This is a genomic window from Streptomyces sp. NPDC079020 (genome assembly GCF_044542225.1).
GTDB lineage: Bacteria > Actinomycetota > Actinomycetes > Streptomycetales > Streptomycetaceae > Streptomyces.
The window spans coordinates 229,805-286,154 of sequence record NZ_JBITUB010000008.1 but is presented as its reverse complement, the minus strand read 5'-3'; the positions used below and the strand labels follow the sequence as shown (position 1 = coordinate 286,154).

Sequence of the window (56,350 nt, the reverse complement as noted above, 5' to 3'; positions counted from 1 at the left end):
CGACAGCGAGAACCTCGCCGCCGCGATGATCGAGAACATCCTGGCCCGCTGGGAGGACGCGGCGGCGGTGGCGGTCTACGCGGTGCCGGACCCGGTGACCGGTGACCAGGTGATGGCGGCCCTCGCCCTCCGCCCCGGAGCGGCGTTCGACCCGGCCGCCTTCGCCGCCTTCCTGGGCGCCCAGCCGGACCTGGGGACGAAGATGGCGCCCCGGTACATACGGATCGTCGGGCGGATGCCGGTCACGGCGACGAACAAGGTCCACCGCGTGGAGCTGCGCCGCGAGGGGCTGAGCTGTGCGGACCCGGTGTGGTGGGACGCCGCCCGCAGCGGCGCGTACACCCTGCTGGACACGGCGGCGGACATCCCGCCCGGGAGCGGCCCCGGCCATGGAAAACACCTTGGGTGCCCTCCGTGATACGGAGGGCACCCAAGGTGGTGTCTGTGCGCCGTCAGGGACTCGAACCCCGGACCCGCTGATTAAGAGTCAGCTGCTCTAACCAACTGAGCTAACGGCGCCTGCTGACTCGAAAATAATACCTGGTCTCCGGGGGTGCTGATGACACCCGCCCGCAGCCACCGGCCGGCACCGCCCGCAGCCACCGGCCGGCACCGCCCGCAGCCACCGGCCGGCACCGCCCGCAGCCACCGGCCGGCACCGCCCGGCCCGGGGCTACAGCGCCATCGACAGCAGCACCGGAGCGGCCCGCCGGTTCAGTGTCTGTGCCGCGGACCGCAGCCGGTGCATGTCCTCCACCGGCAGGGACAGCGCCAGGCAGCCCGCCGAGGAACCGGCCGTCAGCGGCACCGCCGCACAGACCGTGCCCACCGCGTACTCCTGGAGGTCCAGCACCGGGACCGTCGCCGGCTGGGCGTCCAGCTTGGAGAAGAGGATCTTCTCGTTGGTGATCGTCCGCGAGGTGAGCCGGGGCGTCCTGTGCCGGGAGATGTGGTCGCGGCGGCCGTTCTGGTCGAGCTGGGCCAGCAGGCACTTGCCGACCGCGCTGGCGTGCGCCGCGGAGCGGAAGTCCACCCATTCGTTCACGGCGGGCGTCAGGGGGCCATCGGCCACCTGTGTGACCTGGATCTCCCCGTCGACGTATCTGCTCAGGTAGACCGCCGCGCCGACCGAGTCGCGCAGCTGCGTCAGGCTCTGCTGGAGCCTGGTCTCCAGCGCCTGGCGGCGGGCCGCCCCGGAGCCGAGCAGCAGCAGTGCGGCACCGACGACATAGGCGCCGTCGGTGATCTGCTCGACGTACCCCTCGCGGCGCAGCGTCAGGAGCAGTGAGGCGAGGCGGCCGGGCGGCAGTCCCGTCTCGCGGGAGATCTGGGCGTCGGTCACACCGTCGCCGTGTCGGGAGACCGTCTCGAGCACGCGAAGGGCGTGCACCACCGCGTGGAACGGAGCGGTCGGCTCGGGTTTCAGCACCACGGTTTCCCCCTACCAGGTTGTGACCGCAAGCTTTTGTCCCACGATAGTGGCCAGGACGAGCCTGACGGGCGGCTGTCGAAGAGTTCCCGGACGCGCCCCGGCGCCGTCAGCCGGGGCGCATCCGTGAGGCATGTGCCAAGGTCATTGGCGTGGCCTCAAGGGCGAGGTCACAGCACCGCGTTGAGAAACTCGCGCGTACGTTCGTGCTCCGGATCGGTAAAGATTTTTTCCGGGGTGCCGGCCTCCACCACCCGGCCCGCGTCGAACATCAGTACCTTCTTCGAGACATCACGGGCGAAGTTCATCTCGTGGGTCACACAGAGCATCGTGATGTCGGTGTTCCTGGCGATGTCGCCGAGCAGGTCCAGTACCCCCGCCACCAGTTCCGGGTCGAGCGCCGAGGTCACCTCGTCGAGCAGCAGGATCTCCGGCTCCATCGCCAGCGCCCGCGCGATGGCCACCCGCTGCTGCTGGCCGCCGGAGAGCTGGGAGGGGTGCGCGTCGACCTTGCCGGAGAGCCCGACCAGGTCGAGCAGCTCACGGGCGCGGGCCTCCGCCTCGTCGCGGTCCTTGCCGAGCACGCTGATGGGGGCCTCGGTGATGTTCTGGAGCACCTTCATGTTCGGGAAGAGGTTGAACTGCTGGAAGACCATCCCGATCTTCTTCCGGGACTCGCGCAGCTGCTTCTCACCGGCCGGTTTCAGCGATCCGCCGGGGGTGCGGACGTGCGACAGCGGGGAGCCGTTCACCCAGATCACCCCGTCGCTGACCTTCTCCAGCGTCATCAGCAGCCGCAGGATCGTGGTCTTGCCGGAGCCGCTGGGGCCGATCAGGGTGACGTGCTCGCCGCGCCGCACGGTGAAGTCCAGGTGGTCCAGGACCACGTGGTCGCCGTACCGCTTCACGACACCGTCGAAGCGGACCAGCGGAGGGGCGGTGTCCGGGATCACCGGGGCCGCGCCGTCCGCCGCGGTGGCCGTGCTGTCGGGGGCCGTGGCCGCGGTCTTCTGCAGGGGGAGGGGTTCAGTGGCCAAGGCGCTTCTCCAGCTTTCTCATCAACAGCGACGTGGGGTAGCTCGCGACCAGGAAGATCAGGCCGGCGAGCGTGAACGCCTCGGTGTAGTACCCGAAGTTCTCGGCCCCGTACTGCCGGGCCTCGAAGACCATCTCGTGCACCGTGATCACGGCGAGGAACGGGGTCTCCTTGAACATCGAGATCGCGTAGTTCCCGAGGGCGGGCAGCACATTGCGCACCGCCTGCGGCAGGATCACGGCCTGCCAGGTCCGCCGGGGTGTCAGCGACAGCGCGCGGCAGGCCTCCCACTGGCCCTTCGGTACGCCGTCGATCCCGGCCCGGTACACCTCGGAGGTGTACGCGGCGTAGTGGATGCCCAGCACCACGATGCCGATGGTCAGCGGCTCCACCGAGGTGAACAGGGCCGCCGCGCCGACCAGCTGGACGAGCAGCGGGGTGGAGCGGACGAACTCCATGACGACCCGCACCGGGACCGTCACGAACCTGCTCGGCGCCCGTCCGGCCACCGCGACGGCCAGCCCCAGGACCGCCGCCACGAGGGTGCCGAGCACGGTCGCGAGCAGGGTGACCTCGAACCCTTCGAGGAGCAGGGGCAGGACCTCCCCGGCGGCGTTCCAGTCGAAGCCGTTCACCGGGTACCTCCGACGGTGGTGGTGGCCGCGCTGCGGCTCCTGAACAGGCTGCCCGCGCCGGTCGCCAGGCCGAGCCGCCGCTTGGCGGTCCGCTCCAGCAGGTTCATCAGCAGGGTCAGCGCGTAGGCCAGCACGAAGTAGACGGCCAGCAGCGTCAGATACGCGGTGAGGGTCTCACCCGTACGGTCGCGCAGCTGCTGGATGACGGTCATCAGGTCGGCCGCGGAGATCAGCCACAGCAGGGGGGTGCACTTCAGCAGCTGGATCAGCAGATTGGTGAAGGACGGGATCATCTGCACCCAGGCCTGCGGCAGGATCACCTTCCGCATGCGCCGGGCGGGGCTGAGGTTGAGCGCGAGCGCCGCCTCGTACTGCCCGCGCGGTACGGAGTTGACGGCGCCGCGCACGATCTCGGCGCCGTACGCCCCGTAGTTGAGGCCGAAGGCGACGACTCCGCAGAGCAGTGGCGTCAGTTCGTAGCCGGTCAGCGGCGGCATCGCGTAGTAGAGCCAGAACAGCTGGATGTAGAGCGAGGTGCCGCGGAAGAACTCCACGACGACCCGGGAGACCCCGCGTACCAGGAGGAGACGGCTGCCCGCCATCAGACCCAGCAGGAACGACAGGGCGAGCGCCAGCAGGGCGCCCAGGGCGGTGGCCTGGAGGGTCACCCACAGGCCGGCGCGGACCTGGGGGAACTCGTCGACGAGAGTGGAGAAGAAGTCACTCATGCGTATGGGACCGCCCCGTCAGCCCTTGCACAGATCTGCGGTTCTCAGCGTGGCCGGCGGGATCTCGGCCGCCCCGAACCCGTACTCCGTCAGCAGGCTCACATAGCGGGACCGGTCCGAGACGATCTTCTTCAGCTCGCGGTTGAAGGCGTCCCGCAGCTCCTCGTTGCCCTGGCGGAACACCGCGCCGCCCGGCGAGAACTGCTGCTTGCCGTTCAGCTCCGGGACGAAGGCCTCGGTGACCTCGGTGGTGGGGTTGGTCTTCGCCAGCCAGCGCAGCGAGATGCCGGTCAGCAGGAAGGCGTCGATCCGGCCGCCCTTGACCGCGTCCGCGCCGTCCTGCGGCTTCTGGAACGTCTTGATCCTGCCCTCGGGGATGCCCGCGCCCTTGGCGTACGAGCCCTCGACCGCGCCCGACATCACTCCGATGGTGATTCCGGCGGCCTTCGCGGAGGCCAGGTCGGTGATCTTCTCCGGGTTGCCCTTCTTGACCATCAGCGCGGTCGGCGAGATGAACTCCGGTTCGGAGAAGATGGCGTTGGCACACCGCTCGGGGGTGATCGCCATGCCCGCGCTGACCACGTCGTACTTCCCGGCCTGGAGTCCAGGTATCAGGCCGTCCCACTCGGAGAGGGTGGGCTTCAGCTCGTCGACGCCCAGCGCCTTGAAGACCTCCCGGTGCAGGGTGGGTGCCTCGCCCTTGAGCTCCTTGCCCTCCAGATAGCCGTAGGGGGCCTCGTTGGCGTACGCGACCCGTACGAAGCCCTGCTTGCGGAGCTTGTCGAGTGCGCCCTCGCCGCTCGCGGCACCGGCATCGGTCTTGCTGCACGCGGCCAGCAGACCGGGAACGACGAGCGCTCCGCCCACGGCCGCCGTTCTGTTGAGGAAACCGCGACGGGAAAGATTCGGGAAGTCGGCCATGGTTCGCAATCTCCTGGAGGGATCGAACGGTCCGGACAGGGTGAACGCCTGCCCGATCCCGTACGTCTATGCAGGAAGCGGGCCGCATGTAACCGAAAAGTGGCCGGAGGGTGACCTTCCCGTGCCCCGATGGGGGTGGAGTGCCACAGGAGGTGTGCGGTGCGTGTCCCTCTGGAGGCGGGGTTCATGACCGTCCGTCATGCCGGGAGGCGGGCGGATCCAGGGGCGGGTCCGCCGGCAACTCCGGTGGCGGGCCCGAGGACAGGTCCGTGGACGTGTCTGTGGGCCCGCCCGTCGGCAACTCCGTCGGCAACTCCGTCGGCAGGTCCGTGGAAGGGACGTAGCCGAGCCGCTTGTCCACGACGTTCGGCAACGGCTCCCCGGCCGCCCACAGTTCGTACATCCGCACGAACTGCTCGCCCAGCCGGTCCCGCCAGCCCGCCGTGTCCCCGCTCAGATGCGGCGACAGGAGCAGCCCCGGCACGTCCCACAGCTCGCTGTCCGGCCCCGGCTCCTCGTCCTGGAACACATTCAGCGCCGCTCCGGCGATCCACCGTCTGCGCAGCGCGTCCACCAGCTCGCTCCGCACGACCAACGGGCCGCGCCCCACGTTGATGAAGTGCGCCGAGGGCTGCATCAGCCCGAAGAAGCGCGCGTCGAACATCCCGCGCGTCGTCCCGGTCAGGGGCGCCGCGCAGATCACCCAGTCGGCACGGGCGGCCAGCCGGTCCAGATCCCCGACGCCGTGGATGGTGCGCCGCGCGGTACGGGCCACCAGCGCGACCTGGACGCCGAGACCGTGCAGCAGCCTGGTGATCTCCCGCCCGATCGGCCCGGCGCCGACGACCACCGCCCGCGACCCGGTGGTCAGCTGCCCCTCCCGCCGGTGCCGGAGCCGCCGGCGCTGGTGCTCCAGCGTGCCGGGGAGGTCCTTGGCGAAGGCGAGCACCAGGGCCGCCGCGTACTCGGCGACCGGCCGCTCGAAGACGCCCCGCGCGTTGGTGACCAGGGTGCCGGACGCGGTCAGTTCCGGGCAGAGCAGCCGGTCCACGCCCGCGCTCGCCGTATGCACCCAGCCGGGCCGCGGCCCCGCGCCGGGCCAGGCCGTACGGACCGCGTCGGAGGCGGCGTCCCAGACCAGCAGGACATCCGCGAGGGGGAGCCGTTCGGCCAGGTTCTCCTCGTTCGCGTACCGCACCACGACCCGGCCGGTCAGCCTGCCCAGGCGCGGCGACGGATCGGAGTCGAGAACGAGAAGGACGGGTCCTGGCATCGCTGAGTCACCCCTTCGCGACATCGGGGATGCACGGATCGGCCACGCTCGCCACCCAACCTACCGCCGTCCGCGGCGCCCGGCAGGTGCCGAGAAGGATGCGCCCGCTGGGGGAATACTGGGAAGTGGCCGGGGCAGCAGTGGGACACGCCGCTCGGGCGACCGCTCGCCCCGCCTCCGGCGCCGGACACGAAGGACCGGACGAAAAAGGAAGGGTGGACATGACGACCGTTGGACTTCTCTACCCGGGCCACTCCGCCGAGGACGACTTCCCGCGGATCGAGATCATGCTCGACAGCGACATCAGACTCCCGCTGTTCCCCACCGAGACCGGCGAGGACGCCCGGCGCGTCGAGGAACTGCGCGAGCTGGGCGCCCCCGACCGGCTCACCGCCGGGGTGGAGGAGCTGCGGCTGGCGGGCGCCGAAGCGCTCGTCTGGGCCTGCACCGGCGGAAGCTTCGTGTACGGCTGGGACGGCGCCCACGAACAGATCGCCACCCTCGCCCGTGCCGCGGGCATGCCGGCGTCCAGCACCTCCTTCGCCTTCGTCCACGCGGTACGGGAGCTGGGCGCCCGGCGGGTCGCGGTGGCCGCGACCTACCCGGAGGAGATCGCCGGGCTCTTCGCCGGTTTCCTGAAGGCCGGGGAGATCGAGGTGGTCGCCACCCGGGGCAGCGGCATCATCACGGCGCGGGAGGCCGGCGCCTGGGATGTGGAGCTGCTGAAGGAACTGGCGGTCGGCGGGGACCATCCGGACGCGGAGGCGGTGCTGCTCCCGGACACGGCCCTGCACACCGCCGCGTACATCCCCGAGCTGGAGGAACTGCTCGGCAAGCCGGTCCTCACGGCGAACCAGGTGACGGTCTGGGAAGGGCTGCGGCTGGCGGACCGCCGGGCCTGGTCACCGAAGCTCGGCACGCTCTTCGCCACCCGCGTACCGCCGCCCGGGAACTGGGACACCCGGGGGATCGAGGTCCGGGAGTAGCGGGCAGGCTCCCGGGAATAAGCGGAGCCATCCTCCTGTTTCCTTCTTCCGATACGCGACAGCACCACCGGGAGAGGCCGACACGTGGACGAGATCCGAGGCGACGAGATTCGCGGCACCGCAGGCGGAACGGCTTCCGTGCCCCTGTCCGTGCTCGACCTGGTGACCGTGGGGCAGGGCCGCACCGCGACCCAGGCGCTGCGCACCAGCGTGGACATCGCCCAGTTGACCGAACGCCGCGGCTTCCACCGCTTCTGGGTCGCCGAGCACCACTCCATGCCCGGGGTCGCCTCGTCCTCCCCGGCCGTAATCCTGGCGCACCTCGCCGCCCGCACCGAGCGCATCCGGCTCGGCTCCGGCGGGGTGATGCTGCCCAACCACGCCCCGCTGGTCATCGCCGAACAGTTCGGCACGCTGGAGGCCATGGCCCCCGGCCGCATCGACCTGGGCCTGGGCCGTGCCCCCGGCACGGACGGCGCGACCGCCGCCGCGCTGCGCCGCACCGACCGGCCGGGCGAGGGTGCCGATGACTTCCCGCAGCAGCTCGCCGAGCTGATCCGGTTCCTGGACGACGACTTCCCCGACGGCCACCCGTACGCCCGGATCCACGCCGTGCCCGGCCCGGTGCAGGCGACCGCGCCCGGCGGCGTGCAGTCCCCGGCCCGGCCGCCCGTCTGGCTGCTGGGCTCCTCCGGCTTCAGCGCCCGCCTGGCCGGTGTCCTCGGCCTGCCGTTCGCCTTCGCCCACCACTTCTCGGCCCAGAACACCGTTCCGGCCCTGGACCTCTACCGCGAGTCCTTCAAGCCCTCCGCGGCGCTCGACGCCCCGTACGCCCTGATCGGTGTCTCGGCCATGGCCGCCGACGAGGAGCGCGAGGCCCGCCGCCAGGTGCTCACCGGCGCCCTGTCGATGGTCCGCCTGCGCACCGGCCGCCCGGGGCTGGTCCCGAGCCCCGAGGAGGCGGAGGCGTACGCCTTCAGCCCCATGGAGCGGGAGTTCGTCGACGGCTGGCTCGCCAATGTCATCCACGGCACCGCGGACGAGGTCCGCGCGGGCCTCGACGCCCTGGCCGAGCGCACCGGCGCGGACGAGCTGATGATCACGGCCAACGCCCATGGCGGTGAGGCCCGGCTGCGCAGCTACGACCTGATCGCGGACGCGTACGGACTGCCTTCCTGACCCGGCCGCCCGCGTGGGCCCGGTGAGCCCCGGACGGCTTTCGCCCGGCCTGCCGGGCCTGCCGGGCCTGCCGGGCCTGCCGGGCTCACCGGGCTCACCGGGCTCGCGGAGCCCACGGGGCCCGGCGGCCACACAGGTCCCACTGGCCACATGAGTCCCGTCGACCGCACGGGTCCCAAGGGGCTCGCGGGTCTCACCCGCCACACGGATCCCACCGGGCATACGGGTCTCACGGCACCGGTCGGGTGCGGATCAGCCCGGCGATCCGCTCCGGCGACACCGCCCGTGAGTACAGCCACCCCTGCCCCGTGTCGCAGCCGATCCTCCGCAGCCGTTCCGCCTGCCCCGCCGTCTCCACGCACTCCGCGGTGACCGTCAGCCCCAGCCGGTGCGCCAGTTGCACCATCGCCTCGACGATCGTCTCGTCGGCGGGGCTGGGGTGGGCGCCGTCGTCGTAACGGAAGCCCCGGACGAAGGAGCCGTCCAGCTTCAGTACGGAGACGGGCAGCCGGCTCAGATAGGCCAGGTTCGAGTAGCCGGTGCCGAAGTCGTCGATGGCGATCCGCACGCCCATGTCGCTGAGCTCCTGGAGCGCCCGCAGCGGGCGGCCGGCCGAACCCATCACCGCGGACTCGGTCAGCTCCAGCTGCAGCAGGCCCGGCTCCAGCCCGGTGTCCTCCAGGATCTCCGCCACGTCGGCGACCAGATCGGAGTCCCAGACCTGCCGCACGGCCACATTGACGCTGATGAACAGCGGCGGCTGTTCCGGGTGGTCCAGCTGCCAGCGCCGCGCCTGCCGGCACGCGGTGCGCAGCACCCACCGGCCCAGCTGGACGATCGAGCCGTCCTCCTCGGCGATCGCGATGAACCGGTTCGGCGCCAGCACCCCGAACTGCGGGTGGTGCCAGCGCACCAGGGCCTCCACCCCGTGCACGATGCCGTCGGTCATGCCGACCAGCGGCTGGTACTCCAGCGTGAACTCACCGCGCTCCACGGCGGGCCGGAGCGTCGAGGTGAGCGCCTGACGGGTCATGCGGTGGGCGTTGCGCTCGGGGTCGAAGAGGGTCCAGCGCGCCTTGCCGTCCGCCTTCGCCCAGTACAGCGTGGTGTCGGCGGCCTGCATCAGACCGGTGGGCGAGGTTCCCGCCACGGCCCGTTCCACCACGCCGATCGACGCGGAGACCGAGAGCCGCTGCCCGGCCAGGTCGAAGGGCCGCTGGATCGCGGTGAGGAGCGTACGGGCCAGCTCGGTGAGCTGCTCCGTGCCCGCGGAGTCCTCGACCAGGATCGCGAACTCGTCACCGCCCAGACGGGCCACCAGATGGCTGCCGCCGCGGTGCTGGGACCCGCTCCCGGCGCAGTCGGTCAGCCGCCCGGCGACGGCCGCGAGCAGCCGGTCGCCGATGCGGTGCCCCAGGGTGTCGTTGACCGCCTTGAACCCGTCCAGGTCCAGATAGCAGAGTCCGATACGGCCGTGCCGGGGCAGCATCGAGTCGTCCTGGTACGGCGGGGTCTCCAGCGCCGCCGAGAGCCGCTCGAAGAACAGCGTCCGGTTCGGCAGCCGGGTCACCGGATCGTGTACCTGGAGGTGGCGCAGCCGCGTCTGGAGCTCGTGCCGGTCGCTGATGTCCGCCACCGAGAGCAGCACCCGGCCGGGCGCGGGGCCCGCGCCCGCGGTGTCCGCGGCGGGGACGGCGTCGGCGTCGGCTTCGGCTTCGGTGGTGCCGGTCATCGGTACGACGGTGATCTCGGCCCACAGGGAGTGCCCGTCGGGATGCTTGAGCCGGCGGGTGCAGCGGAACCGGGAGCGCCGGCCGCGCAGCACCTCGCGGTACGCGTGCCAGGCGCGGCCGTCCGACGCGAAGTCGACCAGGTCGGACGCGGACCGTGCGGCGAGGGCGGCGGGGTCGGTGCCCAGCAGCCCGCCGAGCGAGTCGTTGGCGCGGACGATCAGGCCCTGCGCGTCGACGACGGCCATGGGGAGGGTGGTGACCCGGAAGGCGGCCCGGTAGTCGCGCAGCTCGGAGGCTGTGGGTCCCGCCGCGTGACGTTCCGTGACCGGGGAGGGGGCGGAGCCGGAGATTCCGCCTGCCGGGGGCCTCGGCCCTTCGGAGGTACCGCTCACCGCTCGCTCCCGCTGTGAAGATTGTCGTGAACAGGTGGGGTCGGACAGGCCGCCGGGTGGAGCGCCTGGGTGGGGGCGGGAACCACGCGGGAAAACGTGGTGAAGCATAGAGGGTGGCGTGGTGGCCGTTCCAGCCCGTCCAGCGTGGCGAGCCCGGTGGATGTGCCGCCCTGCGCCGTCCGGCACCGCCCCGGTTTGCCCGCTGCTGATTGTTTCTGTGCGGATCTGTCGATTCGAGGGGAACCCGGTGGGTGGTCGTGACTGTCCGTGAAGGTCGGCGGAGGGGTCGGTGGCGGGATCGGCGGAAGGGGTGGCGTCTGACCCGTGTGGGGCAGTCCAGCAGGGCGTGACGCCGCTAACCGGCACAGGGTGGTTGAGGTGTTCCGCGTTTCGCCACCCGGAGGTAGATGTGCCGCGTCAGCACGGAGCCGGGGGAGTGGAAAGGCCGAGTCTGCGCGGTGTCGCGGCCGCTCTGACCTCCCTCGCGGCGCTTGCCGCCATGTCCCTCGTCGCGGGCCCCGCCGTGGCCGCCACGGGTGACGCGGGTCCGTGCGCCCTGCCCCGTACCGCCGCGCACCACTCGCTGGGACTGGACAACTGGAACGGCTCCTACCCCCGCCCCGACCGCACGCTCGACGCGGTCATGATCTTCCTCTCGTTCCCCGGCTCCGAGCCGGCCCTCGCCCCGGAGGTGCTGAGTGCCGACTACTTCCCCGCGACCACCCGCTTCTTCCAGCGCGCCAGCTACGGAAAGTTCACCCTGCGCCCGCACCCGCGGCAGCGCTGGACGCGGATGCCGCACCCGGCCGGCTGGTACGGCATAGAGCGCGACTGGGACTCGGGGCGGCGCACCGCCTATCTGCGCGACGCGATCGAAGCGGCCGACAGCGAGGTCGACTTCTCCACGTACGACATCGTCTATCTCGTCGCCGACCCGGACGCTCCCGGTGTCGACTCCGACGCCACCAAGGTCGTCAACTTCGACCGGCCGCTGCGCGCCGACGGGACGGACATCAGGCGCGTCGTCACCGTCTTCGAGCAGCATCCGCCGGACCGCAACGTTCTCGCACACGAGACCGGGCATGTCTTCGACCTGGCCGACCTCTATCACCGGCCCACGGACGGCAAGGGTGACTGGGACACGTACGTCGGTGACTGGGACGTCATGGGGAGCCAGTTCGGACTGGCACCGGACCTGTTCGGCTGGCACAAGTGGAAGCTCGGCTGGCTCGACGGCCGCCAGGTGGTCTGCGTCCAGGGGGAGGCCGATCTCACCCTGGAGCCGGTTTCCACCACCCCCGTCCCCGGCGGGTCCCTCGGGACCCGGCTCGCCGTCGTCAGGACGGGCGAGAGCAGCGCGCTGGCCATCGAGGCCCGCAGCGCCACCGGCAACGACCGGACGACCTGCTCGGAGGGGGTCCTGATCTACCGGATCCGCAACGGGACGCCGTCCGGCGGCGGTCCCGTCGAGGTGATCGACACCCACCCGGACACCCAGTCCTGCTGGGACCGGTCGGTCTACCCGCCGCTCGCCGACGCCCCGCTCGGGGTCGGCGAAACGTTCACCGTGCCCGGCGAGCGGACCAGGATCGAGGTCGCCGACCGCACCCCGTCGGGTTCCTGGACGGTCCGGATCGCCACCGGTGCCTGAAACGAAGAAGCCCCCCGCTCGCGCGAGGGGCTTCTTCTGTCTGTGCGCCGTCAGGGACTCGAACCCCGGACCCGCTGATTAAGAGTCAGCTGCTCTAACCAACTGAGCTAACGGCGCCTGCTGACGTCGTAGACATTAGCATCCGGATCGGCCGGAGGAAAAATCGGATTACCGGTGGCCGCGAGCGGTGCCGACCTCCCCACCCGTACGCATGCCCAGAGCATCACGTCGGGGCCGGGGAGCCATGGATTACGGGTGTCCGGGGCGACCACCCAGCGGGGGCCGGAACTGCTGGGAGCGCAGGTCAGGGGCGGGACCGTCACCGCGTCGCCGGTGCCGTGACAGAGCAGCGGGGGCATGGCCCGCTCCTGCGCGTGCTCCTGTCCCGGGCCCCCTTCCGGGTGCCGTTCCGAGCCCTCGGCGGCGGCGCCGCCCCACTCCTCCCAGGCCAGCAGCGAGGGCAGCCGCTGGGCGGTGCCGGGGGCCGCGAACAGCAGCATCCGGCCGCGGTGCGTGGCGACCGGGCCCGAGCCCGGACCCTCCGCCCAGAGCCGCTCCAGCATCCGGCGACCGAAGAGGGCCGGCACATTCACCACGTCGAACGCGGAGCCGCACGGCAGCACGCCGGGCGCACCGGGACGGGCCTCCCACTGCGACAGCGTGCTGCGCGGATAGGACGTGGCCCCGGCCAGCCACGCCGCACCGGCCGCGGTGATCTGAGCGGTCTGATGGGCGGCGTGGTCCCGCAGCAGGGCGAAGATGTCGACGCCGTGGTGCTCGGCGGCACCGGCCTGCCGGGTCGTTTCGTCTTGCAGCCATGCGCTCATGGAGACAGGTCTACCGGGAGTGACCGGATCGATTCCGAGAGTTGCGAAAACCGGGACAGCGCGGAAGCCGAAGGGGTATCTTGCCCGACGGCATATGCCAGGGGTCATACGCGGAGTGACCGCGGGATCCCTGGGGCCAGGGATGCGCGGGGGCCGGCGCCGGGGTGCGCGAGCGGCCGGGGCGTGGGATTCGTCGGTGCCGGGCCCGGGACCGGCGGGCGGTCAGGACCTCGGATTGCTGAGCAGGGACCGGCCGAACTCGATCATCTTCTTGGCGTAGTCCTCGGTCCACTGCGCGCGTTCCGCGACATCCGCCGTCGTGAGCCGGTCGAACCGGCGCGGGTCGGCCAGCTGCGCCGCCGCCATCGCCTGGAACTCGACCGCCCGGTCGGTCGCCGCCCGGAACGCGTGCGTCAGCTCCGTCGCGCGGGCCAGCAGGTCCTTCGGGTCCTCCATCGACTCCAGGTCGAAGAAGTGCTCGGGATCGGCGACCGCCTCCGACGGCTCGAAGAGCAGCGGTGCGGGACGCAGCCTCCGGCGCTCGTTCCGCTCGGGCTGTGCCATGTGGTGTTCCTCCTTCGGGCGGCCGGACGGCCACCCTCCATTGTCCAACCCCGCGCAAGAGTGCTTCCCGCCCCGCGCTCCGGGCCCTGAGGGTCGGACCTCCCTCAGGGCTGTCACCGGACGTCGGCGCCGCCGGCGGATCTCACGGCCGCCACCGGACCCGGTGCTCCGCCAGATGTGCCAGCACCGCGTGATTGGCCTCCCAGCCGTCCGGGAACTTCACCGTGACCCCCAGCTGCACCGGCTCCGTCGACGGGTGCTCGTCCAGCAGGTCCGCCACCCCCTCGCGGCACACCACGACACAGGCGTGCCGGTGGCGCGAGGCCAGGACACAGAGGCGGCCCGTCTCCAGATGGAAGGCGGTCGCGTCCGGGCGCCCGGACAGCGGATGCAGGACCACCGTCACATCGAACTCACGGCCCTGGAGCCGGTTCGCCGTGTCCACCGCCACGCCCGTGACACCCAGCTCCGCGAGCGCCGCCCGGACCGCCGCCGCCTGATCGCGGTGCGCCGTGCCGACCGCGACCCGGTCCGCCGTCACCGGCACGGGGTCCGCGGACCGCTCGCTCGTCGCGACGCCACCCCGGTCCAGCATCCGGCGCACCACCAGGGCCACCGCCCGTACCGCCTCCGGGTCGGTGCGCGGGGTGTGCCGGGCCGGAAGCTCCAGCAGCCCCCAGCCCGACCCCGCGGCCTCGTCCAGGACCCGGTCCGGACCCGATCCGTCCGACGCGACACCGAAGGAGAGCCGCCGGTCCCCGTGGCCCGTACCGCTGCGGAACGGGGTGTACGGGTAGAACGCGTCGGAGACCAGCGGCGCGGCCGACGCCGGAAGCCGCCACGACACCGGCAGCCGGTGCTGCGGCAGCTGCGGATTGTGGGCCAGCAGGGTGGAGACCGCGCTCGCCGACGGGTCGTAGCTCAGCCCCGCCCACTGGTCCGCGCCGACGATCGAGAACGGGTCCAACTGGCCGGGGTCGCCGACGAACAGCGCCCGCTCGAAGAGCCCGGCGACGGCCAGCAGCGCGTCCGAACGCATCTGGTACGCCTCGTCGACGATCGCGTGGCCCCACGGCTCCACGTTCTTCACATGGGCCCACTTGGCGGCCGTCGAGATGACGATGTCGAGCCCGGCCAGATCCGCCGCCTTCGCCGACTTCCGTACGTTGGCCAGGCCGTCCAGCACCTTGTCGTACGGATCGGAGTCGCTGCTGTGCAACCGGCCCACCGGCAGCTCCGGGTCCTTCTCCGCGAGGCGCACCACCAGGTCGTCGACCTGTGCGTTGGTCTGCGCGATCACCATCAACGGGTGGCCCGCTGCGGCCAGTTCGAGCGCGGCGCGGACCACCAGGGTCGACTTCCCGGCGCCCGGCGGCGAGTCCACGACGATCCCGCGCGAGGTGCCGCGCAGGGTGTCGCCGAGGATCGCGTCGGTCGCCCGTGCCGCCTCGGCACCCGGGTCGAACACGGCCTTCACAGCAGGTCCTCCGAGGTCACGGGGTCGGGGTTCTCCGGGTGTCCGGCCATCGCGCCCGGCGGGCCGCCGTGGGTCCACGGGGTCTCCTCCGGGTCCGGCAGCGCCGGGCCGCCGCGCTGATCGTGCTCGAACAGGGTCCAGGCGATCCGGTCGCCGGGCTCCGGCACCGAACCGGGGGCCGGCTCCTTGCCGCGCCCCATCCGGTCCAGGACGCGCAGCACCAGCAGGATCTCGCCCGCCCCGTCCGCCGCCCCGTCCGCGCCGTCGCCCGTAGCGCCGGTGTCCGCCGCGCCGTCGTCCGCCGGGTCCCCGGCGGCGTACCACGCGAACTCCGCGGTCTGCGGCTTCCCGTCCAGCGAGCGGTACACCTTGGTGCGCTCGCCCAGATGCGGGCGCTCGGTCGTACGGACCGTGACCAGCGGGCGCGGCGAGGGGCGCTTCGACTCGGTGTACGTCATCTCCACCTCCGTCACCTCCGCGAGGAACGCCTCACCGGAGAGCCGGCGTCCGGCGAGCACCAGCGGATCGTCCAGCGCCTCCTGCGCGTCCAGCTGCGCCTGGGCCGTCTCCCGCGAGGCCAGCTTCCGCGCCGCCGTCACCGCGTCGTCCCGGCGCGGCTGCGGCGGTTCACCGGAGCGCACCCGGTCCCGGTGGCCGGTGAACGACCAGCGGTCCCGGGTCCACCGCTCCTCGGCCCTCGCCCCCTCCGGCAGCGCGCGCAGCAGATCGAGCCCCCGCCACACGGCGTCCCAGGTGGGCAGCAGCACCCCGGCCAGCAGCGAACGGATCTCCCGCTCGGCATCGCTCAGACCGGCCAGCCGGGCATCCGCCGCGAGCCCGTCCTCGGCCGCCGCCAGCTCGGTGCGCGCCCGGTCGTACCGCTCGATCGCGGGCGCCAGCAGCCGGTTGTCGAACGCCGGGTCGGTGGCCGGCCCGGCGGGCGGGCAGAGCAACTGGCCGCCCGGGTCCCGCGCCAGCTCCGCACGGAGCGCCGCAGCCGCCCCCGACCCGCCCTCGGGCGGGTCGATCCAGGCGAGCAGCGCCCCCAGATGCTGGTCCTCCAGACTGCTCTGCCCGGTCGCCCAGTGCCGGTTCAGCAGGTCCGTGGTGGCGAGCAGCAGCGAGGAGCCCGGCACCCGGGCCCGCTCCCCGTAGTGCGTCAGCCAGCGGCCGAGCAGGGGCACCCGTACGGGCGCCGGGTAGGGGGTGTCGGGGTCGTCCTCGGCGGTCCGCCGGAACCGCATCGAACGCCCCAGCAGCCGGACGAACTCGATGCCCGCCCGGCTCGGCACGATCAACTGGGCCGCGTCCGCGCACAGTTCGACCTCGACCTTGACCTTCTTGCCGGTCCCGGGATCGGCCTCGCTGCGCTCGGCGGGCTCGACGACGTCCTCGTACCCCTCGATGTGCGGCAGGACGGTCTCGGCCAGCTCCGCGAGGAACGCGAACCGCAGATCGCGGTCGCGCGGCTGGGCGACCGCGAGCAGCCGGGGCGCCTCGCGGTCCGTCCCGACCAGGGCCCCGAGCGGGGCGCCCGCCTCACCGGCCGTGGTCAGCGGCACCAGCACCAGCGGTGCGGCGGTCAGATGGCGGTGGCGGACGGTGGCCATCGGCTGCGCGCGGCCGCTCTCCACGGCCTCCAGCCGGGCCAGCGTATTGATCAGCGACATGCGGCCGTGCCCTCCAGCGCCTCCGCGTACGGAGCGGTGCTCCCCGGTGTCGCGGCCCGCGCCGCCGCCGTCTCCAGCGCCTCCGCGCGCAGCGCCGCCGCCCTGCGCAGGGCGGCGACCGTCGGATCGGACGGGTCGCCCTTCTCGCCCGCCGCGGCGGCCAGTACCTCGGCCACTGTCGTCAGCCCGCCGAGCTCACCCCGCACGCTGCGGCCCAGCGACTCCACCGCGCCCTCGGCCCGGGACCTGGACCGGCAGTGGAAGGCCAGCTCGCACGCCGCCAGGCACTCCGGTGCGTACGCGGCGCCGACCGATTCGACCGCCGCGTCCAGCTCCTGCGGTGAGCACTCCGGGTCGAACGTCGTCCCCTCGGGCAGGGCCGCCGCGATGTCCTCGATACGGGTCAGCCGGGTCAGCTGGCGGCGGGTGACGGCGCGCTGCTTGCGCACGTCCACGACGGAGGCTGTCGGCAGGTTGGAGAAGTCCTTCGGGCAGACCAGCAGCACCCGGTGCCCGACGTCGGCGCCTTCGGTCACCGCCGCGACCCGCTCCAGCGCCAGCACATAGACGGCGGACTGGCGGGCCGCCGCGCCGACCTTCGCCGCGTCGGCGGAGCTGTCGATCATGGGAAAGGACTTGATCTCGACGACCGTCCACCGGCCGCCGGGGTGCACCACCACCGCGTCCGGCTCCAGATAGGCGGGCGTTCCCGCCACCTCCAGGGCCAGCATCGGGTGGTCCAGCAGCGTCCAGGCGTCCGCCGCGGTCGCCTCCCGCAGGGCGAGCGCGGTGCGTGCGGCCCGGCCCTCGGGCCCGGCCGCCGTCAGATCGGGCACCCGCACCTCGCCCGGCGCCTCGCCGCCGTCCCCGAGCCGCTCGTGGAGCAGGCGCAGCAGCGCCGTACCGCCGTCGGCCTTGACCTTCGCCTCGAACGCGTTGCCCCGCATGAAGGCGAACTGGGACTGGCCGAAGGAGGCGGGGGAGCCGAGCGCGGCGGCGAGCACGGCCTTGTCCACCCCGGCGCCGTCGAGCAGGGCCCGGCGTTTGCAGCCGGGGTTCGCGGCGAGTGCGGCCAGCGCGCGGGCGTCGAGCGGGTGCGGGAGGACGGACGGGCCGCGCAGTTCAGCGAGCCGCTGCCGGAGCGTCGTCGCTCGCCGCTGTGCCGCTTCGTGCCGTGTCGCCTCGCTCCGTGCCGCCAAGCTCGGTGTCGCTTCGTGCCGCGTCGGTGGAATCTGCGGAGGAGGTCCGCTGGCCGGGGATTCGCTCACCCGCGGAAGTCTTGCATCCGGCACTGACAATCGGGGACTTCGTCGCGGAGACAGCGGCGGCGACGGGGGCCGGAGCCGCCCGGAACCGGTCCTTGATCCGGTCGGCCAGCCGCATCGCCGGCCTGGTCAGGAGCGCTCCGACGCCCATCACGGCGGCGCCCGCGACGGCGTCGAGGAAGTAGTGGTTGGCGGTGCCCATCACCACCAGAGTGGTGAACAGCGGATAGGCGATGCCCGCTGCCCGAACGAGGGGATGGCGGCCGTGGCGCCACAGGAGGATGCCGCACCACACGGACCAGCCCACGTGCAGACTCGGCATCGCCGCGTACTGGTTGGTCATTCCGCTGAGCCCGCGCGGCGCGCTGGCCCCGGTGCCCCACCAGCCGTACGCGCTGTACTGCGCCATCGTGTCGACGAAGCCGTGCCCGGCGTCCAGCAGCCGGGGCGGACAGGTCGGCATCAGCGTGAAGCCGATCATGCCGAGCAGGGTCGAGGTCATCAGCCAGGTCCTGGCCGCACGGTAGGCGGCCGACCTGCGCCGGAACATCCATATGAGGATGGCGGGGGTGACCAGGTAGTGCAGGGAGGCGTACGCGAAGTCGGCGGGTATCCCGAGCGACGGGGTGTCGGTCAGCAGCCGGTTGAGCGGATGCTCGGCGTTGATGTGGAGCGCCTTCTCCAGGCGGAGGATGGCCAGCCCGTGGTCGACCGCCGTCGACACATCGCCGCGGACCACGAGCCGGCCCGCCGAATAGAGTCCGTAGACCACGGCGATCAGTGGCAGTTCCGTCCACCAGCGGGGCCGGTGGCCGGGCACGTTCGCGGCGGTGGCGTGCGGCATCCGGTAGCTCTCCCCATGTTCATACGGCTGACGGCGGGCGTTCAACCGTACGGTGGTCACGAGCCGCCACTCCCCCCGGGGGGTCCCTTTCGGACGCCCCGTGCATATGCCGTTCCGGTCGCGGGCGGAGGGCGGAACGGCACTGCGGAGAGAGGGACGCGGATACGGCCCCGGAGGTTGCCCGACGGGCACGTGAGCGATGATGGAGCGGGACGAACAGGCCCCGCCCCCGACCGGGCCCGGAACCTCGTGGACGTCCCCCCGTCGCCGTCCTGGCCACCGCAGTCCGGGACCTGTTCAGCGTTTCACCTTCCAGGGAGAGCCGTCATGGCACCGCGAATCCTGCTCGCCCGGCACGGCCGGACCCAGTGGTCCGTCCAGGGCAATCACACCGGCAGGACCGACATTCCGCTCCTCGACACCGGCCGCGCGGGCGCGAAGCTGCTCGGGGAACGGCTGCACCGGGCGCCGTGGGCGGGACTGCCCGGGGTCGAGGTGCGGACCAGCCCGCTCGTCCGGGCCGCCGAGACCTGCGACATCGCCGGGTTCGGCGAGCGGGCCGAGCCGTGGGACGCGCTCATGGAGTGGGACTACGGGGCGTACGAAGGGCTGACCCCGGCGCAGATCCGGGCGGACCGTCCGGACTGGCTGATCTGGCGCGACGGTGTCCCGGAGGGCGAGACGACGGCGGAGGTCTCCGCCCGCGCCGACGAGATCGTGGGCTGGGCGCGCTCGGCGGACCGGGACGTCCTGGTCTTCGCCCACGGGCACATCCTGCGGGCGCTGGGGGCGCGCTGGCTGGGCGAGGACCTGTCCTTCGGCGCCCGGATCAGGCTGGATCCGACGTCGCTGTCGGTGCTGGGCTGGGCGTACGGGATGCCCGCCATGGAGCGCTGGAACGACACGGGACACCTGGAGCGGTAGCGGGGCCCGCGCCCGGGGGAGCTCCGGGCCGCCCTCGGGCCTCCGGCCGTCCCGCGGACCGTGGCTGTCCACAGACCGCAGGCTGCCCAACGGCCTCAGGCCACGTGCGGCCCGGCCCTTGGGCCTCAGGCCACGTGCGGCCCTCGGGTCATGGCCGCCCTCGGGCCGTGGCGTGGGGCGGGGCGCCGCCGTCTCCGGCTCAGGCGCGCGTTCCCCGTTCCGCGTGGCGGTCGAGGAACGCCGCCACCCCGGCCGCCCCGCCCCGGGGCTCCAGCACCCGTGCCGCCCCCGCCAGCATTCCCCGGATCCGGGAGGACTGGACCCGGTCCAGCAGGTCCAGGACCTGGTGCCCCGTCGCCGCCGCCTCGTCGGCCAGGCCTCCCCGTGCCAGGTCGCCCGTCAGCTGAGCCCGGTACAGTGCCAGGTTCCGGGTGAAGTGCGCGTCCTGGAGCGCCACCGCGCGCCGCCCGTGCCGGGCGGCCCGGGACCAGTCGCCCAGCGCCGACCAGCACTGTGCCTCCAGCAGTTCCAGCTCCGCGTCCCGGAAGAAGGACATCCACTCCGGATCGGCGGGGGCCGGTCCCCGCTCGAAGGCCGCGCGGGCCCGGCCGATCGCCCGGTCGCACCCCGTACGGTCGCCGAGTCCCGCCCGGCCCCCCGCCTCCCGCAGCGCGAGCAGCGCCAGCAGCCGGGGCGAGCCGAGCGCGCGGGCGGCCCGCTGCCCCGCCTCCGCGGCGCGGACCGCCTCCCTCGGCCGGCCCGTGTCCCGCGCCAGGAACGACGTGTTGCAGAACGCGTGCGCCTCCAGCGCCGAGTCGGCGGCCAGCCGGGCCGTGGCGAGCGCCTCCGCGTAGTGCGAGCGCGCGTCCTCGAAGCGGCCCGAGTCATGGGCCAGCCAGCCCACGGAGATGGCCAGCTCACCCGCGCCCGCGTGCAGCCGGTCCGCGGTGGCACGCCGGGCGGTGGTCCCGGCGTCCAGCAGCGCGTAGGCGGCCCGCAGCGGCTGCGCCGCACGCCGGTAGAGCCCGTCGCCGCCGTGCCGGTCGTCCAGCAGCCGGATCTGCCGCACCGCCTTCTCCACGGCGCTCACCTCGGCCTCGCCGACCCGTCGCTGTACGGGCAGGGAGACCGGGGCGGCGGCCGCGGCGCGGCCGGGCCGCAGGGACGCGGCTGCCACCGTGGTGGTGCCGCTCGTCATGAACACGCGACGCAGCACGTCGCTCTCCTCGTCGATGTCGCTGTGGAGCGTGGGGGGCGGGCAATGGGCCGGAGGCAGGGACAGGGGCGGGGCCAGGGGTGGAGAGGGGGGCGTGGGCGGCCGGGGCGCGGTCGGCCCCGGTGCCCGGCCGGCCGGGACCGCCGGGACCGCCGGGCGTTCAGGCGTCCCCGCCGTCTCCCGCGCCCCCCTCCCCCGTACGCTCTCCCGGTCCGAGAACCCCAGGTCGGCCAGGGACGCCCCCGGGAACATGTGCAGGAAGACCCGTTCGTACGCGTAGTTGGGGCAGCGGATCTCGCCGGACTCCACGCGGCCGATGTACCGGGCGTCGCACGCGACCTGTTCGCCGATCTCGCGGGCGGCCCTGCGCACGGCCGCCGCGAACTCTCCCGCCGAACGCGGGCCGCGCAGTCGCCGGAAGACAAGGTTGGGAACTGCCCGTGTCGACACCATGACGGGGCCCTTTCTGGTGCGGCCGGACTCCTGCTTCCGGTGTCCCGGCGAGGCACGAACGTACCGGCTGTGACGAGGTGCACACGCTGCGTTTCTCGGCAAAAGGGACAACTCACCTCCGATCCGCCATGAACTGCCACCCTTTGCGGCGGCGTGGCGCCGTAGCCCTTGACGGGGTCGGCGCGTTGGTACATGTGGAGACGGAGTGTGGCTCCGTCGGGCGATGAGAGGAGGGGTTCCCTTGCTGCATCCCGGCTCGGAGACCGGCTCACGGACGACCGCGACGACCCCGACAGACACGACCACGATCCCGGCAGGCCCTACGACGACGGCCCCGGCCGACACGACGGCCCCGGCCGACACGACGGCCCCGGCCGACACGACGGCCCCGGCGGACACGGCCGCGACCCCGGCGGTGGGCACGGCCACGACGGCAGGCACGGCCCCGGCGGCTGTGGCGGGCGCGGCGCCCGATCCTGCGCCCCCGGCGGCCGGATCCGCCGAAGAGCCCTGCGACCTCGTCACCGTCCCGGCCCGCCATGGTCTGGAGGCCGTCGACATCCTGCGCCGCGGCGCCGACCAGGAGGCGGTCGGCCCGGTGCTGCACGACGGCGCCTGCGACACCCTGGGATTCCTGGTGCCGCCGGGGACCGCGGAGGCCTGGGACGTACCCGGCAGCGCCTGTACGTCCTCGGACGGCCGCGGGCTGCGCATCCCCGTCCCCGCCGAGCCGTCCGTCTCCGGCACCGGCTGGCTGCTGCCGCCCGCCGAGGACGCCCATGTCACCGATCCGTCCGCGCTCCGGGCCGCGCTCGACGAGGCGGCCCGGGTGATCGAGGCGGCCGACAAGTGCAGCTGAGCCCATAATGGGCGGAGGGGAGGACTTCCTCCCGCCGCAGGCGGTACGCCGCGGCACCCCATGAGCGAGGATCAGCGGAAGTGGCACGTCGAGGAGGGCCGGCCGGGGGCTCCGGCGCACGGAAGGACTCCGGGCGCAAGCAGGAGCGCCGGGCCGGTAAGGGCGAGCGGGCCGGGGCGGCCGAGACGGTCGACGGCGGCCGCGCCGAGCTGATACCCGACCGGGAACGGCCGCGCGGCTGGACCCTGCTGCTGGACGGCGCCCCGCAGTCGTACGTGGACCTCGACGACCCCACGTACCTCTCCTTCGAGTACCAGCGCAGGATCGGCCACATCATCGACCTGGCCGCCCCTCCGCAGCAGCCGCTGCACGTCGTCCACCTGGGCGGCGGCGCGTTCACCCTCGCCCGCTACGTCGCCGCGACCCGCCCCCGCTCCACCCAGCAGATCGTCGAGCTCGACGCCGCCCTCGTCCAACTGGTGCGCCGGGAACTCCCGCTGGACCCGCAGGCCCGGATCCGGGTCCGCTCCACGGACGCCCGTGCCGGGCTCGGCAGGATCCAGGACGGCTGGGCCGACCTCGTCATCGCCGATGTGTTCAGCGGGGCCCGTACCCCCGCCCATCTCACCTCCGCCGAATTCCTCGCCGAGGTGCGCCGGGTCCTGAAGCCCGGCGGGCAGTACGCCGCCAACCTCGCCGACGGTCCGCCGCTGGCGCATCTGCGCGGCCAGGTCGCCACCGCCGCCGCGGCCTTCCCCGAACTGGCGCTCGCCGCCGACCCGACCGTGTGGCGCGGACGCCGCTTCGGCAACGCCGTGCTGCTCGCCTCCGACCTGCCGCTCGCGGTCGCCGAACTGACCCGCCGGGTCGCGAGCGATCCGCACCCCGGCCGCGTCGAACACGGCCGGGCGCTCGCCGACTTCACCGGAGGCGCGGCGGTCGTCACGGACGAGGGCGCCAAACCCTCCCCGGCCCCGCCCCCCTCGGCCTTCACGTAGGCGCGGGACGCGCAAGCCCCCCCCCGTGCCCCCTGCCCCGCCACGGCTTACGGCCCACGGCCCACGGCTTACGGCTCGACGACCTGCACCGTCGGCGGATGGCCGTTCCAGGTACAGAACACCGAGTCCGTCCTCGCGTTCCCGTCGCTGAAGTCCACCCGGATCCAGGCGTCGTTCGTCCACACCTGCATCGACCAGCCCGGCTCCGGCGTCGCGCTGACCAGCTTCGCCGAACTGCTCCCCAGTTCGAGGACGACCCGGCCCCCGTCCGTGCGGTACCCCTTCACCTCGCCCGCGGGCGCCGAGGGCTTCGCGGAGGCGGGGGACGGCTGCCGGGGCGGCCGCGGTGGCGGCGGCGACGAAGTGGCGCCGACGCCCGAGGTGTTGCGGCCGGTCCCGTCCCCGCCGCCGGTCCCGGCCGCACGGTCCGCACCGCCCCTACCGTCCTGGCCGTCCTGGCCTGACGCACGCGGCGAGGCGGAGGGCGAGGCCCGGTGCGTCGAGGACGCCACGGGTTCCCGCTCCGCCTCGGCCGGCCCGGTCCGCTCCGGGCGCGCGCCCGGAGCGATCGGCACGGCCAGCGGAGGGTCGTACGCCGTCCCCGCCAGCACCGTGTGCACACCCCACCACGACAGCGTGACCGCCGCCCCGGTGGCGAGCGTCCACGCGATCGCGTGTACGAGTCCTCGTCGCATCCGGGACATCCTGCACCACCCGGGCCCGTCCTGTCCCCGTACCGCAGCGGGCGGGACCGGGCGGGGGCCGATGGCGTACGGTGCCGCCCATGGCAAGTGTGCTCGTGGTCGAGGACGACCAGTTCGTGCGTTCCGCCCTCATCCGGCACCTCAGCGAGGCATCCCATACGGTACGGAGCGTGGGCACCGCGCTCGAAGCGCTGCGCGAGGTCGCGCACCTCCGCTTCGACGTGGTCATACTCGACCTCGGGCTGCCCGATCTCGACGGTGCCGAGGCGCTGAAGATGCTCCGGTCCATCACCGACGTACCGGTGATCATCGCCACCGCCCGGGACGACGAGAGCGAGATCGTACGGCTGCTCAACGACGGTGCCGACGACTATCTGACCAAGCCGTTCTCGGTCGAACACCTCTCGGCGCGGATGGCCGCCGTGCTGCGCCGCTCGCGCGCCTCGGGAGGCGAGGGGCCGCCGCAGCGGATCATCAGGGTCGGGGGGCTCTCCATCGACCCGCTGCGCCGCCTGGCCGAACTGGACGGCGTGGCCGTCGATCTGACCCGCCGTGAGTTCGACCTGCTGACCTACCTCGCGGGACGGCCGGGGGTCGTCGTCCCGCGCAAGGAACTCCTCGCCGAGGTCTGGCAGCAGTCCTACGGCGACGACCAGACCATCGACGTCCATCTGTCGTGGCTGCGCCGCAAGCTGGGGGAGACCGCGGCCCGCCCGCGCTATCTGCACACCCTGCGCGGCGTCGGCGTGAAGCTCCAGCCCCCGGCGCCGGAGCCACCCGCGTGAGATGGGCCCTGGTCAAGGTCTGCCTGGCGGTCACCGCCATGGTGGTCATCGCGTTCGCCGTGCCGCTCGCTCTCGTCGTCAGGGAGATGGCCGGCGACCGGGCCTTCTCCGACGCGGAACGGCAGGCCGCCATGATCGGCCCGACCCTCTCCATCACCACCGACCGCAAGGAACTGACCCGGGCGGTCATGTCCACCGAACCGGGCGAGGAGGGACACCTCGCCGTTCATGTCCCCACCGCCGGCAAGCCGGAGCACCCGGCGCTGGAGATCGGCACCCGGCGCGCGCCCCGCCGGGACGTCGAGACCGTCAGGAAGGCGGGGCGCGCCTCCATCACCGCGGTGCGGGGCGGTTCCGTGCTGCTCCAGCCCACGGCTCTGGGCTCCGGGGACATCGCCGTCGTCGAGGTGTTCGTGCCCGAGGGCGAGGTCTCCAAAGGGGTCACCACCGCCTGGCTGATGCTGGCGGGCGTCGGCCTCGCCCTGATCGTCGGCTCGGTGGCGGTCGCCGACCGGCTCGGCGTGCGGATGGTGGAACCCGCCCAGCGGCTCGCGGGCGCCGCCCAGGACCTCGGGGAGGGCAGGCTCGGCACCAGGGTCCCGGAGGAGGGCCCCACCGAACTGCGTTCCGCGGCCGTCGCGTTCAACTCGATGGCCGACCAGGTCGTGCAACTCCTGGCCAACGAGAGGGAGCTGGCCGCCGATCTCTCCCACCGGCTGCGCACCCCGCTCACCGTGCTCCGGCTCAACGCCGCCTCGCTGGGCGAGGGACCGGCCGCCGAACAGACCCGGGCGGCGGTCGAGCAGCTGGAGCACGAGGTCGACACGATCATCCGCACCGCCCGCGAGCAGCGCCCGCAGACCCAGGGCGTGCAGACGGGGGCGGGCGCGGGCTGCGACGTCTCCGAGGTGATCCGGGAGCGGATGGGCTTCTGGTCGGCGCTCGCCGAGGACGAGGGCCGCGAGGTGCGCCTGGCGGGGGTGGGCCGTACGGTACGCGTCCCGGTCGCCCGGCCCGAACTGGCCGCCGCGCTCGACGCGTTGCTCGGCAATGTCTTCCGGCACACTCCGGAGGGCACCGCGTTCGCGGTCGATGTGCACCACGGCGGCGACGCGGTGATCGTGCTGGTCTCCGACGCGGGCCCCGGCATCGCCGACCCGGAGGCGGCCCTGGCCCGCGGCTCCAGCGGCCGGGGCGGGGCGGCGGGCGCGCTGGGCTCGACCGGGCTCGGCCTGGACATCGTGCGCAGGGTGGCCGAGTCCACCGGCGGCGACCTGCGGATCGGCCGCTCGGTCCTCGGCGGTACGGAGGTCCGGATCCGGATCGGGCCGCACGGGAGCGGGCCGGAGCGGAGCGGGCGGGGCCACGGCCGACGGGTGGGCCGGCAGCGGCGGCGAACGGCCCGCCGGGACGCGGAGGCCGGGAGCGGCGGCGCCGGGGGCCGGCACCATTAACCCGCGCCGATGGGTTCCTTAAGCCCACCCTAAGAACCGCTGCACGGGCCCGAATCGCTCCGTTTGCCGGAACCCGTGCCGCTAGCGTGCTTCCACGTCCTCACTTCCGCCGGCCACCACCGCCCGCGCACCCCGGCCGGACCCCAGGCCCCCCACCACCGGCCGGGGCGCGCGCCCCCATGGCCCGCGAGGACGCACTCCGGCCCGGAGGACGACCCCGGGCCGGAACGGACCCCCGGCCCGGAGGCCGCCCCTCCGGGCCGGAGAGGCCGACGGCCCGGAGGCAGCCCCCTCCGGGCCGCACGGGCTCAGCCGCGGTTCACCGCCGAGAGCACGGCCATCACCGAGGCGGTCAGCACGGAGGTGTCCTGGCCCGCCCCCAGCGCCGCTGCCCGCCGACGAGGCACTCCACGTAGGCCGTCGCGGGGCTGCCCCGGCCCCGCCCCGTCGGGTGCTGGACGAAGTCGAGGATCCCGACCTCGATCCCCGCCCCGGCCGGCGCGTGCGTGAACGCCGACACCGGGCCGTTGCCCGTGCCCCCGTGGTCGCCCGCGACCTCGTGGTCGTCCGTCCGCAGCGTGCGGACGAAGCGGTGCTCGCCGTCCGGGGTGCGGTCCGTCGTCCAGGAGGCGAGGGCGACCGCCCCGTCCCGGCCCGGCGTCAGATACGTCGCCCCGAACAGCTCCCACAGGTCCTTCGGCGTGGCCTCCGTCCCGCTGTCGTCCGTGGCCGACTGCACCGTACGGGAGAAGCCGGCTCCCCGGCCCGTATCGCTCGTACCTCCTGGCCCGTGCTTCCCGGCCCGTACCTCCTGGCCCGTACCTCCCACCGCCCCCGGACGCCCGGCCCGTACCTCCTGGCCCGTACCTCCCACCGCCCCCGGACGCCCGGCCCGCACTTCCCGCCGCCCCCGGCCCGCGCCTCCCGCCGCCCCCGGCTCACACTTCCCGCCGCCGCCCCCCGGCACACCCCGGAACAGCTCCCGGGACGTGCCCCGTTGCCGCGCCCCTACTGCGCCTTCCACTCCTCCGCGTACTCGTTGAAGATCGCCCGCAGATGGTGGCCGATCTTCAGGTAGTCCAGGTCGTCGAGGTTGGCCAGTGACACGCGTACCGACCACTCCGGGCCGTCGAACCCGCCCCCGTTCAGCAGCACCACCGACGTCTGCTCGGCCAGCCGGAACAGCGGGTCGACCGGCTCGTAGTTCTTCTCCAGGAAGTCGGCGAACGGCTTCCCGTGGACGCGTTCGGCCTCCGCGAGCAGGTCCAGTTCGATGTAGTAGGCGGCCCGCTTGGGGTCCTCGGAGATCTTCATGTGCACGCCCTCCAGCAGGAGTTCCAGGCGCTGCTGGACGATGGCGCGGATGCGCTGTTTGTACGCCTGGCCCTCGTCCAGCATGTCGAAGAGCGAGAAGAGCGCCATCATCACCTGGAGGGGGAGCGACAGGCCCGCGGTGTGGTTCAGCGCCACCTGCCGGGAGTCCGCGACCAGCCGGTCGATGAACTTGATCTTCTCCGGCTCCTGCGACAGCGTCCCGTACCGCTTGTTCAGCCCGGCCCTCCGGTCCGGGCTCTGCGCGGCGATCATCTCGTCGATCACGTTGTCGTCGTGCAGCCCGATCACCCCGAGCCGCCAGCCCGTGGCGCCGTAGTGCTTGGAGTAGGAGTACACCAGCAGCGTGTTGCGCGGCAGCTCGGCCGCGAGCGAGCGGAAGCCCTCCACGAAGGTGCCGTACACGTCATCGGTGACGATGATCAGGTTCGGGTTCTGCTCGGCGACGATCGACATGATCTGCTCGGCGACCCGCGGCGCGAGCGCCAGCGAGGGCGGGTTGCTGGGGTTGACGCAGCAGACCAGTCTGACCGTCGGGTCGGCGAGCTTGGCGACCTCCTCCGGCGGATAGCGCCACTGCCGCACCCCGGTCTCCGTGAACAGGCTCGCCTCGACGTGGACGACGTCGAAGCCGTACGTGTCCAGCTCCGGGATCTCCAGGTACGGGGTGAACACCGGGACCATCAGGGCGATCCGGTCGCCCTGCTTCAGAACCCCGTTCTTCAGCAGCGAGTCGAAGATGTAGCACATGGCCGCCGTGCCGCCCTCGGTGGCGAACAGGCTCAGGTTCTGCCCGGCGGGCGGCCGGTGGTCGAACATCTCGTCCGCGACGTAGCCGCGCACGATCTCCTCCGTGTGGCGCAGCATCCGGCCCGGCACCGGGTAGTTGTCGCCGATCGAGGAGTCCGTCAGTTCGTGGACGAACGCGTCGCGGTCGAAGCCGAACCGCTTGACCGCCAGATCGACGCTCGCCTTGAGCAGTTCGATGCCGGGCAGCTCCGGGTGCGTACGCGTGAAGTGGTCGAAGCGCTCCGCGCAGCCGATCTCCTCCGGCATCCCGCCCAGGTTGTCGGCGGTCCACACCCGGCGGGACTCGGCGATGGCGAAGTAGCCCAGCGCGTGGTACGCCTCGCGGGGGCCCGTGGCGACCCAGTTCGGGTTGCCGCGGCCCGCGTTGAGCATGGCCCGGGTCGTCTTGCCCTTCTGGCCGGGCTTGTCGCTCTGCGCGGCCTGGGCGATCTTGATGAACTTGTCCTTCAGCTCGAACGGGCTGAGCTGCGCGAAGGACCGGATCTCTTCGCGGCTGAGGGGGGTCTTGGGCATGCTGGTCTCCGCTCCCGGGCGATTCAGTGGTTGAGGATGACGATCACGGCGCCCCACACCGTCAGCAGGACGTTGCCCACCGCGTAGGGGATGGTGTAGCCGAGCGTGGGGATCTGGGACTTCGAGGTCTCGTTGACGGCGCCGATCGCGGCGGTCGTGGTCTGACCGCCGGCCAGCACACCCATCAGGATCGGGAACCTGATCCGCTGGATGTGGTGCCCGACCAGGAAGCCGACGATCAGCGGTACGACGGTGGCGGCCGCACCGAGGACGAGCAGCCCCCAGCCGGCCGTGGACAGCCCGCTGGTGAAGCTGGGCCCGGCGTTGATGCCGACGACCGCGACGAAGAGGCACAGCCCGAGCGTGTCCATGAACCACTGGGCGCCGGGCGGCACATTGCCGTACGTCGGGTACTTGCCGCGGATCCAGCCGAAGACCAGACCCGTGATCAGGCCGCCGCCGGAGGTGGACAGCGAGATCGGTACCCCGCCCGCGGTCAGCGCCGGAATACCGATACAGCCGCCGAGGAAGATGCCGAGGCCGACCCAGACCATGTCGGTGGCGAAACTCGTCGGCACGGGCTTGCCGAGCTCCTTGCCGGTCGGGTCGACGAGCCGCTCGGGCACGGTGAGGACCAGCGTGTCGCCGCGCTCCAGCTCCGTGGAGAGCCGGTAGGGGAATTCGGCCCCGGCCCGGTACAGCTTGTCGATGTAGACACCGACCATGAACGGCTCTCGGCGCAGCTCCTCGATGCTCCGGCCCAGCTGGGCCTTCTCCGAGGCCACGACATGCAGCGTCTCGGTGCGGTAGCCGAGCAGTTCCACATCGTCGGCCTCGGCGCCGATGTGCGTACGGGCGTCGAAGTCGACCAGGTCGTGGCGCAGCGCGCTGACGGCGACGGTGTCGCCGAGCGCCAGGGTCCGTGACTGGTCGTGCTCCAGCACCGTCCCGCCGCGGCGGACGCCGGTGATGTAGACCCGTCGGCCGAGCGACTTCTGCTGGTTCTCGAAGTCCTCGACGGTGCGGCCCACGAGGTCGGGGCGCTGGAGGGCGTACGCGCGCAGCACCACCGCGTAGTAGCCCTCGCCCTCGTCGGGGCTCTCGTTGGGGGCGTCCAGCTCCGCGGCGAGTTCCGCGCTCTCCTCGGCGAGGTTCCTGCGGTACAGCCGGGGCAGGACGTTGGCCAGCAGCATCGCGCACAGGATCGTGCCGAGCGGATACGTCACCGCGTACCCGACCGCGACCAGGTTCTCCTGGGCCTTCACCTCGGAGGAGGAGAGGCCGGGCAGCGTACCGATGGCGTCCTGGGCGACCCCGATGGCCGCCGACTGGGTGAGCGCGCCGCTCATCAGACCGGCGCCGAGCCCGGGACCGTATCCGAGCAGGGCGGCGAACAGCCAGGAGACCAGCAGCCCCGTGACACAGACGACGATCGCGTTGACGACCTGCGGCAGGCCGTCCTTCCTGAGGCCGCGGAAGAACTGCGGGCCGACCCGGTAGCCCAGGGCGAACAGGAACATGATGAAGAAGAGGTTCTTCACCGTGTCGTCGATCTGGACCTTGAACTGGGCGCCGAGCACGAGCCCGGCGACCAGACAACCCGTCACCGCGCCTAGCGCGATCGCCTTGTAGCGGACCTTCCCGAGCAGGAAGCCCAGGGCGATGACGAGGAAGACGAGCAGTTCGGGGTGGGGCTGGAAGATGTTCCGGTTGAGAAAGTCGATCACATCAGGCTCCTAGGACGCCGACGAGGATCGGCCCGGTGAGGGGCAGCAGGAAGTTCGAGAGCGTGTACGTGATCGTGTAACCGAGCAGCGGAACGGAGCTCTGGGCCACCTGGGTGATGGAGGTGATCGCGGGGGTCGAGCACTGCTGTCCGGCGATGGCACCGATCAGCAGCGGCTTGTCGATCTTCAGCAGCGTGCGTCCGACGATCAGCGAGACCGTGGCGGGGATCAGCACCATGGCGATGCCCGCGAACGGCAGTAGCGCCCCGTACTCCTTCAGCAGCGGCCAGGCCTGCGGCCCGGCGGTCAGCCCCGTGCAGGCGATGAAGACCGCCAGGCCCAGGTCCTTGAGCGTGGTCGCGGCCTGCGGCGGGAACGCGCCGAAGGTCTGCCTGCGGGAGCGGAACCAGCCGAAGACCAGCCCGGAGATCAGGCATCCGCCGCCGGTGCCGAGCGACATGGGGATGTCCCCGGCGTTGACGACGATCTGGCCGAGCAGCGAACCCGCCACGATGCCGAACCCGATGTAGATGAAGTCGGTCGTGTCGTTCTTGACCACGGCGCCGATCTTCGCGACCAGCTTGTTTAGCCCGCCGCGCGCACCGACCAGGGTCAGCACGTCGCCGCGGTAGAGCGTGGTGCGGCCCGAGGCGGGCAGCTGCTGGTCGTTGCGGATGACCTCGGTGATGTAGACCCCGTCCTCGCGGAACTCGGGATGGGTCCTCTCCAGCTGGTCGATGGTCGAGCCGTGGGTGGATTTCTCGGTGACGGCGACCTGCTTGGTGGCCAGCGGGGTGTCGAGGCCCGGAATCGCGGGCGTCTCCGGGCCGATCTCCCGGCCCGCCGCGATGATGGCCGAGCGCCGCCCGACGACCTGGATCAGATCGCTGAGCGTCAGTTCCAGCCCGGGGGCGGGGGTCAGCAGCTTGCTGCCGCGTTTGACGCCCTCGACCGTCACATGGCCGCCGAGCGCGGTCTCCCAGCTCACCGATGGTGCGCCCGTCGGCCAGCGTCACCAGGTAGGTGCGCCCGACCGTGCCGGGCAGGGCCTCGCGCTCGTCGGACTCCAGCCCCGCCGCCCCGCCGCGCATCTTCTCCCACAGTTCGCGCGAGGCGTCCGCCAGGTTGACGCGCAGCAGCATCGGCATGATCTGGCTGGTGTAGAGCACGATGGTGATCAGGCCGAACAGATAGCAGACCGTGTACGCCGTGGCGACATGTCCCTGGTACTGGGAGATCTGGTCGGCGGTCAGATCGCTGAGCTTGCCGATGGCCTCGGTGGCCGTACCCACGACGGCGGACTCGGTGGCCGCGCCCGCCAGAATGCCGGCGGCGGTCCCCACGTCCAGGTCGAAGGCCTTGGCCAGCCCGTAGGCGATGCCGAGTACGCAGACCAGCTCGATCAGGCAGAGCGTGAAGAAGCGCAGGCTCTTGCGGTTGAGGTTGGCGAAGAACTGAGGGCCCGCCATGTAGCCGAGCGAGAAGATGAACAGTGCGAAGAAGACGGTCTTGACGTCGTCGTCGACGCTGATGTGCCGGGTGCCGAGCAGCAGCGAGACGATCAGCGTGCCGCAGATACCGCCGAGCGTGATCGGTCCGACGCGGAGCTTGCCCACCAGATATCCGGCGGCGAGGCAGAGGAAGAGAGCCAGTTCGGGATGGTCGCGAAGGACGCCCATCCTGCCTCACTCACTGATCGGGGAGTTGGTGATCAAAAGGGACATAAGGGTGAAATTAGCAGGGGTTGGGTGTGCGGGCACTTCACCGCGACGGCCCCATGTCCGCCCGCCTTCCCCGTGGGTGGGCCGCTCTCCTCCCGGAAGGTGTCCGAGGGGGAGAGCGGGAACGGTCCGAGTGCGGTGCCCCGCAGTGCGGTTCGTTCACCTTCCGGTGGCCGTACCGCCGTCGCGGACTTGTCGCGGCGGGCTGTTTCCGGACGGCGGGCGGACCGCGTGTGCGGGGGCTCCCGCTCCTGGCGGGGCGGGTGCGGCTGCGGTGGACGGGCCTGTGGCCTGCGGGCATTCGCGGTGCGGCGGGGCCGGGTTGTGGTGCGGGCCGTGCCGTCCGGGGTGCCGGGAGGGTGTGACCGCGTGACGCGATGGACATGCTCGCGCAACGGAAACGTCTTCAAGTCTTGACACCCACCCCTCCGAGGAAGGAACCTTCCGGCATCGGTGCATGGGAGCGCTCCCACGGTGCACGGGAATCCCGTGTGCATGGCACTGCCCGCGCCTCCCCCCAGTACCACCTGGCGTCGTCCGCGCCGCCGCACCGGCCTCACGGAGCACCGCCAGTCCCACCCTGGAACAAGGAGTAGTGGAATGCGCATCACCCGCAGCGTCGCCGGCCGACGCCGCAGAACCGCGATCGTGGCCACCACGGGCCTGACCGTCACCGCCCTGCTGCTCACCGCGTGCAGCGACTCGTCGGATTCCGGCGACAGCGCTGACGCCGACGGGAACATCACGCTGACCGTCGCCGACTTCGGGCAGTTCGGGTACAAGGAGGCCGGCCTCTTCGAGAAGTATCACGAGCTCAACCCGAGGATCACGGTCAAGGAGGACACCACCGCCGAGGAGAAGAACTACTACCCCAAGCTGCTTCAGCAGCTGAACTCGGGCAGTGGGCTCGCGGACGTCCAGGGCATCGAGGTCGGCCGGATCAAGGAGATCGTCGACACCAAGGCGGACGCGTTCGCCGATCTCGGCAAGGTGATCGACGTAGACGAGTGGGTGTCGTGGAAGGAGAAGCAGGCGACGGCCCCCGGCGGTGCGGTGATCGGCGCGGGGACCGACATCGGCCCGATGTCGCTCTGCTACAACACCGAGCTGTTCGCGAAGGCCGGACTGCCGACCGACCGCACCGAGATCGCGAAGCGGACCGCCGGGGGCTGGGAGGACTTCCTCGCGCTCGGTGAGGAGTTCAAGAAGAAGGCGCCCGAGGGCACGTACTTCATGGACTCCGCGAGTGCGATGTTCAACGCCGTGGTCAGCTCGAACGCGAAGCAGTACTACGACGAGGGCGGCAAGCCCGTCTATCAGGACAGCCCCAGCGTCCAGCAGGGCTGGGACCTGGCCGCCGAGGCCGCGTCGAAGAAGCTGACCCAGGGCCTCGCCCAGTTCGAGGACCCGTGGCAGGCGGCCCTGCGCAGGGGCACCACCGCGACCGTGGTGTGCCCGGCGTGGATGGCCGGACAGATCTCGACGTACGCCGGTGAGGCCAACAAGGGCAAGTGGGACATCACCAGTGCCCCCGGTGCGACGGCCGCCAACTGGGGCGGCTCCTTCCTCTCCGTGCCGAAGTCGGGGAAGAACGTCGACGAGGCGATGAAGCTCGTCAAGTGGCTGACCGCCCCCGAGCAGCAGGCGGCCGTCTTCAAGGCGATCGGTGTGTTCCCGTCCAACAAGGGTGCGTACGAGCTGCCGGACGTGAAGAACGCGACCCTCCCGTACTTCAACAACGCCCCGATCGGCCAGATCTACGCGGATGAGGCGACGTCCATCCCCGAGGCGGTCCTCGGCCCGAAGGACGGCGTGATCAAGGACTCCATCTCCACCCAGATCAACAACATGGAGCAGCGCGGCACGAACCCGGACGACGCCTGGGACGCGGCGACCAGGGCGATCGACAAGGCGATCGGCTGACCCGTCGCCGGTGCGGGCCGCCTGAAGAGGGCCGCCCGCACCGGCGGGACCCGAGCGGCCCGTCCACATCCCTGCCGCGCCTCGCGTCCTCACTGACACCCGCCGCCCCGACTTTCGTCCGGGTCCGCGTCCGCGTCCGCATCCGCATCCCGTCTGTGTCTTCTCCGTCTTCGTCTCTCCGGTCCGGCCGTTCCTCGCGTCGTCCTGCCGGCGCACCCCTGGGAAGGACTCCCGCCCGTGGCAACCTCGACCCCCACCCGGGACACGCACGCCCCGCCACCCGGTGATCCCGGGCGCGAACACCGCGACGCCCGACGCCAGTTGTGGCGGAGCCGGCTGTGGCGGTTCGACGACAAGGCGTCCCCGTACGCGTACATAGCGCCGTTCTTCCTCGTCTTCGCCGCCTTCGGGCTCTACCCGCTCATCTACACGGGCTGGATCGCCCTGCACCGGGTGGAGATGACCGGCCTGGACCGGATGGAGTGGGTCGGCTGGGGGAACTTCGACCGGATCCTGCACGACTCCGAGTTCTGGACGGCGGTCAGCAACACCTTCCTGATCGGGGTCATCTCGACCGTTCCGCAACTGCTGGTCGCGCTGGGCCTGGCGCACCTGCTGAACTACCGGCTGCGGGCCAGCACGTTCTGGCGCACCGTCATCCTCACGCCGTACGCCACGTCGGTGGCCTCCGCGGCCCTGGTCTTCGCGCTGGTCTTCCGTGCGGACGGCGGCCTGCTGAACTGGGCGCTCCAGTTCGTCGGATTCGGCGACACCAACTGGGCGAACGGGCACTGGACGTCGAAGATCGCCATCTCCGTCATCGTGATCTGGCGCTGGACGGGGTACAACGCCCTGATCTACCTGGCCGCGATGCAGGCGGTGCCGAACGATCTGTACGAGGCGGCCTCGCTCGACGGCGCGTCGCGCTGGCAGCAGTTCCGCAAGGTGACCATCCCCTCGCTGCGGCCGACGATCCTCTTCACGATCGTCATCTCGACCATCGGTTCGATGCAGCTGTTCGGGGAGCCCCTGCTCCTGGAGGGCGGCGCGCTCGGAGCCACCGGAGGCAACGAGAATCAGTACGAGACGCTCAGCGTCTACCTCTACAACTACGGCTGGAATCTCGGGCATCTGGGCCCGGCCGCCGCAGTGGCCTGGGCGATGCTCGCCCTCCTGCTCATCATCGCCGCGGTGAACTGGCTCATCGGCCGCTTCGTACGCAGCTCAGCGGCCTGACCGGGGAGCGATTCCATGACCATGACCAGCCCCAGCAAAGCCCCGCGGCCCGTCCTCCCGGCACCGCAGGCTCCGCGCGCACCGCACCGTACGAACCGTTTCCGGATGGGGGCGGGCCAGCAGATGAAGGGCGGCCCGTTCGCCTACGCCGCGCTGGCCGTCGTCGGCATCGGCTCGCTGCTGCCGCTCTACTGGACGCTGGTGGCGGCGTCCAGGACCCAGGACGAAGTCCTCGCGTCCACCCCGCCGTTCCTGCCGGGCGGGCGACTGTTCGACAACCTCGGGACCGCCTGGGAGCAGGCGAATCTCGGCAGGGCGATCATCAACAGTGTCATCGTCTCCGCGTCGATCACCGCGGCGACGCTGTTCTTCTGCACGCTGGCCGGGTACGCCTTCGCCAAGATGCGCTTCCGCGGTCGCGGCTGGCTGATGACCGCCGTCATCGCCACACTGACGATTCCGCCGCAGCTCAGCGTCGTCCCGCTGTTCATGATGATGTCCGACCTCGGCTGGGGCGGGCAGCTGGAGTCGGTGATCTTCCCGACCCTGGTGAGCGCGTTCGGTGTCTTCTTCATGCGCCAGTACCTGATCGAGGCGCTGCCCTACGAACTCATCGAGGCGGCCAGGATCGACGGAGCGAACAACTTCCGCATCGTGGTGAGCGTGGTGCTTCCGGTGGCCCGCCCGGCGATGATGGTCCTGGGCATGCTCACGTTCGTCCAGGCGTGGAACGACTTCTTCTGGCCCTATCTCGCGCTCAACCAGCAGAACCCGACCCTCCAGGTCGCGCTGGGCCAGCTCAGCGCCTCGTACACCCCTGACCAGAGCATCGTGATGGCGGGCGCGCTGATCAGCACGCTGCCGCTGCTGGTCGTGTTCGTGCTGTTCGGGAAGAGGATCGTCGGGGGGATCATGTCCGGCGCGGTCAAGGGGTGACGGAACCCCGCCGCGTTCACTGACACCGTCCCGGCCCGACTCCCGCGACCGGTTCCGAGCCTGATTCCTGCCCGGCGTGCCGGTCTCCTGCCCCGGTGTGCCGGTCTCCTGCCCGGTCTGCCCGCGTTCTGCCCGCTTCCCGCCCCAGCCTGCCAACCTCCTGTCCGGCCTGCCGTATTCCTGCCGCCCGCCCTGCCCCACCCACTTCTGGGAGCGCTCCCGCCATGACTGCCGTACGCCCTGACACAGCCATCCCTGGCAGCCCCATCGCGCCCGTGGCCCCCACCGCGCCCGTGGCCCCCTCCGCCCCTGTGGCCTCCTCCGTCTCTGCGATCGCCTCTGCCCCCTCCCGCCCCTCCGTCCTCTCGGCCCCGCTGGGGTCCGCCCCCGCGACGGGCACCGCCCCGCAGCGGCCGGCGGGGGAGACCCCCTTCCCGGCGGGCTTCGTCTGGGGCGCGGCGACCGCCGCCTACCAGGTGGAGGGAGCCGCCGCCGAGAACGGCCGCACCCCCTCCATCTGGGACACCTTCAGCCGCACACCGGGCAAGGTCCGCAACGGCGACACCGGGGACATCGCCGCCGACCACTACCACCGCTACCGCGACGACGTCGCGCTGATGAGTCGGCTCGGGCTGAAGGCGTACCGCTTCTCCGTCTCCTGGTCCAGGGTCCAGCCCACCGGCCGCGGCCCCGCCGTCGAGCGCGGCCTGGACTTCTACCGCAAGCTCGTCGACGAGCTGCTGGAGGCGGGCATCACGCCCGTCGCCACGCTCTACCACTGGGACCTCCCGCAGGAGCTGGAGGACGCGGGCGGCTGGCCGCAGCGCGTCACCGCCGAACGCTTCGCCGACTACGCCGCGATCATGGCCGGTGCGCTGGGCGACCGGGTCGGGATGTGGACCACGCTCAACGAGCCCTGGTGCTCGGCCTTCCTCGGCTACGGCTCCGGCGTGCACGCCCCGGGGCGCACCGAACCGGCCTCCGCGCTGCGCGCGGCCCACCATCTCAACCTCGCCCACGGCCGGGCGGCCGGGATCCTGCGCGACCGGCTCCCCGCTGCCGCGCAGCTCTCGGTCACCCTCAACCTCCACCAGGTCCGCCCGCTGACCGCGAGCACCCAGGACGCGGACGCCGCCCGCCGGATCGACGCGGTGGGGAACCGGATCTTCACCGGCCCGATGCTGCGGGGGGAGTACCCCGGGGATCTGCTCGCCGACACCGCGCACCTGGTCGACTGGTCCGGGCTGGTGCGGGACGGTGACCTGGCGGAGATCGCGCGTCCCGTCGACGTGCTCGGCGTCAACTACTACACGCCGACGATCGTCTCCACGCCCGCCTCGGGCACCGGTGACACCCGCAACGACGGCCACGGCAACAGCGACCACTCCCCGTGGCCCGGCTCCGAGCACGTCGCCTTCCACCTCGCCGAGAACAGGCCGCGTACGGCGATGAACTGGTCGGTCGACCCCGAGGGGCTGTACGACCTGCTCCTCGACGTCACCCGCGATCACCCGGGCCTGCCGCTGATGGTCACGGAGAACGGCGCCGCGTTCGACGACTACATGTCCCCCGAGGGCCGGGTCGAGGACCCTGAGCGGATCGCGTATCTGCGGGGCCACCTGGACGCCGTACAGCGGGCGGTGGCCGCCGGGGCGGATGTGCGCGGCTACTTCCTCTGGTCGCTGATGGACAACTTCGAGTGGGCGTACGGGTACTCGAAGCGGTTCGGGGCGGTCTACGTCGACTACGCGACCCAGCGGCGTACCCCGAAGGCGAGCGCCCACTGGTACGCCGATGTGATCCGCCACCACGCGCTGCCCCCGGCGCCGGAGGTGCGAGCCTGACGTACGCGCCCGGCACACGCGCCCGGCACACGAGCCGGCCCCGCTCCCTCGGAAGGCCCCGCGCACCGGCGGGGTCTTCCGGCGTTCCGGCGGATCCGGGACCCCGTAGACTCGAAACCGCTGGGAGCGCTCCCAAGCCGCACGGTCCACCCCGCCGGGGCGAAGCGTCCGAAACTTGGATGGGCTTTGCGGCTGTGAGAAATTGACCGGGAACGGGGAGGCAGCCATGGCGGCAGGGCGAGTACGGAGCGGCGGGCGGCCCACGCTCGAAGAGGTGGCGGCACGGGCGGGAGTGGGCAGGGGCACCGCGTCCCGCGTCATCAACGGTTCGCCACGGGTCAGCGCGCAGACCCGCGAGGCCGTCGAGGCGGCCGTCGCGGAGCTGGGATACGTACCCAACCGCGCGGCCAGGGCCCTCGCGGGAAACCGCACCGACGCCATCGCACTGGTCGTCCCCGAGCCCGAGACCCGCTTCTTCGCCGAGCCGTACTTCTCCGACATCGTGCGCGGTGTCGGCGCCGCGCTCGCCGACACCGAGATGCAGCTGCTGCTCACCCTGGTGGGCAGCGACCGGGAACGCCGGAGGCTCGCGCAGTACCTCACCGCGCACCGTGTCGACGGCGTCCTGCTGGTCTCGGTGCACGCCGACGACCCGTTGCCCGACCTGCTCGAACAGCTCGGGATGCCGTCCGTGATCAGCGGCCGCCGAAACGCCGCCGAACCGCTCGCCTCGGTGGACTCCGACAACTTCGAGGGCGCGAGGGCCGCGGTGGACCACCTGGTCTCACGGGGCCGCCGCTCCATCGCCACGATCACCGGCCGCCTTGAGGTCTACGGTGCGCAACGCCGCCTGGACGGCTACCGCGCGGCTGTCGCGAAGGCGGGCCTGGCCCCCGACGAACGCCTCATCGCCCCCGCCGACTTCACCGAGGAGGGCGGCGCCCACGCCATGCGCGAACTCCTGTCCCGCCGCCCCGCCCTCGACGCGGTCTTCGCCGCCTCCGACGTCATGGCCGCCGGCGCCCGCCAGGTCCTGCGCGAGGCAGGCCGCCGCATCCCCGACGACGTGGCCCTGGTCGGCTTCGACGACTCGGTCGTCGCCCGCCACATGGACCCGGCCCTCACCAGCGTCCGCCAGCCGATCGAGGAGATGGGCCGCACGATGGCCCGGGTCCTCCTGGACGAGATCGCGGGCCGCCAGCAGGAGCGCCCGAGGATCGTGCTGCCGACAGAGCTGGTGGTACGCGACTCGTCGTGACGGCGGGCGTGCACCGCGAGGAGCCGGGCGTGGCCGGACACGGCGATGGCCCAGGTGCCGAAGAGCCCCTCACGCGGATCGCCGCGTACAACCCCGGGACCGTACGCACACGGTGAAGGGAGCAGGGCCGGCACTGCATCCCCGGTGAAGGACGTGGTGGGAGCTGTGCCTGTCCCACCGGGGGGACTTGTGTGCCCTGGCCCCACAATCAGCACGATCAGTGTGTGCGGGACCTGGACGAGCGACTGTACGGATGGGCTACGACCGTGAGCGCGCTCGCTCGTTGAACTTCTGGATGGCCGTGGGTAGTTCGGCCAGGGACTCGATCCGGAACGTCGGCAGGTCCCTGGCCTCAGCGGTGTGCCACTGAACGGTGCCCCAGGGGCCGCGCCGGATGAGCGCCGTGTGCATCCCGGCTGCGACGGCGGGTCGCAGGTCGTTGTCGACGCGGTCGCCCACGTACAGGATCTCGCCGGGGTGGTGCGGGACGACGTCGGCGACTCGGACGAAGAACGCAGGGTCGGGCTTGCTGGCGCCCCAGTCGTCCGAGGTGCCGATGAGGTCGACGGCGGAAGTGAAGAGGCCCCGCAGGATGTGGCCGGCCCGGACGGTCTGGTTGCCTGCGATGCCGAGCCACAGTCCATCGGCGCGCAGCTGCGTGAGGGCGGGGCGTACGTCGTCGTAGAGGTCGGTCTCGTCAAAGGTCTCGGGCTGTCCGGCCCGCGCGCGCTTCTCGCGCTCGGCGTAGAGATCGAATCCGGGCCGGAACTCTTGGAACGTTTCTCGGTAGTCCCGTCCCTGGGCGATGACGGCACCGAACATGGCGGCGAACGTGTGCCTTGGTACGCCGAGCCAGTCGGCCCAAGTGCCGTACTCGCGGGTCTCGTCCACCAGGCACTCACCGACGTCGAAAACGACTGCGCGAATCATGGGTTGATCGTAGAACGAGGTCGCCGCAGGGGGCTCTGCCCCGTCGTACGGTCCGGCCCGTGGCGAGCAGTAGGAGAAGCGCCTCACCGCGGCCACAGCTGCCGCCGCACACCAAGCCATCACCGAGCATGCCAAAGCCCAACGGGCAGGCCCGGTACAGGGTCGAGCAGGCGTTGAACAAGCATGTCCGGCACCCTGTCGGCCGACCTCGTGCGTGAGCAGTGCCGCTCACCGGGTGTGGCAGGGGCATGCGCAGTCGGTGCGTCGGCAGCGGGTGTGTCCGTCGGACAGGTGTGGCTGGGCGGCTGCCCGGCAGGGTGGGCTGTGGGTGTCGCCGCGTAGTTCCTCGGCCAGGTTCAGGAGGTCGTTGAGTCGGGTCTCCGCTGCTGCGGCTGCGGCGAGTTGGGTGTCGGTGACGGGGTCGCCGTGCCACAGGAGGGTGATTCCGTGCTCGGGGCACCGGGCCATGGTTTCGGTCTGGATGGGGAACGGGTGGACGCCGTTGTCGTGGTGGCAGTTCATCCGGTGTTCCTCCGTGTTCCGTGGCATACGCAGGCGCAGTGGAGGCGTTCCGTGATCGCGCCGTCCACGACGGTGGCGTGGATGCCGGGGCAGTGCTGGTGCCCTGCGGCCCAGGACCGGTCGGCGGCGACCCTGCACTATCGCCCGCACGGTGGCGACGATCGCGATGGAGACCCGGTCGGCCCGCATACGGCGGGAGTTGACCGCTCTGGAGCGGGCGATGCGTCCGTGGCACGATGCCCCGGTCGGCCGGGACCTCTCGGAGGTTCTGGCACCGGTGACCGAGGGGAGCTGACTGTGGGGAAGGAACCGCTGACCGACGGGGAGATCACGGAACACCTGGCGGCGCTGCCGGGCTGGGAACGGGACGGTGACACGATCACCCGCACGTTCGGGATCCGGTACCACGGCGGCATCGCGATGATCGTGCACGTGGCCGACGTCGAGCGGCTGATCGGGCACCACGCGGACATCGACCTGCGGTGGGATCACGTTCGATTCACCACCACGACACACGACGCCGGGCATCGGCTCACCGCAGCCGATTTCGATCTGGCTGCCTGTATCGACAAGATCGCCGCAGCTCACGAAGTGGCGATCACCGGGGCATGACGCAGTCCCCACCGCGCTTCGGCGGGCGGCGATTCGCTCACCGGCCGATCGCGGGGCGCGTCGTACGATCCGGCCTGTAGCTGATATCGAACTCACCGACGAACTGATCGAACTCGAACGGGCGGCCTGGGCCGAGCAGCAGGAGAACTGCCTCACGGTGGCCACAGCTGCCGCCGTACAGCAGGCCATCACCGACCACGCCCGAGCCACCGGCCAGGACAGGCACAAGGCCGAGCAGGCACTGAAGAAGCATGTCCGGTACCCAGAGCCCCCCGCCGGCACCTGACCTCGGGCAGCGCGCGAAAGGCCTCCGTCCCATGGCGAAGCGGGCCGGTCGTGGGCGTGCTCGGTGTCCCGCTGTTGCTCAGGAGGGCGGGCTCGTGGCGTGTCCGGTGTGCGCTCTCGGCGTGCAAGGCCGCAAGGCGGAAGTCCTCGTACCGCTCGCAGAGAATCAGGCGGCCTCCCAGGCCGCCTCGATCATCCGGAAGATCTCGTCCACGGCGGCCTGCGGGTCGTCCGCCTCGCGGGCCACCGCGTAGGCGTCGATCACGAACCGCGCGATCGCCCGGCACGCGGTGGTGGCCGGTGGCAGGCCGAGGTCGGCGGCGATGGCCGTGGCCAGGGATTCCGCGTGGCGCAGCCGCATCGACTCCTCGTACTCCCGCAGGGCGGGTGACGCGTCGATCATCTGCCAGATCGGGGCGTTGCTGTCCGCCGTGCAGTGGTGCACCAGGTTCTGGGTCTCGCGCCGCAGTGCGGGGATGAGCGGCTCGCCGGGGGCCCGGCCGGTGGCCGCTCGGGTGAGGCGGCGTTCGAAGTCCTGGTCCTGCTCGAAGACCAGGGCTTCCTTCGAGGCGAAGTGGGAGAAGAGCGTGGTGACGGCGACGTCGGCCTCGGCGGCGACGTCACGGATGCCCACCGCGTCGTACCCGCGTTCCAGGAAGAGCCGCAGGGCGGTGTCGGCGATCTTCTGGCGGGTCGCGGCCTTCTTGCGCTCGCGGCGTCCGGTGGGCTCGGTCATGCCCTGACGCTAGCAAATGCAAAACCGTAACCGTTCCAAAAAGCTAGTGGTTAGTGTTACGGTCGCCGGCATGAAGAGAGTGAGCTATGCCGAGTTCGGCGGCCCCGACGTCCTGCGCCTCACCGATGCCGAGGAGCCCCACGCGGGGCCCGGCCGGATACGCCTCGCCGTGCGGGCGGCGGGCGTGAACCCCGTGGACTGGCGGATCCGCGAAGGCCAGTTCCGGAAGACCCGCCCGATCGAGCTGCCGGCCTGGGTCGGGCAGGATGCCGCCGGAGTGGTGGACGAGGTCGGCGAGGGCGTCGAAGGGGTCGCGGTCGGCGACCACGTGTTCGGGCGGGGCTCAGGCACCTATGCCGAGTTCGCCGTGCTGGCGGCCTGGGCTCCGGTGCCCGAGGGGCTGACGTTCGAAGAGGCGGCTGGTTATCCCTCCGTGGTGGAGACCGCGCTGCGCGTCATGCGCCAGGCCGGTGTGCGGCCCGGCCGGACACTGCTGGTCAGCGGCGCCTCCGGCGGCGTCGGGTCGGCGGTGCTGCAGATCGCCCGCGACCGCGGCATCACGGTGATCGGCACGGCCGGCGCCGCCAACCAGGACTACCTGCGGAGCCTGGGCGCCCTCGCCACGACGTACGGCGAGGGCTGGGTCGAGCGGGTGCGCGGGTTCGGCGCGGTCGACGCGGCCCTCGACCTGGCGGGCTCGGGCGTGATCCGCGAACTCGTCGAGCTGACCGGGGATCCGCAGCGGGTGGTCTCCATCGCCGACCTGGAGGCGCCGGCGTTCGGTGCCCAGTACTCCGGCGTGACCGGGAATGTCGCCGAAGCGCTCGCGGAGGCCGTCGGCCTCATCGCGCGGGGCAAGCTCCACATCCCGGTCGAGAAGTCGTACACGCTCGCCGAGGCCGCGGCGGCGCACATCGACAGCCGGGCCGGCCATACGCGCGGACGCCGGGTCATCGTCGTCTGAGCCGTGTCCCGAACCGTGTCCCGAGCCATGTCCTGAGCAGTTGCCGTGGCCCGGCACGCTGCCGGCCTTCCTTCCAGCGTCCTGTCGGGCCCCGGCAGGTGTGCGACACGCAAGGAGCCCCATGCACACTCCTGTCACGATCATCGGCGCCGGACTCGGCGGCCTCACACTGGCCCGCGTCCTGCACCTCCACGGCATCCCGGTCACGGTCTACGAGGCCGATGCCACCCCGACCGCGCGTTCGCAGGGTGGGATGCTCGACATCCACGAGCACAACGGCCAACTCGCCCTCAGGACAGCCGGACTGACGGACGAGTTCCGCGCCCTCGTTCTGGAGGGCCGCCAAGCGATACGGCTCCTCGACCGGAACGGGACCGTCCTGTTCGACAAGGCCGACGACGGCACGGGCGCAAGCCCCGAAGTGCAGCGCGGCGAACTGCGGCAGATCCTGCTCGACTCGCTCCCCGACAGCACCGTCCGGTGGGGCCACAAGGCCACCACCGTCCACGCTCTCGGCGAGGGCCGCCACGAGGTGACCTTCGCAGACGGCACCACCGCCGTCACGAGCCTCCTGGTCGGCGCGGACGGCGCATGGTCACGCGTCCGACCGCTGCTCTCCGATGCCACACCCGCATACGTCGGCCGGTCCTTCGTCGAGACCTGCCTGCACGACGCCGACACCCGGCACCCGGCCACCGCGAAAGCCGTCGGCGGCGGGACGCTCGTCGCGCTCGACCCGGAAGGGAACGGGAAGTGGCTCGTGGCGCACCGGGAGAAGGGCGGCACCCTCCACGCCTACATCACCCTGGCCGAACCGCAGGGCTGGTTCGCCACCATCGATTTCACCGATGCCGCCGTGGCCGCCGCGCGGATCGCCGAGGAGTACGACGGCTGGGCACCGGAACTCACCGCCCTGATCACCGCCGGCGAGACAGCGCCGGTCCTGCGCCCCCTCCACGCCCTGCCGGTGGGGCACCGCTGGGAGCGGGTGCCGGGCGTGACCCTGCTCGGCGACGCCGCCCACCTCGCCACCCCCAACGGCGAAGGCGCCGGCCTGGCCATGCAGGACGGCGCCGAGCTCGGCGCGGCCCTCGCCGCACATCCCGACGACATCCGGATCGCCCTCGCCGAGTACGAGCAAGCGATGTTTCCCCGCAGTGCCGCGGCCGCCGCCGCGGTCGCCCACGACCCCACGCCCCAGCAGATGATCAATTTCTTCACCGGCCGGGAAGGAGCGGGAATCTGACGGTGTCGCAGAGGTGAGCGGCGGCGCCCTGATGGATATGGGCTACCACCTCATCGACCTGCTCATCCGGTACGCCGGCCTGCCCGACCGCATCCTGGCCGACACCTCCACCGCCGCCCACCACGGCGGCGCACCAGCGCATCCGGATCACGCGGCGGCTGGCGAATAGACCCGGACGGACCCGCCGGACCAGCTGGACCTGACGTACATGGATGGACCCGCCGGACCAGCTGGACCTGACGTACATGGATGGACCCGCCGGACCCGCCGGACCCGCCGGACCCGCCGGACCAGCTGGACCCGCCGGACCAGCTGGACCCGCCGGACCAGCTGGACCCGCCGGACCAGCAGTACCCGGCTGGATCCGCCCGGCCAGCAGGACCCGCCGGGCCCCGCTCGCCCGCCGGGCGCAGCCCCGGTGTCGCCCTTCTCGCCACGCTCGCACCGCACCCCCGACAGCTCCCGGCTCAGCGGGGGGCGGCAGGGCCGAACCGCCGCCCCGTGTTCCCGCCGTGTTCCCGCCGCCTTCCCGGAGTTCCGGGCATGAAGAAGGCCCGACCTGTTTTCACAGGTCGGGCCTTGATCAATCAGGGTGAGTAACGGGACTTGAACCCGCGACATCCTGGACCACAACCAGGTGCTCTGCCAGCTGAGCTATACCCACCATGTCGTCCGGTCTTTTTCTGACCGGCCGAGAAAAAGTGTACAGGGTCCGAGAGGGTGCTCGCGCCCCGGTTGTTCCAGCCCGGTCCACGGGCCCCGGAGGGCCCGTGACCTGGGCTGTCGTCCTATGCCGGAGGCAGCACGTGGCGCGCCGCGATTTCCTTGGCGCGTTCCGAGTCCGGGCCGGGCTGCGGTACGAAGACCGCCTCCCGGTAGTAGCGCAGTTCCGCGATGGATTCGCGGATGTCCGCCAGGGCCCGGTGGTTGCCGCTCTTGGCCGGGCTGTTGAAATACGCCCGCGGATACCAGCGGCGGGCCAGCTCCTTGATGGAGGACACGTCGACGATCCGGTAGTGGAGGTAGCCCTCCAGCGTCTGCATGTCCCTCGCCAGGAAGCCCCGGTCGGTGCCGATGGAGTTTCCGCAGAGAGGGGCCTTGCCCGGCTCCTTCACGTGTTCGCGTACGTATGCCAGGACCCGCTCCTCGGCGTCGGCCAGGGTGGTGCCCCCGGCCAGCTCGTCGAGGAGACCCGAGGTGGTGTGCATCTGCCGCACCACCTCGGGCATGGTCTCCAGGGCCGCGTCCGGCGGGCGGATCACGATGTCCACCCCTTCGCCGAGCACGTTCAGCTCCGAGTCGGTGACCAGTGCGGCCACCTCGATGAGTGCGTCGTCCGCCAACGAGAGCCCGGTCATCTCGCAGTCGATCCACACCATGCGGTCGTTCATGCGCCCCACCCTACGGGGCGCTCCGCTGTCCCGGCAGGGCCGGGCGCCCGTGGGCGTACGGGTCCGGACCCGGTAGGGAGTGGTCCCCGGCGCCCGTCGATGCCGCGCTCGCGAGCGGCATCGCACCTGCCCCGGACGGGGCCATGCCCCGGCGGCCGGACGGCGAACCCTGGGAGGGCACGACCGTCTCGATCACCGTGGAGGCCTCCGCCATTCCCCCTTGCGGACGACGGGCCCGATAGGCGGCCCGGTACGCGGCGGGGGAGGAGCCGAGCTGGCGGCGGAAGTGCCCGCGCAGCGCGACCGGGGAGCGGAAACCGCAGCGCCCCGCGACCTCGTCGACCGAGTAGTCGGAGGTCTCCAGCAGCCGCTGCGCCTGCAGCACCCGCTGGGTGATCAGCCACTGGAGCGGTGCGCTGCCGGTGAGCGAGCGGAACCTCCGGTCGAAGGTCCGCCTGCTCATATAGGCGCGCGCCGCCAGCGTCTCCACGTCGAACTGTTCGTGAAGATGCTCCAGGGCCCAGGCCACGACCTCGGCGAGCGGGTCGGAGCCGATCTCTTCAGGTAAAGACCTGTCGAGGTAGCGCTCCTGGCCGCCACTGCGCCTCGGCGGTACGACGAGCCGGCGGGCCAGTGCCCCGGCGGCCTCCGTGCCGTGATCCGTACGCACTATGTGCAGACAGAGATCGATCCCGGCAGCCGTCCCGGCCGAGGTGAGCACATCGCCGTCGTCGACGAACAGCTCACGCGGATCGACATGCACCGACGGATAGCGCTTGGCCAGCGTCGGTGCGTACATCCAGTGCGTGGTCGCCGGGCGGCCGTCCAGCAGACCTGCGGCCGCGAGCACGAAGGCCCCGGTGCACAGTCCGACGATGCGGGCACCCTCCTCATGGGCGCGGCGCAGCGCGTCCAGTGCCTCGGCGGGCGGCGGTGAAGTGATCGAGCGCCAGGCGGGCACCACCACGGTGCCGGCCCTGCTGATCGCCTCCAGGCCGTACGGCGTGGTGAGTTCGAGTCCGCCCGTAGTACGCAGCGGCCCTTCCTCGCCGCCGCAGACCAGCAGGCGATAGCGGGGAACTCCCGCGTCCTGCCGGTCGATTCCGAAAACGGAGAGCGGGATGGAGCTCTCGAAGATAGGGCCACCACTGAACAGCAGCACGGCTACGACTTCCCGGCGTCGCCGCCCGGTCAGTTTTCGTGCGGCCTCCGTTGCGGTGGCGGAGTCCTGGCTCATGACGCTAAGCCCCCCTCGGTGTTCGCGTCTCCCTGGTCCTTACGGGCCTGTCGCTCCTGCACGTTTCCCCTCGGTATTGCACGGGTCCCCAGCCATCGATACCCATGATCGAATCTACTGTGTCCCGCAGTCCCGACGTGAACACGTTCCCCCACCGGCACTATGTCGACAAGGCAACTTGGCGCGAAGCATTCGATCACGAAGCGTTCCACTCGCGAGCCGCGCAGGGAAGTGCGCCTCGCGATCATGGCCCGTCCGCGTTGGGTGAAAGCGTACCGCGCGGTCTCTTCCTGCCTGGCGGCAAGTGGGTTGGTCGGCCATATCGCCAAGGATTCGGCGCAGATGTGAAGTTGGCTGAAAAGTGGTGGTTGTGCGAGCGGTTCCGGTCACGCCGGGCGCACAACTACTCGCCTCACGGCCGCTGCGGTGCGCTCCTAACGGCCGCTCCGCCGTGCTCCTTCGGCGGCCCGGAGGGTGGCGCGTTCGGACCGGCGCAACAGCAGCCGGCACACTGCGGTGACGGAGACGAGACCGAGCGTGGAGACGGTGGCATTACCGACCGACGCGCCGTAGACGACCAGGACCGCCGGGACGAGCAGACCCCCGAACACCGCCCAGCGGACACCGTCGCCCGCCGGATCGGACGCCGTCTCGCGGCTCTGCTCGGACGAGGGTCCCGGCGGGGTCGGCACAGCTTTGCTCCCTGAGGTGGCGGTGCGGTGGCACGGTGTGACGATCTGGCTAACGGAGACCGTTCGAAGGGGTCACTCCCCGGTACGCCGATTCACTTTCGAGCGCTTCCGTGCGGCCCCCAAAACAGGGCGACCGGCCTCCTCCAGCCGCCGAACCGCTCGGTGTAAGACGCAACCGGCATTGCCATCCGGGGCCGCCTCGGGCATGCTCCCTCCAACGTCGCGCGCGCTTTTGCGGGGGTCTGGGCAGCGGAGGAGTGGCGCCGTACCCTTGGGGGTAGGGGGTTGGGAAGATGATTCCCGGACACAGCTACACCGCTCGCTGATGCACCTCCCCAAGCCGCTCCCTCCTCACGAGGACTCTCTTCGCCGAGACATCGATGGCCGGTCACGAAATCCCTGAACCCGCAGACCGCAAGCAGGTAGCCGACGCACTGTCGGAGCCGCAGACGGTCGAAGAAACATGCCATTCCTGCGATCCCGCCTTCCGCCACGGCGTCGTGGTCGGATTCGACGGCTCCACATCCAGTGAACGGGCCCTCGCGTACGCCATCGGCATGGCCTGCAGATCCGGCTCCGGTCTGATCATCGTCCATGTCGCCAACCGGCTGCCGACCACTGTCTGGGCGGGCTGCGAGCCCCCCGTGTTCGTCGATGTGCCCGATCACCGCACCGAGGTCCTCGGCCTCGAACTGGCCTGCGCGGACTATCTCTCCGAGGTGCCCTGGGTGCTGGTCGAGCGCGGCGGCGACATCTGCCACGAACTGGAGGAGGTCGGCCGCGAGTACTCGGCCGACGCCATCGTCGTCGGCTCCACGCACGGCATCGTCGGCCGGATCTTCGGCTCGGTGGCGGGCCGTCTCGCGCGCCGCGCGCAGCGCCCGGTCATCGTCATCCCCTGACCCCGCCGGAACGGCCCCGTCCGGGCGGCACGCATGGGCATCGGGTGTGCCGTGGGGCGGACGGGGCGTCACATGGCCCTGGAAGGCGCCTGGTTGACCGCTGGATCGCTCCGGGCGGGGTGGGTGCCCCTCCGGAACGCGGAGCCGCCCCGCACCCCGGGGAAGGGGTACGGGGCGGCTCCGTGCGGGAGGTCCCCTTCGGGCACGCTGCCGGGCGCCGCTGCCGGGCGTCGCGGCGGGTGCGGCGCGGGGCGGCTACTCCACCGTGACGGACTTCGCCAGGTTGCGCGGCTTGTCGATGTCACGGCCCATGGCCAGCGCCGTGTGGTACGCGAAGAGCTGGAGCGGGATGCCCATCAGGATCGGGTCCAGCTCGTTCTCGTTCTTCGGTACGACGATGGTGTGGTCGGCCTTCTCCTGCTCGCGGTGGGCGACGGCGAGGATGCGTCCGCTGCGGGCCTTGATCTCCTCCAGCGCCGCCCGGTTCTTCTCCAGCAGGTCGTCGTCCGGGACGATCGCGACGGTGGGGAGCTCCGGCTCGATGAGCGCGAGCGGGCCGTGCTTCAGCTCCGAGGCGGGGTACGCCTCGGCGTGGATGTACGAGATCTCCTTCAGCTTGAGGGAGGCCTCCAGCGCGACGGGGTAGCCCCGCACACGGCCGATGAACATCATCGACTGCGCGCCCGCGTACTCCTCGGCGAGCTTCTTGATCTCGTCCTCGGATTCCAGGATCTCACCGATCTGCTCGGGCAGCTTGCGCAGGCCCTCGATGATCCGCCTGCCGTCGGCGACCGAGAGGTCACGGATGCGGCCCAGGTGCAGGGCGAGCAGCGCGAACGCGACGACGGTGTTGGTGAAGCACTTCGTGGAGACGACACAGACCTCGGGGCCCGCGTGGACGTACATGCCCCCGTCGGCCTCGCGGGCGATCGCGGAGCCGACGACGTTGACGACGCCCAGGACGCGCGCGCCCTTGCGCTTGAGCTCCTGGACGGCGGCGAGCACGTCGTACGTCTCACCGGACTGGGAGACCGCGACGTACAGGGTGTCGGGGTCCACGACCGGGTTGCGGTAGCGGAACTCGGAGGCGGGCTCGGCGTCCGCGGGGATGCGGGCCAGCTCCTCGATGAGGCCGGCGCCGATCAGACCCGCGTGGTACGAGGTGCCGCAGCCGAGGATCTTGATCCGGCGCACGCCCCGCGCCTCGCGGGCGTCCAGGTTGAGACCGCCCAGGTGCACGGTGGAGAAGCGGTCGTCGATCCGGCCGCGCAGCACCCGGTCCACGGCGTCGGCCTGCTCGGCGATCTCCTTGTGCATGTACGTGTCGTGGCCGCCCATGTCGTACGACTCGGCCTCCCACTCCACCGTGGTGGGCGTGGCCGTCGTGGTCGAGCCCTCCGTGGTGTACGTACGGAAGTCGTCGGCCTTGAGGGTGGCCATCTCGCCGTCGTCCAGGGTGACGATCTGGCGGGTGTGGGTGACCAGCGCGGCGACGTCGGAGGCGACGAACATCTCCTTCTCGCCGATGCCCAGGACGACGGGGGAGCCGTTGCGGGCGACGACGATGCGGTCGTTGAAGTCCGCGTGCAGGACGGCGATGCCGTACGTGCCCTCGACGGACTTCAGCGCCTCGCGGACCTTCTCCTCCAGGGTGGCGGCCTGCGAGCGGGCGATCAGGTGGACCAGCACCTCGGTGTCGGTCTCGGAGAGGAAGACGATCCCGTCCGCGACGAGCTTCGCACGGAGCTCGGAGGCGTTGTCGATGATGCCGTTGTGGACGACGGCGACCTTGTTGTCGGCGTCCAGGTGGGGGTGGGCGTTCTCGTCGCTCGGGGCGCCGTGGGTGGCCCAGCGGGTGTGGGCGATCCCGGTCGTCCCGGCGAACCGCTTGGGGACCCGGGACTCCAGCTCGCGGACCCGGCCCTTGGCCTTGACCGTCTTCAGGGTCCCGGGCCTGCCGGCCGCCGCCTTGCCCGTGATGACGATGCCCGCGGAGTCGTAACCCCGGTACTCCAGCCGCTGCAGGCCCTCCAGCAGCAGCGGGGCGACATCACGCTTCCCGATATAACCGACGATTCCGCACATAGAGTCTCTGCCCCTCCATCGACGTACAAAGATTCAGACCGTGCTCAGCCGTAGACGATGCGGCGCAGCTGGCGGAGCGAGAGCTCCGGCGGCGCCACCGCGCGGTGCGGCAGCTCGGCCGCGATCCGCTCGAAGATCTCCGCGTTGACCAGGCCGCCCGACTGCAGTTCGCGGTGGCGGCGCCGGACGAAGTCGTCCGTCGTCTCGTCGAAGTACGCGAGCACGTCAAGGATCACCCGGGCCGCTTCACCGCGCTGGAGCGCGCTGGAGCGTACGAGGTGGTCGATGAGGTCGTCGTGCGACGAGCGGCGTTCAAGCACCCGTCGATACTGCGCGGAGCGGAACGCTTATGCAAGAAATCTGCCCGAAATCGGGCAGGGGTTGGCGGAAGCGGTGCTCATCGGGTCAGAGACGCTTCAGTACGGCCTGCTTCGCCGCGCCGAACTCCTCGTCGGTGAGCACCCCCGCCCGGTGCAGCTCGCCGAGCTCGCGCAGCCTGCGCAGCAGTGCGTCGTGATCGTCGGGGTCGGGGGCGGCGGGGGAAGGGGGAGCGGCGGGGGAAGTGGGAGGGAGCGCGGCCGGTGCGGCGGCGGTCTCCGCGGGCGCGCCCAGGGTCTTGCGCGTGTCCGTCAGCCGCATCAGCACCGCCGCCGCGATCAGGACCGCGGTGTTCTCCTTCTTCGACATGCCCCACAGGTCCAGCGAGTACGGGTCGAACTTCGGCGGCGCCGTGGACGGCCCGCGGTCCAGCTCGAAGCGCAGGTAGCCGTTCTCCAGGCCGATGGCCGGCAGCCAGCGCACGCCCCGGACCGCCGACACCGGGAAGGAGACCGCGCCACCGGCGGTCTTCGACTCCTCGGCCTTCCAGTTCCAGGTGAGCCGCACGGTCTCCCCGTCGAACGAGGCCGTGCCGTCCCCGCCGCCGCCGGACACCGGGAGCGACGGGCCCGGCAGCAGGAAGCGGTCCACCGGACCCTCGGGCACCTGCTCGATCAGCAGAGCGTTGCGTACCTCGTCGACGAAGTACTCGGCGACACCCGTGCGGTCCTTCTCCACCGTGAGCACATAGGGGTCCGCGCCGTCCTTGAGCCGCCCTTCCGCGGCGAGCAGCACCGGGCAGGCCCCGCCGCGCAGCCGCAGCCGCAACCGGCCGCCCTTGCGCTCCGACTCGAACGAGATGCCCGCCAACGCCTGTACGGGTATGGCGAGTTCGCCGAGGACCTGGCGTACCGGATGAGCCTTTCCGCCCGGCACGATGCGCACCGTCTCGCCGTCGAAGGTCCATGTTCCGTCGCGCTGGATGATTTCCGCCATGCCGGTGATTCTGCCAGCAGCCCATGCCGAACTTGGTCTAGTCCTTGACGGGTCCGTGACCCTCGCGATACGGATGGTGACCGTTCGGTTGCTCGGTAGAAGCGCAGGTGACCCCGTCGAAGGGACCGGCTTGTGACACAGCACAGAACGCTTCCCCGCCTGTTCGGATCGCTGCTGCTCGTCGTGGCGGCCGGCGTCTCGGGCATCGGAGCCGCGCCCGGCGGCGGTACGGGCCCGGGGCGCGCGGACGCCCCCCGGCCGCTCGGGCAGCTCGTGCCCGTCCCCGCCGCGGTGGTGCCGGGCGGGTCCCCGTACGCCATCACCGCCGCGACCACGATCCGGGCCGTCGGCGGCTCCCCCGAGGTCCGGGAGATCGGCGCGTATCTGGCGGACCTCCTGCGGCCCGCCACCGGTTTCGCGCTGCCGGTCACCGACCGCGACGGCCCGGACGGCATCCGGCTCGATCCGGGGGACGGCGTCCCCGGCCTGGGTGCGGAGGGCTATCGCCTGCGGTCCGCCCAGGGCTCCGTCACCATCACCGCCCGCGAGCCGGCGGGTCTCTTCCACGGCGTCCAGACACTGCGGCAGCTGCTCCCGGACCGGGTGGAGGAGGACAGCCGCCAGGACGGGCCCTGGCGGATCGCGGGCGGTACCGTCACCGACTTCCCGCGCTACGCCTACCGGGGCGCGATGCTCGATGTCTCGCGGCACTTCTTCTCGGTCGCCGAGGTGAAGCGGTACATCGACCAGCTCGCCCTCTACAAGCTGAACAAGCTCCATCTGCACCTCTCCGACGACCAGGGCTGGCGCATCGCCATCGACTCCTGGCCCCGGCTGGCCACCTACGGCGGTTCCACCGAGGTCGGCGGCGGGCCCGGCGGGTACTACACCAAGGACGACTACCGGGAGATCGTCCGGTACGCGGCCTCCCGCCATCTGGAGGTCGTCCCGGAGATCGACCTGCCCGGCCACACCAACGCCGCCCTCGCCTCGTACGCCGAGCTGAACTGCGACGGCATCGCGCCGCCGCTCTACACCGGCACCGAGGTCGGCTTCAGCTCGCTGTGCGTCCCGAAGGCCGTGACGTACGACTTCGTGGACGACGTCGTGCGCGAGCTGGCCGCTCTCACGCCCGGGAAGTACCTCCACATCGGCGGCGACGAGGCGCATTCCACCAGCGACGAGGACTTCACGGCGTTCATGGCGAAGGCCCAGGCGATCGTGGGGAAGTACGGCAAGACCGTGATGGGCTGGCACCAGCTCACCGGGGCCGCCCCGGTCGAAGGGGCCGTGGCGCAGTACTGGGGCTACGACCGGACGAGCGCGGCCGAGCGGCAGCAGGTGGTGGACGCCGCCAGGGCCGGCACCGAGCTGGTGCTGTCGCCCGCGGACCGGGCCTACCTCGACATGAAGTACACGAAGGACACCGAGCTGGGGCTGTCCTGGGCCGGGCTGGTCGAGGTGCGGCGGTCCTACGACTGGGATCCGGGGGCGTATCTCGCCGGTGCTCCGGAGGACTCCGTCCTCGGCGTCGAGGCGCCGCTCTGGACGGAGACGCTGACCGACAGCACGGAGATCGAACAGATGGCCTTCCCCCGGCTGCCGGGGGTGGCGGAGCTGGGATGGTCACCCGCGGCGACGCACGACTGGGAGACGTACAAGGTGCGGCTCGCCGCCCAGGGGCCGCGGATGACCGCGCTCGGCATCGGTTTCTACCGGTCGCCGCAGGTGCCGTGGGACGGGCGGTGACCGGCCGGAGCCGGCGCCGTACGCGTCGGAAGGCGCGAGAGCCGGGGCATGAGCAGGCGTACGGGTACGGCTGGGCGCGAGTACGGCCACGCGTACGAAGAAGGTGAGCGGTGAGCGCCCGTAGGGCCTGGATCCGGGCGCTCACCGGTGTTTGTGGGGGCCTGTCAGGGCCCGGTGCCTCTCACGGCACGGGCGACGGGCGGGACCCGGCCGCCGGAACCGGCCCTCGCAAGCCGGTCGCCCGGAGCCCGCCGGAGGTGGCCGGTTCCCTGGTCAGCCGGTACGCGGTTCCGGCCAGGGCCGAGGAGTGCCCCTCCGGGCGCCCCGGTACGGCCCCCGGCGTACGCCCGCGCGTGCGGCGCGGGCCGAGGGACGAGCGCGGTGCGTCCGGCGGGATTCCGGATCGGCGCAGGTGGCGGAGGGCCGTACCCGCGCCGGCCCGCCCCCGGTCCGGTGGGGGAGACCGGCGCGGCGGAGCGGCGACCGGTCGCGGCGTCGCCTCCGCGCGGGGAGCGGCGGCCCCTGCCGAGGAGCACGAGGTCCGGCAGCCACACATGGCCGGATCCGTCGGGCGTTCCGCAGCAGAGCGGTCTGTTTGTAGTGGTCCGGTGGCCGGGCCGTCCGCCGGGAAGCGGGCGGGCCCTGCCGGTGAGGGGGGCGGGCATCAGCGGTGGACCCCGGCGGTCGCGGCCTGGAACCGATCCCGGGTGCAGGCGCTGAGCAGGGCGCTCTTCTCCGGCCTTCCGATCACCCGCAGTGCCTCGAAGCCCACCGACCCGTGCAGGGCGTGCGCGGTGCTGTCGCGCGCATCGGCATCGACGACCACACGGCGTACGGCCGGGTCGGCGAAGAGCGCCTCCAGCACCGTGGTGAGCACGGCGGGCGTGCGGCCGGGCATCCCGGTATCGGTGGGCGCGACCAGGAAGCGCATCCCGACATCGCCGGGCTCCGCCTCGTACAGGCCCTTCAACCCGGCCTCGGCGGGGTCGTAGCGCTCCATCAGGAACGCGGGTTCCCCGTCGTGCAGCCCGATGAACGCGTCGTGGTGCGGGTGGGCGGCGATCGCCATGCACTCCCGCTCGGCGTCCTGGAGCCTGACGCCTCGCACCGGCCGGAAGGCCGCCCCGGGGTGGGTGACCCAACGGTGCACCAGAACCGTGTCGTTGAAGGGATCGAGCGGGCGGACGGCGAAGGTGGAGCCGCTCGGCTCAGCAAGCGCGGACAAGGGAGCCCCCCCAGGTACTTCTCGGCGTGGCCGGAGAGCAGATCGAACCCGGTCCCGGCCGTGGGCAACTCACCGCCGCCCACCGCGCGGGCCCGCTCCGCCGCGGCGGCGATGTTGGCCGGCCGGACGGCGACGTAGTCCTCGCGGTAGCCGCCGTGCGCGGCCGGGGCCCCGGGGTGCGGGCGCAGCAGCCCGCACTCGGCGAGGAACTCCGCGACCTCCCCGGGCTCGACGAGCAGCATGTCCGTCGCGGGCCGGGGCAGGAAACGGACCCCCGGCGCCCTGGCCGGCTCCGCACCCCGCAGCCGCGTACGGCAGCTCTCGAACCCGGCCATGTCCCGCCCGTCCGGCGGATCGTCGAGGAAGTCCCAGGCCCCGCCCTCGCCCGGCGGATACGTGTGCACCAGCAGCGTCATACGCCGAAGTCCCCCCGGCAGGCGTCGAGTCCCTCGACGGTGACCCGGACGCTGCGCCGCTCCTCCCAGCGGGCCCGCTCCAGCCGCAGCCGTTGCAGGGTGACGGCCCTGCCCCGTACGGCGGTGACCTCCAGGCCGTCCGGTACGTAACCGAGCCGCCGCGAGACGCCGAGCGAACGCGGGTTGTCGGTCATCGCGCTCGACGTGGCGCACCGGGCCCCGAGCCCGGCGAAGGCCAGATGGAGCGCGGCGGCCCGCATCTCGGTGCCGATGCCCTGCCCCTGGTGCGCGAGCCCCAGCCAGGAACCGGTCGTGACCTCCCGGGTCACGGCGAAGTCCCGCCCCGCCACGTCCTGTCGCCCGACGACCTCGCCCTCGTGCAGAACGGCGAGGCTCAACGCCCAGTTCTCCGCCGACCAGTTCGCCACCGTACCCAGCACATGCAGGTACACGGCCCTCCCGACCTCCTCGGGCGAACCGTCGGTCCACGGCACGGTGAAGGGCATGGCGTCCGGCGCGTGCACCCCGTCGGCGGCGACCGACGCGAGCTCGTCGAGCAACTCGGTCCCGGGGAGGCGCAGTTCGAGGCGGGGGGTGCGGATGCTGAGGCCGTACAGGGGCCAGTGTCGAGGCGTCATGACGGGACTCTGCCGGGCGGCGGCGGGCGGTGTCGAGCGAGTTTCCGTACGTCGGCGCAGTGGCGCGGTCCGCCGCACCGGACCGGGGCTGCCGTCCGCTGCC

Annotated in this window: 51 protein-coding genes, 3 tRNA genes and 1 pseudogene (1 of these 55 only partly in view); 21 read left to right on the top strand and 34 right to left on the bottom strand. The window is 71.9% G+C overall.

The features are described from left to right. Nucleotides 1-418: the final stretch of an AMP-binding protein gene (locus ACIGJO_RS19290; protein ID WP_399959470.1), read on the top strand. The gene continues 1,244 nt to the left of window position 1, outside the view; the window shows 418 of its 1,662 coding nt (coding positions 1,245-1,662); its start codon lies beyond the left edge, outside the window; it ends in the stop codon at nt 416-418. A 27-nt stretch (nt 419-445) separates the two neighbouring features. On the opposite strand, the gene ACIGJO_RS19285 is transcribed toward ACIGJO_RS19290, so the two are convergent. The 7 genes from ACIGJO_RS19285 to ACIGJO_RS19255 form a co-directional block, all read right to left on the bottom strand. Beyond that, nucleotides 446-519 (bottom strand) — tRNA-Lys (locus ACIGJO_RS19285). A gap of 154 nt (nt 520-673) precedes the next feature. Beyond that, nucleotides 674-1,432 carry an IclR family transcriptional regulator gene (locus tag ACIGJO_RS19280; protein WP_399959467.1) on the bottom strand — a complete coding sequence of 253 codons (759 nt, stop codon included), beginning with the start codon at nt 1,430-1,432 and terminating at the stop codon, nt 674-676. 167 nt (nt 1,433-1,599) lie between these two features. Further along, on the bottom strand, nt 1,600-2,466 hold the full coding sequence (ehuA, locus tag ACIGJO_RS19275; protein ID WP_399959465.1) for an ectoine/hydroxyectoine ABC transporter ATP-binding protein EhuA: 867 nt from the start codon (nt 2,464-2,466) through the stop codon (nt 1,600-1,602). Next, entirely contained in the window at nt 2,456-3,100 is a 645-nt protein-coding gene (gene ehuD / locus ACIGJO_RS19270; protein WP_399959463.1) for an ectoine/hydroxyectoine ABC transporter permease subunit EhuD, read from the bottom strand. Before ehuD ends, ehuA begins: the two co-directional genes overlap by 11 nt. Continuing rightward, nucleotides 3,097-3,828: an ectoine/hydroxyectoine ABC transporter permease subunit EhuC gene (gene ehuC / locus ACIGJO_RS19265; protein WP_399959461.1), complete on the bottom strand. Its 732-nt coding sequence runs from the start codon at nt 3,826-3,828 to the stop codon at nt 3,097-3,099. The genes ehuD and ehuC overlap by 4 nt, the downstream gene beginning before the upstream one ends. Nucleotides 3,829-3,846: 18 nt before the next feature. Next, a complete protein-coding gene (gene ehuB, locus ACIGJO_RS19260; RefSeq protein ID WP_399959459.1) occupies nt 3,847-4,749 on the bottom strand; it encodes an ectoine/hydroxyectoine ABC transporter substrate-binding protein EhuB in 903 nt (300 codons plus the stop codon). 184 nt (nt 4,750-4,933) lie between these two features. Next, the gene (locus ACIGJO_RS19255; RefSeq protein WP_399959457.1) at nt 4,934-6,022 is read right to left on the bottom strand and encodes a D-2-hydroxyacid dehydrogenase; all 1,089 of its coding nucleotides are present in this window, start codon (nt 6,020-6,022) and stop codon (nt 4,934-4,936) included. Nucleotides 6,023-6,243: 221 nt separating this feature from the next. On the opposite strand from ACIGJO_RS19255, the gene ACIGJO_RS19250 reads away from it, so the two are divergent. Both ACIGJO_RS19250 and ACIGJO_RS19245 read left to right on the top strand, forming a co-directional pair. Beyond that, a complete protein-coding gene (locus ACIGJO_RS19250; protein WP_399959455.1) occupies nt 6,244-7,008 on the top strand; it encodes a decarboxylase in 765 nt (254 codons plus the stop codon). An 84-nt stretch (nt 7,009-7,092) separates the two neighbouring features. Further along, nucleotides 7,093-8,187 (top strand): LLM class flavin-dependent oxidoreductase, encoded by a 1,095-nt coding sequence (locus ACIGJO_RS19245; protein ID WP_399959452.1) that lies wholly within the window; start codon nt 7,093-7,095, stop codon nt 8,185-8,187. A 229-nt stretch (nt 8,188-8,416) separates the two neighbouring features. On the opposite strand, the gene ACIGJO_RS19240 is transcribed toward ACIGJO_RS19245, so the two are convergent. Further along, the gene (locus tag ACIGJO_RS19240; RefSeq protein ID WP_399959450.1) at nt 8,417-10,312 is read right to left on the bottom strand and encodes a putative bifunctional diguanylate cyclase/phosphodiesterase; all 1,896 of its coding nucleotides are present in this window, start codon (nt 10,310-10,312) and stop codon (nt 8,417-8,419) included. Nucleotides 10,313-10,721: 409 nt separating this feature from the next. Between ACIGJO_RS19240 and ACIGJO_RS19235 the strand changes: the two genes are divergently transcribed. Beyond that, a complete protein-coding gene (locus ACIGJO_RS19235; protein WP_399959448.1) occupies nt 10,722-11,963 on the top strand; it encodes a M6 family metalloprotease domain-containing protein in 1,242 nt (413 codons plus the stop codon). 43 nt (nt 11,964-12,006) lie between these two features. On the opposite strand, the gene ACIGJO_RS19230 is transcribed toward ACIGJO_RS19235, so the two are convergent. From ACIGJO_RS19230 to ACIGJO_RS19200, 7 genes are all read right to left on the bottom strand, one after another. Then, nucleotides 12,007-12,080 (bottom strand) — tRNA-Lys (locus ACIGJO_RS19230). Continuing rightward, nucleotides 12,071-12,790, bottom strand: a complete 720-nt coding sequence (locus ACIGJO_RS19225; protein WP_399959446.1) for a bifunctional DNA primase/polymerase — start codon at nt 12,788-12,790, stop codon at nt 12,071-12,073. Before ACIGJO_RS19225 ends, ACIGJO_RS19230 begins: the two co-directional genes overlap by 10 nt. A 222-nt stretch (nt 12,791-13,012) precedes the next feature. Continuing rightward, complete coding sequence (locus ACIGJO_RS19220; protein ID WP_399959444.1) at nt 13,013-13,354, bottom strand: hypothetical protein; 342 nt, start codon at nt 13,352-13,354, stop codon at nt 13,013-13,015. Between the two features lie 142 nt (nt 13,355-13,496). Beyond that, a complete protein-coding gene (locus tag ACIGJO_RS19215) occupies nt 13,497-14,831 on the bottom strand; it encodes an AAA domain-containing protein (protein WP_399959442.1) in 1,335 nt (444 codons plus the stop codon). Continuing rightward, the gene (locus tag ACIGJO_RS19210; protein ID WP_399959441.1) at nt 14,828-16,501 is read right to left on the bottom strand and encodes a hypothetical protein; all 1,674 of its coding nucleotides are present in this window, start codon (nt 16,499-16,501) and stop codon (nt 14,828-14,830) included. Before ACIGJO_RS19210 ends, ACIGJO_RS19215 begins: the two co-directional genes overlap by 4 nt. Next, nucleotides 16,492-17,517: a hypothetical protein gene (locus ACIGJO_RS19205; protein WP_399959746.1), complete on the bottom strand. Its 1,026-nt coding sequence runs from the start codon at nt 17,515-17,517 to the stop codon at nt 16,492-16,494. The genes ACIGJO_RS19210 and ACIGJO_RS19205 overlap by 10 nt, the downstream gene beginning before the upstream one ends. A 106-nt stretch (nt 17,518-17,623) precedes the next feature. Further along, the gene (locus ACIGJO_RS19200; protein ID WP_399959744.1) at nt 17,624-18,610 is read right to left on the bottom strand and encodes a phosphatase PAP2 family protein; all 987 of its coding nucleotides are present in this window, start codon (nt 18,608-18,610) and stop codon (nt 17,624-17,626) included. A 327-nt stretch (nt 18,611-18,937) separates the two neighbouring features. Between ACIGJO_RS19200 and ACIGJO_RS19195 the strand changes: the two genes are divergently transcribed. Beyond that, nucleotides 18,938-19,534, top strand: a complete 597-nt coding sequence (locus ACIGJO_RS19195) for a histidine phosphatase family protein (RefSeq protein ID WP_399959439.1) — start codon at nt 18,938-18,940, stop codon at nt 19,532-19,534. Nucleotides 19,535-19,733: 199 nt separating this feature from the next. On the opposite strand, the gene ACIGJO_RS19190 is transcribed toward ACIGJO_RS19195, so the two are convergent. Continuing rightward, entirely contained in the window at nt 19,734-21,203 is a 1,470-nt protein-coding gene (locus tag ACIGJO_RS19190; RefSeq protein WP_399959437.1) for a tetratricopeptide repeat protein, read from the bottom strand. A 454-nt stretch (nt 21,204-21,657) separates the two neighbouring features. Here ACIGJO_RS19190 and ACIGJO_RS19185 point away from each other — a divergent pair, with 454 nt between their 5' ends. Both ACIGJO_RS19185 and ACIGJO_RS19180 read left to right on the top strand, forming a co-directional pair. Further along, complete coding sequence (locus ACIGJO_RS19185; protein WP_399959742.1) at nt 21,658-22,062, top strand: hypothetical protein; 405 nt, start codon at nt 21,658-21,660, stop codon at nt 22,060-22,062. An 80-nt stretch (nt 22,063-22,142) separates the two neighbouring features. After that, on the top strand, nt 22,143-23,060 hold the full coding sequence (locus ACIGJO_RS19180) for a spermidine synthase (RefSeq protein ID WP_399959435.1): 918 nt from the start codon (nt 22,143-22,145) through the stop codon (nt 23,058-23,060). A gap of 68 nt (nt 23,061-23,128) precedes the next feature. Here ACIGJO_RS19180 and ACIGJO_RS19175 read toward each other — a convergent pair whose 3' ends face one another. Further along, complete coding sequence (locus tag ACIGJO_RS19175; RefSeq protein WP_399959433.1) at nt 23,129-23,755, bottom strand: hypothetical protein; 627 nt, start codon at nt 23,753-23,755, stop codon at nt 23,129-23,131. 89 nt (nt 23,756-23,844) lie between these two features. Here ACIGJO_RS19175 and ACIGJO_RS19170 point away from each other — a divergent pair, with 89 nt between their 5' ends. Together ACIGJO_RS19170 and ACIGJO_RS19165 are read left to right on the top strand one after the other, a co-directional pair. After that, complete coding sequence (locus ACIGJO_RS19170; RefSeq protein WP_399959430.1) at nt 23,845-24,549, top strand: response regulator transcription factor; 705 nt, start codon at nt 23,845-23,847, stop codon at nt 24,547-24,549. Further along, on the top strand, nt 24,546-26,003 hold the full coding sequence (locus ACIGJO_RS19165) for a sensor histidine kinase (RefSeq protein WP_399959428.1): 1,458 nt from the start codon (nt 24,546-24,548) through the stop codon (nt 26,001-26,003). The genes ACIGJO_RS19170 and ACIGJO_RS19165 overlap by 4 nt, the downstream gene beginning before the upstream one ends. A gap of 352 nt (nt 26,004-26,355) precedes the next feature. On the opposite strand, the gene ACIGJO_RS19160 is transcribed toward ACIGJO_RS19165, so the two are convergent. The 4 genes and pseudogenes from ACIGJO_RS19160 to aspT (ACIGJO_RS19145) form a co-directional block, all read right to left on the bottom strand. Continuing rightward, nucleotides 26,356-26,742: an alpha-isopropylmalate synthase regulatory domain-containing protein gene (locus ACIGJO_RS19160; RefSeq protein ID WP_399959426.1), complete on the bottom strand. Its 387-nt coding sequence runs from the start codon at nt 26,740-26,742 to the stop codon at nt 26,356-26,358. A 269-nt stretch (nt 26,743-27,011) separates the two neighbouring features. Next, nucleotides 27,012-28,658, bottom strand: a complete 1,647-nt coding sequence (locus ACIGJO_RS19155; RefSeq protein WP_399959424.1) for a bifunctional aspartate transaminase/aspartate 4-decarboxylase — start codon at nt 28,656-28,658, stop codon at nt 27,012-27,014. 23 nt (nt 28,659-28,681) lie between these two features. Continuing rightward, nucleotides 28,682-30,385, bottom strand: a complete 1,704-nt coding sequence (gene aspT / locus ACIGJO_RS19150) for an aspartate-alanine antiporter (protein WP_399959422.1) — start codon at nt 30,383-30,385, stop codon at nt 28,682-28,684. Between the two features lies 1 nt (nt 30,386). Further along, a pseudogene (gene aspT / locus ACIGJO_RS19145) lies at nt 30,387-32,064 on the bottom strand (aspartate-alanine antiporter). Nucleotides 32,065-32,706: 642 nt separating this feature from the next. Here aspT (ACIGJO_RS19145) and ACIGJO_RS19140 point away from each other — a divergent pair. From ACIGJO_RS19140 to ACIGJO_RS19120, 5 genes are all read left to right on the top strand, one after another. Beyond that, a complete protein-coding gene (locus ACIGJO_RS19140) occupies nt 32,707-34,029 on the top strand; it encodes an ABC transporter substrate-binding protein (protein ID WP_399959420.1) in 1,323 nt (440 codons plus the stop codon). A 237-nt stretch (nt 34,030-34,266) separates the two neighbouring features. Beyond that, a complete protein-coding gene (locus tag ACIGJO_RS19135; protein WP_399959418.1) occupies nt 34,267-35,265 on the top strand; it encodes a carbohydrate ABC transporter permease in 999 nt (332 codons plus the stop codon). A 15-nt stretch (nt 35,266-35,280) separates the two neighbouring features. Next, a complete protein-coding gene (locus ACIGJO_RS19130; protein WP_399959416.1) occupies nt 35,281-36,201 on the top strand; it encodes a carbohydrate ABC transporter permease in 921 nt (306 codons plus the stop codon). 374 nt (nt 36,202-36,575) lie between these two features. Continuing rightward, entirely contained in the window at nt 36,576-38,045 is a 1,470-nt protein-coding gene (locus ACIGJO_RS19125) for a GH1 family beta-glucosidase (RefSeq protein ID WP_399959740.1), read from the top strand. A 226-nt stretch (nt 38,046-38,271) separates the two neighbouring features. Next, nucleotides 38,272-39,303, top strand: coding sequence for a LacI family DNA-binding transcriptional regulator (locus ACIGJO_RS19120; RefSeq protein WP_399959414.1), 1,032 nt, complete (start codon nt 38,272-38,274; stop codon nt 39,301-39,303). Between the two features lie 258 nt (nt 39,304-39,561). Here the strand turns inward: ACIGJO_RS19120 and ACIGJO_RS19115 are convergent, their stop codons facing one another. Continuing rightward, on the bottom strand, nt 39,562-40,233 hold the full coding sequence (locus tag ACIGJO_RS19115; protein ID WP_399959412.1) for an HAD family hydrolase: 672 nt from the start codon (nt 40,231-40,233) through the stop codon (nt 39,562-39,564). Between the two features lie 228 nt (nt 40,234-40,461). Next, complete coding sequence (locus tag ACIGJO_RS19110) at nt 40,462-40,755, bottom strand: hypothetical protein (RefSeq protein ID WP_399959410.1); 294 nt, start codon at nt 40,753-40,755, stop codon at nt 40,462-40,464. Nucleotides 40,756-40,906: 151 nt separating this feature from the next. Here ACIGJO_RS19110 and ACIGJO_RS19105 point away from each other — a divergent pair, with 151 nt between their 5' ends. Both ACIGJO_RS19105 and ACIGJO_RS19100 read left to right on the top strand, forming a co-directional pair. Next, nucleotides 40,907-41,050: a hypothetical protein gene (locus ACIGJO_RS19105; protein WP_399959408.1), complete on the top strand. Its 144-nt coding sequence runs from the start codon at nt 40,907-40,909 to the stop codon at nt 41,048-41,050. A gap of 2 nt (nt 41,051-41,052) precedes the next feature. Further along, nucleotides 41,053-41,367 carry a 4a-hydroxytetrahydrobiopterin dehydratase gene (locus ACIGJO_RS19100; RefSeq protein WP_399959406.1) on the top strand — a complete coding sequence of 105 codons (315 nt, stop codon included), beginning with the start codon at nt 41,053-41,055 and terminating at the stop codon, nt 41,365-41,367. 37 nt (nt 41,368-41,404) lie between these two features. Here the strand turns inward: ACIGJO_RS19100 and ACIGJO_RS19095 are convergent, their stop codons facing one another. Together ACIGJO_RS19095 and ACIGJO_RS19090 are read right to left on the bottom strand one after the other, a co-directional pair. Continuing rightward, entirely contained in the window at nt 41,405-41,620 is a 216-nt protein-coding gene (locus tag ACIGJO_RS19095; RefSeq protein WP_399959404.1) for a hypothetical protein, read from the bottom strand. A gap of 198 nt (nt 41,621-41,818) precedes the next feature. Next, nucleotides 41,819-42,388, bottom strand: coding sequence for a TetR/AcrR family transcriptional regulator (locus ACIGJO_RS19090; protein ID WP_399959401.1), 570 nt, complete (start codon nt 42,386-42,388; stop codon nt 41,819-41,821). A gap of 70 nt (nt 42,389-42,458) precedes the next feature. On the opposite strand from ACIGJO_RS19090, the gene ACIGJO_RS19085 reads away from it, so the two are divergent. The 3 genes from ACIGJO_RS19085 (at nt 42,459) to ACIGJO_RS19075 (ending at nt 44,767) form a co-directional block, all read left to right on the top strand. Further along, nucleotides 42,459-43,352, top strand: coding sequence for an NADP-dependent oxidoreductase (locus ACIGJO_RS19085; protein WP_399959399.1), 894 nt, complete (start codon nt 42,459-42,461; stop codon nt 43,350-43,352). 121 nt (nt 43,353-43,473) lie between these two features. Beyond that, on the top strand, nt 43,474-44,598 hold the full coding sequence (locus ACIGJO_RS19080; protein ID WP_399959397.1) for an FAD-dependent oxidoreductase: 1,125 nt from the start codon (nt 43,474-43,476) through the stop codon (nt 44,596-44,598). Between the two features lie 13 nt (nt 44,599-44,611). Next, on the top strand, nt 44,612-44,767 hold the full coding sequence (locus ACIGJO_RS19075) for a hypothetical protein (RefSeq protein ID WP_399959395.1): 156 nt from the start codon (nt 44,612-44,614) through the stop codon (nt 44,765-44,767). Between the two features lie 422 nt (nt 44,768-45,189). On the opposite strand, the gene ACIGJO_RS19070 is transcribed toward ACIGJO_RS19075, so the two are convergent. The 4 genes from ACIGJO_RS19070 to ACIGJO_RS19055 form a co-directional block, all read right to left on the bottom strand. Then, nucleotides 45,190-45,262 (bottom strand) — tRNA-His (locus ACIGJO_RS19070). A gap of 124 nt (nt 45,263-45,386) precedes the next feature. Further along, nucleotides 45,387-45,989 (bottom strand): oligoribonuclease, encoded by a 603-nt coding sequence (orn, locus tag ACIGJO_RS19065; protein ID WP_266931249.1) that lies wholly within the window; start codon nt 45,987-45,989, stop codon nt 45,387-45,389. Between the two features lie 10 nt (nt 45,990-45,999). Next, on the bottom strand, nt 46,000-47,226 hold the full coding sequence (locus tag ACIGJO_RS19060) for a helix-turn-helix domain-containing protein (RefSeq protein WP_399959393.1): 1,227 nt from the start codon (nt 47,224-47,226) through the stop codon (nt 46,000-46,002). 434 nt (nt 47,227-47,660) lie between these two features. Beyond that, nucleotides 47,661-47,918 (bottom strand): hypothetical protein, encoded by a 258-nt coding sequence (locus tag ACIGJO_RS19055; RefSeq protein WP_399959391.1) that lies wholly within the window; start codon nt 47,916-47,918, stop codon nt 47,661-47,663. Between the two features lie 380 nt (nt 47,919-48,298). On the opposite strand from ACIGJO_RS19055, the gene ACIGJO_RS19050 reads away from it, so the two are divergent. Then, nucleotides 48,299-48,820, top strand: coding sequence for a universal stress protein (locus tag ACIGJO_RS19050; protein WP_399959389.1), 522 nt, complete (start codon nt 48,299-48,301; stop codon nt 48,818-48,820). A gap of 255 nt (nt 48,821-49,075) precedes the next feature. Here the strand turns inward: ACIGJO_RS19050 and glmS are convergent, their stop codons facing one another. From glmS to ACIGJO_RS19035, 3 genes are all read right to left on the bottom strand, one after another. After that, complete coding sequence (glmS, locus tag ACIGJO_RS19045) at nt 49,076-50,905, bottom strand: glutamine--fructose-6-phosphate transaminase (isomerizing) (RefSeq protein WP_399959387.1); 1,830 nt, start codon at nt 50,903-50,905, stop codon at nt 49,076-49,078. 44 nt (nt 50,906-50,949) lie between these two features. Continuing rightward, nucleotides 50,950-51,225, bottom strand: a complete 276-nt coding sequence (locus tag ACIGJO_RS19040; RefSeq protein WP_266931243.1) for a hypothetical protein — start codon at nt 51,223-51,225, stop codon at nt 50,950-50,952. Nucleotides 51,226-51,310: 85 nt separating this feature from the next. Beyond that, entirely contained in the window at nt 51,311-52,219 is a 909-nt protein-coding gene (locus tag ACIGJO_RS19035; RefSeq protein ID WP_399959384.1) for a DUF4429 domain-containing protein, read from the bottom strand. A 132-nt stretch (nt 52,220-52,351) separates the two neighbouring features. On the opposite strand from ACIGJO_RS19035, the gene ACIGJO_RS19030 reads away from it, so the two are divergent. Beyond that, nucleotides 52,352-53,968, top strand: coding sequence for a beta-N-acetylhexosaminidase (locus ACIGJO_RS19030; protein WP_399959382.1), 1,617 nt, complete (start codon nt 52,352-52,354; stop codon nt 53,966-53,968). A gap of 664 nt (nt 53,969-54,632) precedes the next feature. Here the strand turns inward: ACIGJO_RS19030 and ACIGJO_RS19025 are convergent. Both ACIGJO_RS19025 and ACIGJO_RS19020 read right to left on the bottom strand, forming a co-directional pair. Further along, nucleotides 54,633-55,193, bottom strand: a complete 561-nt coding sequence (locus tag ACIGJO_RS19025; RefSeq protein ID WP_399959380.1) for a GNAT family N-acetyltransferase — start codon at nt 55,191-55,193, stop codon at nt 54,633-54,635. A gap of 412 nt (nt 55,194-55,605) precedes the next feature. Next, a complete protein-coding gene (locus tag ACIGJO_RS19020) occupies nt 55,606-56,247 on the bottom strand; it encodes a GNAT family N-acetyltransferase (protein ID WP_399959378.1) in 642 nt (213 codons plus the stop codon). Nucleotides 56,248-56,350: the final 103 nt, after the last annotated feature.

Bases quoted from the DNA above. Each gene is read 5' to 3' on its own strand.
- ACIGJO_RS19195 (WP_399959439.1), top strand. From the start codon at position 18,938: ATGGCACCGCGAATCCTGCTCGCCCGGCACGGCCGGACCCAGTGGTCC.
- ACIGJO_RS19095 (WP_399959404.1), bottom strand. From the start codon at position 41,620: ATGCTTCTTCAGTGCCTGCTCGGCCTTGTGCCTGTCCTGGCCGGTGGC.
- ACIGJO_RS19200 (WP_399959744.1), bottom strand. From the start codon at position 18,610: ATGCCGCACGCCACCGCCGCGAACGTGCCCGGCCACCGGCCCCGCTGG.
- ACIGJO_RS19020 (WP_399959378.1), bottom strand. From the start codon at position 56,247: ATGACGCCTCGACACTGGCCCCTGTACGGCCTCAGCATCCGCACCCCC.
- ACIGJO_RS19225 (WP_399959446.1), bottom strand. From the start codon at position 12,790: ATGAGCGCATGGCTGCAAGACGAAACGACCCGGCAGGCCGGTGCCGCC.
- glmS (WP_399959387.1), bottom strand. From the start codon at position 50,905: ATGTGCGGAATCGTCGGTTATATCGGGAAGCGTGATGTCGCCCCGCTG.
- ACIGJO_RS19080 (WP_399959397.1), top strand. From the start codon at position 43,474: ATGCACACTCCTGTCACGATCATCGGCGCCGGACTCGGCGGCCTCACA.
- ACIGJO_RS19050 (WP_399959389.1), top strand. From the start codon at position 48,299: ATGGCCGGTCACGAAATCCCTGAACCCGCAGACCGCAAGCAGGTAGCC.
- ACIGJO_RS19170 (WP_399959430.1), top strand. From the start codon at position 23,845: ATGGCAAGTGTGCTCGTGGTCGAGGACGACCAGTTCGTGCGTTCCGCC.
- ACIGJO_RS19120 (WP_399959414.1), top strand. From the start codon at position 38,272: ATGGCGGCAGGGCGAGTACGGAGCGGCGGGCGGCCCACGCTCGAAGAG.
- ehuB (WP_399959459.1), bottom strand. From the start codon at position 4,749: ATGGCCGACTTCCCGAATCTTTCCCGTCGCGGTTTCCTCAACAGAACG.
- ACIGJO_RS19155 (WP_399959424.1), bottom strand. From the start codon at position 28,658: ATGCCCAAGACCCCCCTCAGCCGCGAAGAGATCCGGTCCTTCGCGCAG.
- ACIGJO_RS19035 (WP_399959384.1), bottom strand. From the start codon at position 52,219: ATGGCGGAAATCATCCAGCGCGACGGAACATGGACCTTCGACGGCGAG.
- ACIGJO_RS19115 (WP_399959412.1), bottom strand. From the start codon at position 40,233: ATGATTCGCGCAGTCGTTTTCGACGTCGGTGAGTGCCTGGTGGACGAG.
- ACIGJO_RS19220 (WP_399959444.1), bottom strand. From the start codon at position 13,354: ATGGCACAGCCCGAGCGGAACGAGCGCCGGAGGCTGCGTCCCGCACCG.
- ACIGJO_RS19190 (WP_399959437.1), bottom strand. From the start codon at position 21,203: ATGGTGTCGACACGGGCAGTTCCCAACCTTGTCTTCCGGCGACTGCGC.
- orn (WP_266931249.1), bottom strand. From the start codon at position 45,989: ATGAACGACCGCATGGTGTGGATCGACTGCGAGATGACCGGGCTCTCG.
- ACIGJO_RS19060 (WP_399959393.1), bottom strand. From the start codon at position 47,226: ATGAGCCAGGACTCCGCCACCGCAACGGAGGCCGCACGAAAACTGACC.
- ACIGJO_RS19175 (WP_399959433.1), bottom strand. From the start codon at position 23,755: ATGCGACGAGGACTCGTACACGCGATCGCGTGGACGCTCGCCACCGGG.
- ACIGJO_RS19090 (WP_399959401.1), bottom strand. From the start codon at position 42,388: ATGACCGAGCCCACCGGACGCCGCGAGCGCAAGAAGGCCGCGACCCGC.
- ACIGJO_RS19085 (WP_399959399.1), top strand. From the start codon at position 42,459: ATGAAGAGAGTGAGCTATGCCGAGTTCGGCGGCCCCGACGTCCTGCGC.
- ACIGJO_RS19250 (WP_399959455.1), top strand. From the start codon at position 6,244: ATGACGACCGTTGGACTTCTCTACCCGGGCCACTCCGCCGAGGACGAC.
- ACIGJO_RS19255 (WP_399959457.1), bottom strand. From the start codon at position 6,022: ATGCCAGGACCCGTCCTTCTCGTTCTCGACTCCGATCCGTCGCCGCGC.
- ACIGJO_RS19210 (WP_399959441.1), bottom strand. From the start codon at position 16,501: ATGTCGCTGATCAATACGCTGGCCCGGCTGGAGGCCGTGGAGAGCGGC.
- ACIGJO_RS19140 (WP_399959420.1), top strand. From the start codon at position 32,707: ATGCGCATCACCCGCAGCGTCGCCGGCCGACGCCGCAGAACCGCGATC.
- ACIGJO_RS19130 (WP_399959416.1), top strand. From the start codon at position 35,281: ATGACCATGACCAGCCCCAGCAAAGCCCCGCGGCCCGTCCTCCCGGCA.
- ehuC (WP_399959461.1), bottom strand. From the start codon at position 3,828: ATGAGTGACTTCTTCTCCACTCTCGTCGACGAGTTCCCCCAGGTCCGC.
- ACIGJO_RS19110 (WP_399959410.1), bottom strand. From the start codon at position 40,755: ATGAACTGCCACCACGACAACGGCGTCCACCCGTTCCCCATCCAGACC.